Genomic DNA, 55,195 nt, shown 5'->3' with positions numbered 1-55,195 from the left:
GTTTCGACGAGCACTATCACCCCGCCGAAAACACGCGCATCACCACCAACTTTGCCAACCTGGCGAGGGGCGCGAGCCGTCAAGAAAACTTGCGCAACACGTTGCGGATGATCGACAACCGCTTCAATGCCTTGGCCCATTGGGACAACCCCAACGGCGATCGCTACACGGTCGAGCTTGAAATCATTTCCGTAGAAATGGACATGGATGCCCAGCGCAGCGGCCATGCCATTCCTTTGATTGAAATATTGAAAACCAATATTGTCGATCGCAAAACCAACGAGCGCCTGGCCGGCATTGTCGGCAATAACTTTTCCTCTTATGTACGCGACTATGACTTCAGCGTGCGCTTGCTGGAGCACAACAAAGATCAAGCCCAGTTCAGCACACCCGCTGACTTCGGCGAGCTGCACGGGAAGTTGTTCAAGAGCTTCGTGAATTCCAGCACGTACAAAGAGCACTTCAACAAACCGCCCGTGATCTGCCTGAGCGTGTCGAGCGCCAAGACCTATCACCGCACCGAAAACCTGCACCCTGTGCTGGGCGTTGAATACCAGCAAGATGAATACTCCCTGACGGATGAGTACTTCAACAAGATGGGGCTCAAGGTTCGCTATTTCATGCCGGCCAATAGCGTTGCGCCCCTGGCGTTTTACTTTTCCGGGGATTTGCTCAGCGACTACAGCACCCTTGAGCTGATCAGCACCATCAGCACCATGGACACCTTCCAGAAGATTTACCGCCCAGAGATCTACAACGCGAACTCGGCAGCCGGCAAATCCTATCAACCCAGCCTGCAACACCAGGACTATTCACTGACGCGGATTGTGTATGACCGCGAAGAACGCGGCCGACTGGCCATTGAACAGGGCAAGTTTGTTGAAGAGCACTTCATCAAGCCCTACCAGTCGGTACTGGAGCAGTGGTCTGCCCACTGCGCGCGTTGATTCCCTTAAAAGACAAGGTCACCCTTTAATGAAAAAGTTATTGCCTACATCAATCGCCGGCAGCTTGCCTAAACCGTCCTGGCTGGCACAACCCGAGACACTCTGGTCGCCCTGGAAACTGCAAGAAGAAGCATTGATCGAGGGCAAGCAAGACGCGTTGCGCTTGTCGCTGCAAGAACAACAAAACGCCGGGATTGATATCGTCAGTGATGGCGAACAAACACGCCAACACTTCGTCACCACCTTCATCGAACACCTCAGCGGTGTGGATTTCGAGAAGCGCGAAACCGTCAGAATCCGTGACCGTTATGACGCGAGCGTGCCGACCGTGGTGGGGGCTGTCGCGCGTCAAAAGCCGGTGTTTGTCGAAGACGCCAAGTTCCTGCGCCAGCAAACCAACCAACCGATCAAGTGGGCGCTGCCAGGCCCTATGACGATGATCGACACGCTGTACGACAACCACTATAAAAGCCGCGAAAAACTGGCCTGGGAATTCGCCAAGATCCTCAATGAAGAAGCCCGGGAATTGGAAGCGGCGGGCGTGGATATCATCCAGTTTGACGAGCCTGCCTTTAACGTCTTCTTTGACGAGGTGAATGACTGGGGCGTTGCCACCCTGGAAAGGGCCATCGAAGGCCTTAAATGTGAAACAGCGGTGCACATCTGCTACGGCTACGGGATCAAGGCCAATACCGATTGGAAAAAGACCTTGGGCTCCGAGTGGCGCCAATATGAAGAGGCGTTTCCCAAGTTGCAGCAATCGAGCATCGATATCGTCTCGCTGGAATGCCACAACTCCCATGTGCCCATGGAACTCATCGAACTGATTCGCGGTAAAAAAGTGATGGTCGGTGCCATTGACGTGGCCAACCACGCCATTGAAACACCGGAAGAAGTTGCCAATACCCTGCGCAAAGCCCTGCAATTCGTGGATGCCGACAAGCTTTACCCGTGCACCAACTGCGGCATGGCGCCCCTGCCCCGCCGCGTTGCGCGAGGCAAGCTGAAGGCGTTGAGTGCCGGCGCTGAAATCATCCGCCGAGAACTGTCGAACTGATGCCCACCCTGTCACGTCCCTGTGCGGCCAGCTTTCGCGAAGCGCTCGGGCACTACGCCTCCGGCATCACGGTGATTACATCGCACATCGATGGCGAGCCGATTGGCTTCACCTGCCAGTCGTTCTACAGCGTGTCGATGAGCCCACCGTTGGTGTCATTCAGCGTCATGGCCAGTTCCGCCAGCTACCCCAAGATCCGCCAGGCCGGTCGGTTTGCCGTCAACATCCTCTCGGGCGAGCAGGTCAAGATCTCCAACCAGTTCGCGCGGCGTGGCACCGACAAATGGCACGACGTCGACTGGCAAGCATCGCCCTTGGGCAACCCGATCATTGCCGGCAGCCTGCATTGGCTCGATTGCGAGATTCACGCCGAACACACCGCCGGCGATCACCTGATCGTGATCGGTGAAGTAAAAGCGCTGAACCTGCAAGAGACGGCGGCGGCGCAGCCGTTGCTGTATTTCAAAGGGCAATATTGCAACCTCGCCGCGCCCGGCGTGGTGTGAGCCTTTACCCGCGCCGCCCTCGCCAGGGGCGGCCGCTGTCCCAATCCCACGCATAAACCGGCCCGATCCCGCGCGCCAAAAAAAATCCCCCATCGCATGCTGGTTCCGGCACGCCAGCCTCGCTGACGCGTCGCCGTCCCTTAAGACCGACCCACAATAATAAAGAGGTTCTTATGCCCGTGCTCCCGCGCCTCAAGCGCCGCCCCCTGCCCGTGTTGATGGGCGCCGCCACACTCGCCCTGTCGCTGGCCGCCTGCGCGACCCAGCCTTACCCCCACGCACAGGAGCCGATTGGCGACGTGCAAGCCATCTACGACGGCAAACTCAGCCCGGAACTGGCGGTAACCACCTTCCGCAACACCGACCGCCTGTTCCCGGTACGCACCATCAAGGCGGGTGGGCATCCGTTCCCCCTGCCGCGCAGCGCCCAGCCCCTGGCCCCCGTGGCGTTCGAGTTCAAAGGCAAGCACTACAGCCTCGACGACTACGTGGTGACCAACCGCGTCACCGGCCTGCTGGTGCTCAAGGACGGCAAGATCGTCGACGAGCGCTACGCCCACGGCAACACCGCCGAGACTCGCTGGATGTCGATGTCGGTGGCCAAATCCGTCACCTCCACCCTGGTCGGCGCAGCCCTGCACGACGGTTCCATCAAGAGCCTGGATGACAAAGTCACCCGTTACCTGCCGGCACTGGTGGGCAGCGCCTACGACCAGGTCACCGTGCGGCAGATCCTGGCGATGCGTTCCGGGGTCAAATGGAACGAGAAATACACTGACCCCACCTCAGACGAACGCCACCTGATCCAACTGCGCAGCGAGCAAGTGACCGGCTCCCTGCTCAAGTTCATGGCCACCCTCTCCACCGCCGCGCCGCCGGGCACCCGCACCAACTACAGCACCGGCGAAACCCAAGTGCTGGGCCAACTGGTCAGCGCCGCCGTGGGCAAGCCGCTCACCCAATACCTCAGCGAAAAAATCTGGGGCCCCTACGGCATGCAGACCGACGCCAAATGGTGGCTCGACGGCGCCAACGGCAACGAAGTCGGCGGCAGCGGCATCAGCGCCACCCTGGAAGACTACGGCCGCTTCGGCCAATTCGTACTCAGCGGCGGCAAGGCCGGTGGCAAGCAAGTATTGCCGGAAGGTTGGTTGAGCTTCGCCAGCGCGGTCACCGGTTCAGATGGCGCCTACGGCGAGTTCGCCTCCATGTGGTGGCCCGGCTGGACCGACGCGTCCAAGGCCGACAAAGCCTTCACCGCCGCCGGCACTTTTGGCCAGTACGTCTACATCAACCCGACCAAAAACGTGGTGATCGTGGTGTGGCAGGCCCAGACCCAACCCACTGGCGGCAAGGTGATCGACGACATGGTCGCGTTTGACGCGATTGCCAAAGTGCTACCGTAACTGAACAGGGGGCGAGCCATTCTGACGCTGGCCCGCCCCCTCGATCACCGCCCCAACACCCCTTTTACAAACTCCACAAAACTGCGCACCTTCGGCGTCACCTGCCGACCCGCCGTGTACAGCAAGTTCATCGGCAACACCGGCACACTGTAGTCCGGCAACAGCGCCACCAACGTACCCTTGCGCAGCGCGTCGTTCACCAACTCCTGGGGCAGCAACACCACGCCCAACCCGGCCACCGCCGCCGACAACAGCGGGTCACCCTGATTAATCGTCAAACGGCTTGTAATCGGCACCTCCACCCGCCCCTCTGGCCCGTCGAACTGCAAATGCGAGCGCCCGTCCGAATAGGCAAACGCCAGGCACTCATGCTCCTGCAAATCCCAAGGGCTGCTGAGGGCGGGCCGCCGCGCCAGGTAGGCCGGCGCTGCGCACAACAGCATCTGGTAAGGCTTGAGGGGCAAGGCGGTCAAGCCGCTGTCGGCCAGCTCGCCGATGCGAAACACCACGTCGTAGCCGTCTTCCACCAGGTCGATCAGCTCGTTGGACAAGGTCAGGTCCACCGACACCTGCGGGTACTTGACCATATATTCCAGCAAACGTGGCGCCAACGTGCTTACACCAAAGGTGACCGGCGCATTGATGCGCAGGCGCCCGCTGGGCACACCACGGGTGACGGCAGCCATTTCCTCGGCAGCGTCCATGTCGGCCAAAATCAGCTTGGCGCGCTGGTAAAACGTGCGCCCAAAGTCGGTCAGGCTCTGCTTGCGCGTGGTGCGGTTGAGCAGCGACACACCCAGGTGCTGCTCCAGCATCTTCACCTGCTTGCCGATCAATTGCGGCGACAGGTTCAACTCATCCGCCACCGCACTGAACGAACCCAGTTCCACGGCTTTGACGAAAGTGGCCATCAAGGTAAGGCGGTCCATTGGAAACCCATTGTTTCTAGTGTTGCGCCATCCTAGGCCTTTATCCCGCGCCCTCCCAAGCCTAAATTGAACGTCTTATCGATCCACACCGAGGTTTACCCCCATGGCACGCATTGTCCGACTCCACGCCTACGGCGACGCCAGCGTCTTGAAACTCGAAGACATCGACGTCCCCGCCCCCGCCGCCGATGAAGTGCAGATCGACGTCAAAGCCTTCGGCCTCAACCGCGCCGAAGTGATGTTCCGCAACCACGCCTACCTGCAAGAAGCCGAATTCCCCAGCCGCCTCGGCTACGAAGCCGCCGGCGTAGTCACCGCAGTCGGCGCCAACGTCACCGACCTTAAAGTGGGCGACGCCGTCAGCGTCATCCCACCGCTGGACATCGCCCGCTGGGGCACCTACGGCGAAGTCGCCAACGTACCCGCCCACCTCACCGTCAAACACCCGCACAACCTCAGCTTCGTCCAAGCCGCCGCCTCGTGGATGCAATACGTCACCGCCTGGGGCGCCCTGGTCGAACAAGCCAAACTCACCACAGGCGACTTCGTACTGGTGACCGCCGCCTCCAGCAGCGTCGGCCTCGCCGCCTTCCAGATCGCCCGCAGCGTCGGCGCCACCGCCATCGCCGTCACCCGCACCCGCGCCAAACAACAAGCCCTGCTCGACGCCGGCGCCCACCACGTCATCGTCAGCGATGAAGAAGACCTGGTGGAACGCGTGATGCAACTGACTGACGGCAAAGGCGCCCGCGTCGTGTTCGACCCCATCGGCGGGCCGGGCTTTGAAGCGCTCACCCAAAGCATGGCCCAGGGCGGGATCTTGCTGGAGTACGGCGCACTGAGTTCCGAGCCGACGCCGTTTCCGTTGTTTACCGTGTTGGGCAAATGTTTGACGCTCAAGGGGTATTTGTACGCCGAGATCGTCGCTGACCCGGCTGCGTTGGAACGGGCTAAAGCGTTCATCTTGGATGGGCTGGCGTCGGGCGCGTTGGCACCGGTGATTGCGAAGACGTTTGGGTTGGATGAGGTGCAGGACGCACATCGGTATTTGGAGGCGAACCAGCAGGTGGGCAAGGTGGTGGTGACGGTGTGAGGGCGGTGTCCTAGGACATTTCCCAAAGCTGGGCAGTGGCTTGCCCGATTGCCTACGCCTGCGTCAGAATCCGCCGGCTTGTGCGCTGGGGTGGTGGAATCTATGGTTGCGCGGTCGCTGAATTTTTCGGTGATCGGGTTTAGTAGCCTGATGGTTTATCCAGACAAAGTGCACAAGCTTCAATCAGTCAGACGACTCCGTCTGCACCTGATGGTGGCTGTGCGCAGGGCGCCTACGGGCGCGCCGGCTTTCGTTTGGATTCCCCGGTCTACTAACCTGCGCACAGCTGCCTCCCTTTTGTTTAGTAGCTGAGGGGTGGTGGCCAAAGACAGGAATGCAAACATGTTTGAAGGTTCATCAGATTTGCCTACGCTCTTTTGCGTTGTTCCAGACGCCAGTAACGAAATTCTCATTACCAACAGCTACGAAATCTTTACCTCAGTCAGCACGCTACTGCTCGAACTGTCCGAAGATCTGAGCGGTAAGCAACGTGATATTGCATTAGCGATCCACCAGTTGAGTGAATTAGGTGTAATCCTTACCACCAAACTCCTTGATCGCGAGGTACCGAAGGCTAGCTGATTATCAGCGCAAAAATCCGCCCCGTTGAACGCAGGACCACTGAAAATTGCGTACTACAATTCCCGTTTTTGGTGACTTTTTTTGACGAGAGACAAGGGAAAAGTGGTCAAACTAATTTTAACTTAAATAAGTTTTGCCCCTTTCCCTTTTACCTTTCTCCGTACATCATAACCCGTAGAAAAACCACATCACTCCATCTCAAAAGCCTTAAAAAAGGTCATTCCATGCCAGACAGCTTTTATAAATACATGAGCTTCAGTACAGCAAAAATAGTTCTTGAAAATCAGACGCTTCGCTGGACGACACCATCGACGCTTAATGACCCGTACGATATCCAATTTGATTTAAACGTAATATTCGACAGAAAGAAGGTTCTTGCAGATACGCTAGAAAAAAGCTGGAAGGTCTATCAAGGCCACCTGGAGTGCTCTAAAGAAAATAAAATGTACGAAGTAATGAATTTACTTCGCGAGCACTGCAAGGGGATGCCCAAAGACCATTTCTACAAAACCCTCTCAAAAGGTATCACTGAGTCATTTAAAGTACTTGACCGCACCATAGCATCCACATATGCAACTACTAGAGAGATCTTGTCAACTTCAAAAATCCTATGTCTAACTGACTCCCCCACAAATCAGCTGATGTGGGCATATTATGCTGACAGCAACAGGGGGGCAGTACTTCAGTTTTCGCAAGAACCTGGTGCAGACAGCCCCTATAAAATGGCCAAGCCGATAAAATACAAAAAAGAACTCCCTAAACTTTTTGAGGAAGATGAACTTTCAGATTTTCTATCTGGAATCATCGCTTTCGACCAACAAAAAAGAGTTGACGATCTAATATACACAAAATCTGACGCATGGACCCACGAACGAGAATGGCGCATATATACGGGTAACGGCAGAGATAAACTTGCTCCACATGAAGATATTAAATTTGGGCATCGTGAACTTACAAGCGTCATATTAGGCTGCAGGATGTCAGAGGCCGACAAGACAGAATTATCCTTATGCGTTAATCGACTGTATCCTCACGCAGAAATAGTCACAGCAAGCTTAGCAAACCATAGCTACCAAATCGAACTAACTCCTGTAAATGCAAATTAACTCTCACCAACACAAAGCCAACAAAAAATCCTTAGCTCATCATTAGAAAACCTGAAAAACTCAACTAACAAATTAAAAATCAGCAATCCTTAACGAAAAGATGGCTTACCTAATTTACAAAAATTCCGCATACGCCACCCAACCGCCAAAATAAATATTAGTTACTTATTCGACTTACTTCAACCTGATACCCCATTGCAGTAAGCCGCTGTGAAAACTGTCGAAAATTCACCTTAGAGAAAAACGGCACATGTAAAACTTCATTCGGCTGCATAATTGCAAATACGATCTTGTTTCTAGGCTGACTCGATGGATCGAAAACGAATCGAAACTCTCCATCTTGAGCAAGATGAGCATTAACCTGAGTCAGTACATCCGGGCTATTGATCAATGCTTCAGCTGAAACGTATGCTTGTGAGAACAGATGACTAAGAACACTCGAAGAAGAATATTTCTTCACGTGGATAATGTGGTGTTCTGGGGTAAGGAGATCACAAAACTCAAATGGGCTTGAAGCTCCATTTAACCGCACCAATTTCTGATCCAAAAGATGAAAGCTTTCCCCGTCAGCAATTCGCCTCAAATAGGGGCCTTCATGGTCTGTACCATAGGGAGGAAACTGAAGTTCTGAAGGAGTTGCAGCTTCAAAGCACCGATTAACTTGGTCGGTATAATCTCTATCTATCTGGTACCAATCCCCCTCACTTAGTAGATACACCTTTTCCTCGAATTCAATCTCCGCCTCAATACAGCCATACAATGGCCAGCAACCCCGCTGCTGTTCATCTCCACCATACAAATAGATCTTCTCAGAATGCAACAGCGGCAGAGTCGCCGCTCCAAGTATTTGCTTTATTAATAGTGCCTGTCGAAGATCCAAATCAAAGCTAATAGCCGGCCCATTGCGAGAGCGAGCACTATGTCGAACATAGCCAAAACCACTGATATCTTCTGATAAAAGTACGGGTGCGGCTGCACGAACCCTATCGAAACCCTGTGCATTTACAGCATCTACTAGCAAGTCATCCAGTTGAGACTTGAGTACAGCATCTCTCACAGGGACTATATAGTCCATCCAAGGGTATTTCTCCTTGCAACGTTCATCTTCGTAAGCATTTATCAATCGAGTCGCGATTTCAGGAAACTGCTCCAACCTAACATCGGAGTGTAAAGCTAGTGAGTCCGAACCGCTCACATACTCCTCATCATTGTCGTCGTTTTCCACCACCCCCGTAAGAGACTTTAAAATCTCAGAGTCGAACTTGAAATCAAATTCCGATATAGAAAGATGCTTTGAAGATTGCGCCTTGGAACGAAGCGGAGTTCGGTCGATATTAGATTTCTCTACTGACTTTATCAACAAAGGATCAGTCAAACTCATCGCCGTCCGTAGTCCGAAATAACGCTCAATACTGGGACTATCAATCAGGTGTCGAGCATGACCAAAGGTGAAACAAAAAACTCGATTATTAATTACCATAACCATCAGAGCTTTTAGAGAGCTACCGCACAAATCCAACTGTGCAATCTCTTCAACGCGTCCAAACAACTGCGTCCATCTTGGGTGGGATGGATTTTTCTGGTGGTAGAAGAGACACTCAACGCCATTTATCAAAAATGGAATGGGAACAAGTCTAATCTCGCCGGATATGGCGTCAGTTAAGGTTCTTCCTGCCTTGAGTAAAAACACATTGATAGTGAGTTTCACACGTCCTCCTTGACTCTCCGGCCTGATGTCAAACTGACACTCTGTCGAACGCGCGTCAAGAGCCTACGTGAACCGCATTCGGACCACGCTTAAAAGGCTTGCTGGTCTCACCCCGCACCCTATATTTTTATCTTTGCTTGGATCATGCCCTACCTCCCAACAACTCCCTAACCCTCCCCCCCAACACCTCCACCGCAAACGGCTTCGTCAACACCCCCATCCCCGCCCCCAACTGCCCATACCCCATCACCGCATTCTCCGCATACCCCGTAATAAACAACGTCTTCAACCCCGGCCGCAGTTCCATCCCCGCCTCCGCCATCTGCCGCCCATTCATCCCACCCGGCAACCCCACATCCGTCACCAGCAAATCAATATGCACATCCGACCTCAACAGCTTCAGCCCCGCCGCGCTGTCTGCCGCTTCGATCACGGTGTAGCCCAGTTCGCCGAGTACATCGGCGAGCAGCATGCGCACGGTGGATTCGTCGTCGACCAGCAGCACGGTTTCGCCGTGCTGGGCGACTTCGATAGCCACTTGCCCTGGGGCCAATTCATCCCCCGGTGCCGCGCCGTGGTGGCGTGGGAGGTAGAGGGACACGCAGGTGCCTTCGCCTTCGGTGGAGTGCAGGTGCACTTGGCCGCCGGATTGTTGGGCGAAGCCGTAGATCATGGACAGGCCCAGGCCGGTGCCTTGGCCGATGGGTTTGGTGGTGAAGAAGGGTTCGAACACGTGGGCCATGACTTCGGGGGGCATGCCGGTGCCGGTGTCGGTGACGCTCAGGCGCAGGTACGGGCCTTCGGCCAGGTCGTAGGCGCGGGCGGCGGTGGCGTCGAGCCAGTGGTTGCTGGTTTGCAGTTGGATGCGGCCGCCTTGGGGCATGGCGTCGCGGGCGTTGATGCACAGGTTGAGCAGTGCGTTTTCCAGTTGGCTGACGTCGACGAAGGCGGTCCAGGCATCGGCGGCGCCGGTAGTTTCGATCTGGATGCCGGGGCCGGCGGTGCGTTGGATGAGTTCGGCCATGCCGTACATCAGGGTGTTGACGTTGGTGGCGCGCGGTTCCAGGGTTTGCCGGCGTGAGAAGGCCAGCAGGCGTTGGGTGAGGACGGCGGCGCGTTTGGCCGAGCCTTGGGCGGCGACCATGTATTTGTCGACGTCGGCCAGGCGGCCTTGGGTGATGCGGCGGTTCATCAGTTCGAGCGCGCCGGAGATGCCGGCGAGCAGGTTGTTGAAGTCGTGGGCCAGGCCGCCGGTGAGTTGGCCGACGGCTTCCATTTTCTGGGATTGGCGCAGTTTTTCTTCGGCCTGCATGAGCATGGCGGTGCGTTCGGCTACACGCTGTTCCAGTGTTTCGTTGAGGGCGCGCAGTTCAGCCTGGGCGTCGCGCAGGGCTTCGTCGGCGATGGTGCGTTCCAGCAGGTCGGCGGCTTGGCGGGCGAGGATGTCGAGCAGGCGCAGGTCACGTTCGGACGGCTGGTGCGGCGTGCTCCAGTGGGTGGAGATCATGCCGAGCAGGCGGCCATCGCGGGAGCGCAGCGGCGTGGTCTGGGCGGAACGGATGCCCGCGCGGCGGAAGGCGATCAGGTCTTCGGTGCCGGCAATGTCCACCCACTCTTCAAAGTCGGGGATGATGGCGCGCTGCCCCAGTTGCAGGGCCATGGTGCAACTGCTGTAGGCCATTGGGCTCACCCATTGCCAGAACCCGACCGCTTCCGGTGGCAGACCGCGCGAGCACAGCAGTTGCAGTTCACCGCCGTGGCCGGAGGGATGGCCCTGAGGGCACAGCAACTGCATGGTGCCGAACTGCGAGCCGGTGATGGACACGGCGGCGTCGACGATCTTGCCGTAGAGGGCTTCGAGGTCTTGCTCACCGATCAGGTCGAGGCTGATGCGGTGCAGGAACTCGATGTCCGACAGGGCGGTTTCCGAGTCACGGGAAACGCCTAGGGGGAAAGCGGCCGGGAAGGCGGTGCGTAGGGTTTTCATGAGACTACCAAGGGAATGGCATTGAGCTATTAGCAGCGTATCAGCAAAGCTGTGACCACGCGCTATGGGCAGACGTTCGGTGGTGGTGTTGCTTGGGCTTTGGCTAGGCTGGGAGAGCGGCCTGTCAGCAGATTTATGCTTGTCTGAGACTCCGCTTTCGCAGGCAAGCCAGCTCCTACAGTTGATCTTTGTTGTTGCTGACGTTGGGGTCGCAGGTGCAACCGCAAAAACAGCTTGGCAGTGTTGTAGACTTCCCGGCCTTCCCCCCTACTTGAGAACATGGACGTGAAAAAACGCCTGCTGCTCGGATGCATCACCTTAACCCTGGCCGGCTGCACTTTCACCGGCGCCAACGAAGTGGCACCGGGCGAATACATGATCACCAGCCATGGCAGCATCTTCAATTCCCGTGAAGGCCTGCTGGAGAACATCAACCAGAAAGCCGCGAAAGTCTGCGACGGCAAGCCGTATCACCTGGAAGGCGACAGTGGCGCGAACATGGTGGTGAGCACCACCACGCATATCGGTCAAACGCCCACTACCGTGCTGGGCCTGAAGGCGGTGTGCGAAGGTCGCAAGGACTGACGCCCGTGCCATTGCCCTCAGCTGTGAATGGGTAACGCCAACCCAAACAGCACAAAGAACCCGCCGCAGACTTTGTTGAACCGCCGCCCGGTTCGCGCCAACCAAGGCCGAACGCGGTGCGCGGCGCTGGCCACGGTGTATTCAACGACAAACTCGACGACGGCGTAGGTCAGCGCGATGGCGGCGGTCTGCGCGATGAGGTTTCTATGTGGGTCGAGGAACGGTGGAATAAACGCGGTGAACAGCAACAAGGCCTTGGGATTTGACAGGGCCGATACCCACCCTTGGCGGAACAGCGACCAGTGTCGCTGACTCACCGTGCCTGTCGTATCCAGGCTGACGGGGGCCGAGCGCCACAGGCCGAAACCCAGCCAGATCAGATAAAGCCCGCCGGCCACTTTCAAGGCCATGAACCAGGTGGCCGAAGCCTGGATCAGTGCGCCCAGGCCCAACGCGCACAGCGTCAGCACCATGGCAAAGCCGAGCACGCCACCGCTGATGGTGAACAGGGTTTTGCGGCTGCCGTGGAGCGCGCCATGGGTCAGCACCAGCAACGCATTGGGGCCTGGCACTACGGCGATGCCGCAGCAGGTGAAAAAGTAGAGCAACCAAGTCTCGAAGGGCATGATCAGGTCCGGCAACAGTGGATTCAAGCCCGCATCCTGCGAGCGAACGGCTATCATGAAAAGCGCATAATTCACGCCGCAGCCATTCGATTAACGAATAGAGATAACCCGCATGCCTTCCAGTGATTTGCAGATCGATTGGCTCAAGTGCTTTGTGGCAGTGGTGGACGCCGGTTCGCTGTCGGGCGCGGCCCATGAGGTGAACCGGTCGCAGTCTGCCGTCAGCATGCAAATGAAGAAACTCGAGGCCGCGCTGGGGCGGCCCTTGTTGAACCGTGGCCCGAGGCATCTGCAGTTGACCGATGACGGCCAGACGCTGCTGGGTTATGCGCGTCGTATGCTCGCGCTGCACGCCGAGACCCAGGCGGCGTTTCATGGCGAAACCTTGACCGGGCGCATCCGCCTTGGGGTCGCGGAAGACTATGCGGCCAAGTACCTCACGCCGGTGCTCAAGCGTTTTGCGCCGCGCTACGCCGGTGTGGACATTGAGCTGACCTGTGAACAGTCCACCGCCCTGATCCCACGGGTGCGCAGCGGCGACCTCGACCTGGCGTTGGTGTCCAGGGACTCGCCGCACAGTGGCACCTTTCTATTCAAGGAACCGATGGTGTGGGTCGGCTCACCTCAGTTCGAACTGTGGCGCCGGGACCCGGTGCCAATCGCCGTGTACGAAAGCGCCAGCCTGGCTCGGCGGTATGCGGTGAATTCACTGGCCCAGCAGGGGCGTCAGTTCAAGGTGGTGTACAACAGCTCCAGCCTCGCCGGCCAAGTGGCGGCGGTCGAGGGCGGGCTCGCGATTGCCGCGATCACTCAATGCACGGTGCAGCCGTCACTGCAGGTCTTGGGTAGCGAACAAGGGTTGGGGAGTATCGAACCGATGGAGGTGTCGATTCTGCGCAGTCGAGACTCTCGCGGGTCCAAGGCGGTCAACAGTCTGCATGCGTTTATCATCCGTGCGCTTAGGGTTCAGGCGTAGCGCGCGCCCTGTTAATCTGCGGCACCTGCCTTCTTACGGAGCTCTCTGTGAGTTCATCAAAACGCGACAGCACCCGCATCGAACGCCGCCTTGTCGCCGCGCTCACCGACGCCTGCGAAACCGCCAAAGCAGAAATCCCGGGGTTTGAATGGCTGACCCACACGGTCAATTACGCCGACTTCCCCGGCAGCCTGCATATCACCTGGGTCTTCGACACCCGCGCCAGCCAGGCGCAGGCCGTGGCGACGGGGCTGGATGCGCGTATCCGCGAGTTGACCGCCACCGCCCTGCACGACGCCGAGATCCCGCCCGTTCAATTGGCGCGTTGCGTTCACCTGGATTCTGAAGAAGCCTGCCACGCCCAGCACGGCGGTAATTGGCGTTTGCGTCTGATGCGCTCAGCCAACTAGAGACTGACCCCCGAACTGCTGGATAATGCCCCCCGCCCTGTTCCTCGCCTGCCGATAAGGAAGTCCTATCCCATGAAGTTGCCGTTTTCCGCTGCCCTGCTCGCGTCTGCCCTGCTGGCGCCTTCCTTTGCCCAGGCCGATGACGCCGCGTTGGTCGACACGCTCAAGGCCTTCACCCGTTGTGACGAGACGTTCTTCAGCCGCCTGAACACCCATCGCGACGCCTGGCAGGCCTATGCGCCGCTCAAGCAGCAAAAGGACTTCACCTGGATCGCGGTGCGCGACCGCACCGAACCCAAGGCCTCGGCAGTGCCGGTGAGTGCGCCGGCCATCGCGGGGTTGAAGCTGCTGTCCTACAACGATGAGGTCAGCGATCTTGGCCCGCTGGGCCTGTATTACTTCTGGGGCTTTACGGTGGACGGCACGATTGATGAAGTCGCCCCGCGCCTCGCAGCGTTACTGGACCAACCCGCTGCGCTGCAAAAAGGCGAGGGGCAATACACGCGCAGCGAGTTGAAGGTGGGCAACAGTTGGCAGGCGATCAAACCCATGCCGGGCAAGGCACCGGGGCTGCGCAATGTGGAGCGGGTGCTGATCGTGGAGCCGGAGGGCAAGCATTCCCGTGTGAGCTGTTCGGTGCAGGGCGGCGTGAATGCCGGGCTGCTGGCGCTGCTGCGGCCGGACATCGCGCCGGTGGACTACCCGCGCACCGTGGCCGACACTAATCTGGCCGATGTGCCTGTGCCGCCCAACGTGCTCCAGGGCCTCGACGCGCCGCTGTTGCAGCCCAAGTTCAAGACGTTGAGCTACACCTACCTGTCGAAGAACGGCGCGGGCAAGGACGCGCCGATCACCATCCGCTTCAAGGCCGAAGGTGGTTTGCTGGTGAAGAACGAAGCCTACGGCGCCGCCTTCAATGTGGACCGCCTGATGCTGGCGGACCTGATCCAGCTGAAGTCGAAAATGAACGGCGTGGGCGAAGGCCAGGTGCTGCAGACCCGCGAGGCCGAGGTGAAACTCCCGACGAGCTGGGCGCCGGGCCAGACCCTGAGTGCACACCTGAAGATGGCCAATGTGCCGGTCAAGCCTACCGACAAACCGCTCGAAACCACCTTGACCTGCAAGGTCAGCGAGCGCTTCCCGGCACGCCAGGTGTTCGCGTCGTTGACGGGCGATGCCATTCGGTTGACTTGCGAGCAGGACGGTTATTCGTCCAATCGCGCGTTTATCGAAGACCTGGGCGTGGCGTTGACGCTGGAGTCGACGTCGAGCCAGACCCACTATGTGAATGAAATCCAGACGCTGGACGTGGTGCGCTGACGGGGCGTTTTCCCAAACCAGCTTCTCAATGAGGTATTAACGATGGAACGTTATGAATCGCTGGTCATCGGCTTGGGCGCCATGGGTGCCGCCACGGTGTACCAACTGGCCAAGGCCGGTGTAAAGGTCGCCGGTATCGACCGTCATCACCCGCCCCACACGTTTGGCTCCAGCCATGGCGATACGCGGATCACGCGGTTGTCGGTGGGTGAAGGCGCGCAGTACGTGCCCATCGTGCGCAATTCGCATCGCATCTGGCGGGAGTTGGAGGCGCTGTCGGGGGAGTCGCTGTTCGAACAGTCGGGGTTGCTGGTGCTCACCTCCCGTGAGGATTTCGACCCAAGCGATGAAACCGACTTCACCCTGCGTACCATCGGCCTGGCGCAAACCTACGGTATCGAGCATGAGGTGCTGGACGCGGCGCAGATTCGCCAGCGCTTTCCCCAATTTGCCCAGGTGGCCGACAGCGCCATCGGCTATTACGAACCGGGCGGCGGGTTTGTGCGGCCCGAGCGCTGCATCGAGGTGCAACTGCGCCTGGCCGAGCAACAGGGCGCGACGTTTTACACAGGCGAAACCGTGACCCACATCAGTTCGGATGAACAAGGCGTCACGGTGACCACTGACCAGCGCACCTTGCAGGCCGACAAGCTGGTGGTCAGCGCGGGCAACTGGGCGGGGGGGTTGCTGGGGGCGCCGTTTGATCGGTTGCTCAAGGTCTATCGTCAGCAGCTGTTCTGGTTCGAAACGGAGCCGGATGCGGCGCTGGTCGGCGCGTCTCCTACGTTCATTTTTACCCATGGGCCGGGCGAGGGTCATACCAACTACGGCTTCCCCGCGTTACCTGGCGAGGGCAGTTTGAAAGTGGCGACGGCGCAGTATCACACCGTGTCCACGCCGCAGACGCTGGACCGCACGGTGTCGCCCACCCAAGAACGGGAGATGTACGAGCAACAGGTGCAGGGCCGCATCGCCGGGCTGACGGCCAAGGTGGTCAAGTCAGCGGTGTGCGCCTACACGGTGACGCCGGATCACCACTTCATCATCGACCGGCATCCGAGGTTGCAGCACACCTTGGTGGTGTCGCCGTGTTCGGGGCATGGTTTCAAGCATTCGGCGGCATTGGGTGAGGCGTTTGCGCAGTGGTGCGTGAAGGGCGAGAGCGAGTTGGATCTGTCGTCGTTTTCGTTGAAGCGTTTTGAAGGGCAATCGTTCTAAGAACGAGGGCTTCAAAAGCTGCGGACCAACGAACCAAACAGATCACCCTCGGGCATTTTGCTCAGCGGGATCTCGGCATTTTCAAACCACTCCCGGCTGGCCTCAGGGTGCGGGCCGCTCAGCACCACCACGCCCTTTTCATAGGTATACCGCGCCGCCGCGACGTCACCGTTGCGGTAGGTGGCGATGGTTTTGTACGACCCTTTCGGAAAGTAGGGGCCGTCCTGGAAGAAGACGTGATCAGCCTTGCCCGCCCACGTGACTTGTACGGCGGCGTCGGCGATGCCGGGCACTTCGAAACCGGGGCGGCCGGCTTCGCCGTCGAGGTCCTGGGGGATCAGGCCAAGGTTGTTGTCATCTGCCAGGTAAGCGCCCATGCACAAACCCAGGTAGCGGCCGCCGTTGGCGACGTAGCTGCGGATGGCCTCGCTGCGCGCATCACCCAGGCTACGCAGCGCGCCGGGAATGTCCTGGCCGCCGCCGGGTTGCACGTAGAGGTCGTAGCGCGCCAGGGTTTGTGGCGTGATGTCGATCGACTCATCCGCGCCCACAAAATCGATGTGATAGTTGGGGTTGAGTCGTTGCAGGGCCTTCGCCACGTTTTCGGAACAGTCGTCACAACCCGCCGGGCCCCGGTAGATGGCGACATGGGTGATAGGCGTCGCGGCCTCGGCCGGTGACGGCAGCAACAGGACAAAGGCAAACAACGTGGCAGTGACGGCTCGCAGGTTCATGGCGATGGGCTCCAGGGCAGACACCCCAAAGCCTATAGCGATTGCGCCGTTCAATCCGTTAACAGTTGTAAACACCATTCACTTGGGGATAACTGGGGGCCGTGCCTAATGTCAGTCAGTTAAGAAGCAGAAAGGGTAAAGGTAACCTGTGGCGAGGGAGCTTGCTCCCGCTGGGCCGCAAAGCGGCCCCAAAAATGGGACTGCTACGCAGTCCAGCGGGAGCAAGCTCCCTCGCCACAGGTACACTATTCACCCTTAACTGAAGGGCATTAGGGGCCGTGCCCCCTTTATGAGAGCGTCCGCCATGTTTGAACTCGCCTCCCTCATCACCTATGTCGCCGTAGTGATTGGCCTGTTTCTGATTCCAGGCCCCTCTGTGTTGCTGGTGATCACCCGCACCGTGCAAGGCGGGCGCAAGGTCGGCGTGGCGACCGGGCTGGGCGTTGCATGCGGCGACTTGCTGCATACCCTGGGCGCGGCGTTGGGGTTGTCGGCGATCCTGATGACGTCGGCCACGGCGTTCAACGCGGTGAAGTGGGCCGGTGCGGCCTACCTGATCTACCTGGGCGTACGCGCGTTCATGGCCAAGACCGGCACACAGGCGGGGCTGACCTTGCCTGCCGTCACCCCGCGCCAGGCATTTTTCCAGGCGGTGGGCGCCGAGGTGCTCAACCCGAAGACCGCGATTTTCTTCCTGGCGTTCCTGCCGCAATTCGTCCACCCGGAATCCGGCTCGTCGCTGGTTCAGTTCGCGGTGTTGGGCCTGATCTTCTCGGTGCTCAGTGCGGTGTACACCAGCCTGCTCGCCCTCGCCATCCGCCCCTTGAGCCGAGGCATCAAGGGGCTGTCCAAACTGCGGCGCTGGGAAGGCAAAATCATCGGCACGCTGTTTATGGGGCTGGGGCTGAAGGTGGCGTTGCAGCAGCGTTAATCACTGGGCAAACGCATACGCCCCGCCCTGCTCCACCGCCTTGCGATACGCAGGTCGCGCCTGGAACTTCTCCACCCACGCTGCCAGGTTCGGGTAGGCCTGCAACTTGCCCTGGGCCCTGGCGATTTCGCCGATAAAGCTCATCTGGATATCCGCGCCGCTCAGCTCGTCGCCAAGCAGGTAGGCGTTGCCCGCGAGCACGTCGTTGAGGTAACCGAGGTAGTTGGCGACTTCCGATTCGATACGCGGATGCAACGGCGCGCCAGCCTCGCCCAGGCGGCCGACGTAGAGGTTGAGCATCAGCGGCAACATGGCCGAGCCTTCGGCAAAGTGCAGCCACTGCACGTAGTGGTCGTAGGTGGCGCTGGCGGGGTCCGGTTGCAGACGGCCCTGGCCGTGGCGGCGGATCAGGTAGTCGATGATGGCGGCGGACTCGATCAGCACCAGGCCGCCGTCTTCGATCACCGGGGATTTGCCGAGCGGGTTGATCGCCTTGAGCTCCGGCGGGGCGAGGTTGGTTTTCGGGTCGCGTTGGTAGCGCTTGATCTCGTAGGGCAGACCGAGTTCTTCGAGCAGCCACAGGATGCGTTGCGAGCGTGAGTTGTTGAGGTGGTGGACGATGATCATTGAAGGCTCCGCAGGGCGAGAGAAATGTCTTGGAAACAGACTACGCCAGCCTTCGGGAGTGCCGACAAATAATTTTCTACGTGACGGACGCCGTGGTTACCATGGGGATCGGTTCGAGAGGAGGCACACCATGGATCTGAAATTCAGCCACGTCGACATACTGGTCGAAAACCTTGAAGAAGCCTGTGCCTATTACGCACGCATTCTCAAGGCACGCATCTCCAAGACGTTCGTGTGGGAGCGCGGCGGCCTGCATGTGCGCTATGCCGTGGTGTTGATGGGGCAAGAGCGCTTCATGCTGGTCCAGCCGATCGCCGGCAACCTGCGCGAACTGTTGGACGCCCACGGCGAAGGCATGATTTACCGCCACTGCTACACCACGCCGGACATCGAGATTGCCTATGACGAGCTGATCGCCGCCGGTGTGCAGCCGGAGAACGAAAACGGCGTGCCCCTGGCCCGCGAGAACCTGCAATCGCCGTCCGGGGGCCGCATTATCTGGCTGCCCAAGCGCTTCGGGCATTTCTCCATGGAGATCCTCGAAGAGGCGACGCTGGAGGCGTTTATTGTGGAGGCGTTTGGCTGATCGAGGCCCACGCCGCCTGCGCCAGCAACGCGGCGTAGTGATTCGGGCTGTGCTTGACCCGGCCGGATAACCACGCACGGGCATAGCTTTCGGCCGAGCCGATGATCAGCGACAGCAGCAGTTCTGCCGGGATATGGCTGAACGCCTCACGGCGGCCTTCGTCGCTCATCCACTCGGTCAATTGCGCATTGCGCTGCTTGTTGCGGGTGAGCAGCTCGTCCTTGTGCGGGCCGTTGGCCACGGCGAAACGGCTCTGGAACATAAAGCGCGCCCATTCGGGTTGCGCATCCACCCACTCCACATAACTGCGCACCAGCGCTTCCACGCCAGCCTGGGCGGTTTGCGCCTTCTTGAGGTGTTGCTCTCGCAAGGCGGCCTGATCTTCCAGCGCGGCAAAAAACAGCGCGGCGACGATGCCTTCCTTGTTGCCGAAATGATGGTAGATGGCGCCCACGCTGGTCTCGCACCGCGCGCGGATGGTTTCGATATTCGTCGCTTCAATACCGACTTCGTTAAAGCTGGCCAGGGCCTCGCGCAGGATGCTGCGCTTGAGGTCGCCGCGCCGGCTCGGGAAGGTGCGCTCGATCAGATCAGGTGCGTGCATGAAGTGGCTCGCCAAATGTGCGGAGTCTAAAGGTACAGCCGCCCGCAGAGAAGGCATGGCTTGACACCCATTGAATTTACAGAATATTGTTCCGTTACAGAATATTATTCTGTCAACCCATTGCTAGGATAATCCATGAGCCAGTTTCTCAGCATGTTCAACAGTGTAGGCCCTGCAGCGTTCAGCCAAATGGCCTGCCAAGTGGCGCCCTACTTCAGCACCATCAACCCGCAAATCGCCGAACTGCGTCCTGGGCATGCCGTGGTCAATGTGCCGTTTCGCAAGGAAATCACCAACCACTTGGCGTCCGTGCATGCCATTGCGTTGTGCAACGCGGCAGAGTTGGCGGGAGGAACGATGACGGACGTGTCGATTCCGTCAGGCGCCAGATGGATTCCCAAGGGCATGACCGTGGAGTATCTGGCGAAGGCCAAGTCGAACATCCGCGCCGTGGCGGATGGCAGCGGCATTGATTGGTCAACCGCCGGGGACAAGATCGTGCCGGTGGATATTTTTGATGAGGGCGAAGTGAAGGTGTTCACGGCGAAGATCACCATGAATGTGAAGATCGCCTGAGGCCATGGCGGCAGGCTCGGCAATTGCCGAGCCACGCTTCAGTGCACCATCGACCACAGTGATGCCCCTACGCCGGTGATGCTCTCACCCGCAATCAAACCGGCGGCGGCCGTAATCGCAAAGCGCTCGGTGAGGCTCGGCCAGCGGCAGCTCACCAGCCAGGTGAGTATCGCGCCCAAGGCCATCATCAGCGACACCGAGGCGGGCAGCACAAAAGCCAAGCCCAACGCGGCCGCACTCGGGAGGTAACGGGCGCGATGGGCAGGCAAGAGGCTGTCCGCCACACCCAGCAGAACACCGACCAAGCCGCCGATGGCAATCGCCCAACGGATGCTGGTGGACAGTGAATCGAGCCCATGGGTGAGGGTTTGCGCCACGGCTTTCCAGGTGGCGACCGCCGGTGCCGGCCACTCTTCGGTAAGCAGCATGGTTTGCGGATCCGGGATCAACGCCAGGTAGGCGAAGACGCCAACGATACTGCCGATGAAAATCCCCAGGATCTGCGCGATTACCTGCTTATGCGGCGTGGCACCAATGGCCTTGCCCACCTTGAAATCATTCATCAAGTCGGTGCACTGCCCGGCCGAGCCACCGGCCGTGTTGGCGCTCATCAGGTTGATCGGCACCTGCCCCGGCGCGACGATGCCGAAGCTCAGCTGGGACAGTTGCCCAATGGCGCCGATAGGCGGAATGCCGGTGGCACCCACCACGCGCGCGGCGACGGCGGCGAGGCAGATCGCCAATGGAATGGTGAGCAAGGCCATACCGAGATTGATGCCAAATAGCGCTGCCTGCAGGCTCACCACCAGCACGATCGACAATACAAAACCGGCTGCCGGCCCCGGCTTGGGCACTGTCCAAGTCGAACCGCCGCTGGCGTCGGTTGACCGGTACAACGCCCACAAACGAATCGCCAGCGAGGCCAAAGTGGAACACACCATCAGGCTTACGCCCGGCCACAGCAACCACTCCACCAGCGCGGCGAACTGCGGGCCGCTGCTGCCCGCCGGCAAGGTCACCAGGTGTTGCGCCAACAACCAGGGGCCCAGTCCACCCCAGGCGAGCAAGGCGCCGAGCAGCAGGGTCAGGCCCACGCGAATGCCAATGATGCCGCCAAAGCCCACCAGCAAAAGCGAAGGGTCGGCGGTGAAGGTCAGGCGCTCCAACTGGGCGCTGGGCGACCAGCGCGGGAAGGCCCACATGAAGGTGTCCACCCACTTGACCAGCCCGGAGAGCAACGCGGCACTGAGCAAAACCTTTAAGCGCGTTGCGGCTTCGCGCCCGTGGTTATAGATGTGCAACAGGGTTTCCAGGGTGGCCATGCCTTCGGGGAATTTCAGCGCCTTGTCATTCAGCAGCGAGGGCCGTAGATACCAGGCAATCCAGATGCCCAGGAAACTCACCGAGAACACCCAGGCAATCATCGGGACGGCGTCGAGCTGGTTGCCTGTCAGCAAGGTGTAGGCCGGGATCGGCGCCACCAACCCACCGGAAATGATCGACGCGGCGGCCGACGCAACGGTCTGGTTGATGTTGCTTTCGTGCAAGGTCCACGGCAGGTGGTCGGCGGAACGCTTGGCCACCCCCTGAAAAATGGCGTAGCCGATCAGCAGTGCGATGATCGACATGTTGAACGACCAGCCGATCTTCAACCCGGCGTACACATTGGACGGCGTGAGCAGGATACCGAGGACACTGCCGGTGATGACGGCGCGCAGGCTGAGTTCGCGGGTGACGGGGCCGTGCGGGAAGGTCGTTGCGGACATGCGGATTCCTTTCGGCAAGGGAACAGGGCTACCTGACAAGTGAGCCCCGTATCCGCCGAAGGTTCATCCGATTGCTCAGCCCAGGCGAAACCGCGCGGTGTTATCGCTCAATGCCTGGCTACCTTTGCTCAAGGTGTCGGCCGCTCGGTTCACTGCCCGTGCGCCGTCGAGCAAGCGCCCGGCCGCCTGGTCCACTTGCTGGATATTGCCGCTCACTTCATCTGCCGTCGCCGCTTGTTCTTCAACAGCAGTGGCGATCTGCGCCAGGGTGTCGGTGACGTGCTGCACCGCACCCGCAATCTCGCCCAGGCGTGTGCCCAGCCCGGTGACGGATTCCGCGTCGGTCAGCGCTTGTTCACAGGCCGCGCCCATCAGAGTGACTGCCTGGCTGACGGTTGCGCGCAGGCTGTCGACCGTGCCGGCGATCTGCGCCGTGGAGGCCTGGGTACGTTGCGACAGGCTGCGCACTTCATCGGCAACCACGGCAAACCCTCGGCCCTGCTCACCGGCACGGGCGGCTTCGATGGCGGCATTGAGCGCCAGCAGGTTGGTCTGTTCGGCAATGCCACGGATGGTGTCGACCACCGATTGAATCTGCTGGCCCTGCTGGCTGACCTGCTCCAGCGCATCGGCGGTGTCGGTCAGGCGCAGGTTGAGTTGCTGGATACTGGCCGTGGTGCGCTGGCTGTCGCGGCTGCTGTCTTCGGCGATGCGTCGGGTCTGCTGGGCGCTGCCCGAGGCTTGTTCGCAGCTCTTGGCGACGCCCAGGGACGTTGCGGCCAGTTGGGTGGCGGCGGCGGCAATCTGGCTGATTTGCTGTTGCTGGTCTTCGACCTCGGTGAGGGTGCTACCCGACTGGGAGTTGAGGGTCAGCACCGCCGCCCCCAGTTGTTGCGTCTCGTGATTGACTCCCAACAGGCTGGTGCGCAACTGCACCACCGCCACGTTGAGCGCGGTGCTGATGGCCGCGAGTTCGTCGCGCCCTTCCACCGCCACCTCGACGCACAGGTTGCCGTCGCGCAGGGACTCAGCCAGGGTGGTGATGCCACTGGCGCTGCGGCGGATCGAAGCTTGCAGGCAGATGAACAGGTACAACGCAGCCAACGCCAACAGGCTGAAGGTCGCCGCTACCGGCACGAACTTCTGCAGCGAGCGATCACGGTAGTGACCCAGGCGCGCATCCAGCGAATTGAGCGATTGGTTACGCAGCGCGCCCAGGCTGTCGAGCACGCCGTCGACACTGGTTTCGAAAGCCGCTGTGTCGAGCTTGATGGTGCCGCCGAACACGCCGTCGTCGAGCACTTTGAGTTCGTTGTCCAGGCGTTGCAGGCTGCTGTCGTACTGCGCCGTCCATGGCTCCAGACCGGCATACTGCTTGGCCTTGAGCGAGGCCGCGGCCTTGACCAATTGGTCCCGCGCATCGCCGATGCGGCTGCGCAGGTCACGCATCTGCAAGCGGCTTTGCAGGGTGAACTGCCCCGAAGCGATGGACGATTGGCCGACACTGGCCATGCGGCCAATACGCTCGATCAGGTCGGGGGTGTGCTGGGTGGACATCTGCATCAGCAGGTAGGTTTCCAGCCACGGGTCGAGGATCAACCCGGCGTCCAGGGTGATCTGCTCGCGCAGGGTTTGCATGGCGGTCAGGGCCGCAGTGAAACGGTCGTAACCGTCCGGCCACCAGCCGACCGTACGCAGGGATTGAGAGTCCATGCCCTTGACTGTCGCCTGCAAGGCGTCGAAGCGCGCGAGGATATCAGCGCCGGCGTTCTGGGCTTTGAGTGAATCGCCCAGGGCTTGCAGGCTTTGCAAAATCACCGGGAAATTGGCATCGACCTTGTCCATCGCCGCCTTCGCCGCCGGGGTCGGCGCGTGCAGGATGTCTGCGGCTTTCCAGCGGGCGGCGAGGTTGCGCTGGGCGGTCAATTGACCGTCCAGCGCATCCAGCGCCAACAGTTGCCGAACGCCGGATTGCTCGCGGGTAATCACGGTCAATTTGTCGCGATAGTCCAAGCCGATCATCCACAGGCTACCCGCCAGGGGCAGCATGAACAGGAAAAACAGGATCTGGAACTTGCGCGCAAAACCGAATCGCCCCAGCAGGCGAATACCCGGTGACAAAAGGCTGTGCATGTCCGACCACTCCCCAAAAACGACCCACGCGGTGCACCGCGGGGTGAAGCCTTGAAATGACTGACGGCAAAATGCCATGTCATTGATTAGCTTGGCTCAAGCAAGATACGGGCCGTTGATAGAAGGGCTGGAGACAGACGGGCGCGCCCACTGAGCGTGCACGTGCCGTGCTCGAAAATGGGGCAAAAGCACTCAGTGGCGAAGGGATAGCTGTAACTAATGGCGCAGTGCGCAGGAACAGCGGAATTACTTCCTGCTGATTAGCACTTTTCCTCCCGCTCACACTGAAATCTCCTAATACCACTGGAGATTCATCATGGCACGTGCACTTAACAGCTCCGAACGCAGAACTTTCCGTGCAGCTCGCTATGCCGCGTTGCGCTCGCTGGAATTCACCATCCATCACCTGAACGGCGGCAATGCCGATGTCGCTAGGGTGTGGATGGGCGTCCAGCAACCTGGAAACCTGCAAGTCTTGGCTCAACGCCTGTACCGGATTTTTCAGGCACTGCAAAACATTCATGAAGGGCAGGTCAACTGCGAACCCAATGCAAATTGGTATGCAGAGGTCCACCCCAACGACGCGGGACATCACATCACGCTGGGAGGAGCATTCTTCACCGCCCCGACCTATGGCAACGACTCGCGCGCTGGCACGTTGATCCACGAAACCAGCCATTTCAACGATGTGCTGGGCACCGACGACCACGCCTACGGCCAGGAGGCCTGCCTGCGACTGGTGCAACAAGCCGAGCAAGGCGACGGCAACCTGCACACCGTCCTGACCAACGCCGACAACTGGGAATACTTGGTGGAACACACCTACTGAGTTGCGATTGCAGCACTCGAAAAAGCCTGTTTTCGGACAGGCTTTTTATCCCGCCCACGATCAGGAGTTGAACATGGAACGTCGATTATTGATGAGCGCCTCACTGGCAGCGCTGTACATGTTGGCTGCACCAGCACAGGCGCTCAATACTGCCAATGTTGAACCTCAAGCACTAAAAGAGTTTGCCGTCACACTGAACGCCCATGCGAGTAAGTTTCAATGGCAGCAATTATGGAAAGCCACGCGTGACCACGGTTACTTCAATAAAGAGTCCGCCACGCACTTCACTGCACCGATGGCGCAAGTACCCGATCTTGTGTCTACCGTTTTGAACAAGGCAACGACCGTTACACCCTTTGCTACAACCCGCGCCACCTACCGCTATGACTTTGCAGACAAAGTAGGGTTATTCGAGCACGTGGCCGTCACGGCACTGTGTGTGGATGTGGACTGGCGCACGCTTGCTGATGGAACCGATGTTGAAGATGCCCACGCGATGCAATCGGTGACCCTGTTGCTCGCCAAACCCTGCCCATGATGCAAGCAGCCACCCAGGATTTCCCTGGGTGGCTGCATCTATAGTGTTACAACGCACTCGCCAACAAAGCGGCTTCCTTGCAACGTCGGGTGGAATAGCGATCGCCGAAATTCCTCAAGTTGTTCTCGGCCGCTTTCCAGTCCGCCGCCACAACTTGCGCCCAGAACTTCGGCGTACGGCTGGCAAGGTTGCCATATTGGAAGGCAACTGAGGCGATCACGGTTTGCATCGGCGCCGGTAATGCTTCAAACGGGCGTCCCGCAGCTTTGCTGTAATCACTGGCCAGGCGCTCAATGAAAGGCGCCTTGTAGGCCTCGTCAATCCTGCGTGCATCCTGCGCACTGACATTCAGCGGCAGGCGTTCCAGGCATGCCACGGCTTGTGCACCGATCAACCCCAAGTAGGGTAAAAGCCGTTCGCTGAGATCCTTGGGCAGCATGTTCAGGTTCTTTTGCTGGCCCAGGTCAAAGCCGGTGCCAATGGTGACGCCGCTACGGCTGTTTTCCGGATCAGGCACGTAACCACGTGTGGCACTACCGCCTTCGAGCTGAGCGATGAAGGCCATATCTATTAAATTATTGGACATGGTGAGTTTCCTTTTGGTTTTAGGAAACTGCAGTCCATCACTCGCGCCATCCGCTCTTCAGAAGGTAAAGCTTCCTCATCTTCATGGGTAAAGTTTCCTACTGATTATTCGCACGCATTACTTCCTAAGCTCTGACCAGCTCTCATCACAAGGAGGTTAGGCCGATGGAACCGAAAGACCTGGAACATATCGATGTACGACAACTCCCCCATTCCCTTCAGGTGCTGGTTGCCTGTATCGGTCTGGAAAACGCGTTCCGCCTGACCTGCGTATATGGCGGCCGCCCTAAGTACATCCCCAAACACGCACAACGTACTTCGCTGGCGCTGATTTTATCGCCGGAAGCCTTGCAAGCCTTGATCAGTGATTTCGCGGGTATCTCTTTAGAGATTCCCAAGTCCGATCATTTTTTTCGGCAAATTCGTAATCAGAATATTCAAATGGGTATTTCCGATGGCGTATCACGAAGTGCACTCGCCGAGAAGTACGGACTGAGCCTTCGGCAAATTGCCAACATTCGACGCCAGGACATTTTTATTCATCGGTAATTACTTCCTACTGAATCACAAAGTTCCACATGGATAAATTGAAGTTGCGCACTTTCGCGCACTCACGATAAGGAAATTAAAAATGCCAGATATTGATAAAGGTCTCATTGGAGGCGTGATCGCCGCACTTCCACTGGACAAGATGATCACCGGGCCGCTGATGGCAATGATCCAGGCGCAAGTCGCCGCCAGCAAAGCGTATGCGGACTTTCTCATGGGTGTATGCATCCAGGACGGCAAGGCCGTTTCGGTGCAGTTCGACTATGACGAAACCCTCGTCGATGAGCAGGGGATCTATAAGGGCACGGTCAGCAAGACCATGCGCATTCCACTGCTGGCCGCGATCAGCCACCCCAACATCACCATTGAAGAAGGCAGCATCGAGTTCGAGCTGACCATCACCCAAATGGCTGAGGACACCAGTTCCAATGATGTTTCCGGCAGCTTCGACGCCAAGATGGGCTGGGGTCCTTTCAGCGTTTCGGTCAAAGGTGCCGCCAGCCACAAGTCATCCCAGACCCGCAAGACAGATACCCGCGCACGCTACGAAATCAAGACCAAAATCGTTCGCCAAGACCCACCGGAAGCCTTGATGCGCGTCATCGATTTCCTCACCGATGCCGCCACCAAACCGGTCACCTTGCCGAGCGCCACCCCAACCAGCCCGACAGAGCTCCCAAAAGCAGGGGTACTTCCACTGCCTGACGCCAAGCCTGCGGAAAAAACCAAATAGTCCCATCCCGCCCCGCCCCTCTGGGCGGGGCAACCCACTCGACTTGAAAGGAGCTCACCATGGCATTTTTTTCGCGCCCCAAGGAACCCATGTCGGCCAGCGACTTGAGCCACATCACTCGCGGGTTGCAACAGGCCGCAGCTGCCACGCATAACCTGATCGCCCATCAATACATTGCGCTGTTCGACCAGTTCTTCGATTACAACGTTGAAGATCTGGGCACGCCGATGAAGGCCAAGATGGTTGAGATCTCGCTGACCGAGGGACATACCATCAGCGTGCCGCTGATCGCACTGGTCGCGCCGAAGGGCTTGGCGCTGCACAAGATGGATGTAGACCTATCGGTAAAAATGCACAGCACCGAAGTGCAAAAAGCCAGCCACGAGCTGGAGAACGGCGACCTGCACAGTGAGAAGTTTTTCGTGACCTTTGGCGCCAACAAGCGTGAGGGTCAGGAACGCGATCCCGATGAGGTGCAGATTCGCATCGAGTTCAAGGCGTGCGAGCCACCGGAGGCGATCAACCGAATCATTGAGGAGTACACCAATTTGATTAGCCCAACCGCAAACACGCCAGCCCAGCCCTCCAAGACCGAACAGCCCACCGCACCGGCTCCTTCGGACTTCGCGCCCTAAAGCCGCTTAAAAAGGCCTATGGCATCCCCCTGTACCGGTCGAAATTATTGATGTGATCATCCAGATTATCCTCAAGCATCATCCGGTACTGGTCACAGAAGTACTTCAACATCGCCTCCCGCGCATCGGCCATTTCCGCGCCGGACTTGAAGTTGCGTGCGCTGGCCCAGGCATTGAAACGCGTGGTGCCGAACATCATCGAGGCGCTGACCTGGCCGAGGTTTTCGTGAGCCTGGAGTTGCTCGTTCGACAGGTCGATGTGCGCGTCGGCGCGGTCGTAGAAGGTGGGGTCGGTGGCGTCGGCCATGGTGGGTGTCCTAGGTCATCAGGTTTGAATGAAGGGGTATCAGGCCAGTAGCGCGGTAATCCATCTGGCCTGCTGCGCGATCTCTTTTCGCTTCTCTTCCGGCACCGCTTGCCGAGCGTGCTCGAAGCTGGCCAGGGTCTTGTGTTTTAGGCGCAGCATACGTTGCCACTTGGCGATAAACACTGGGCTGCGCGCCTGCATTTGCAGCGGGCCAAAGTACAGTTGTTCAGCGGTGTAAACCACCGCCTCTGCGCGCTCAGCGACGATGATTTCGTAGTAGAAGCGGTTCTCCCGCAGCAGTTCTTCACTGAGGATCGAGTAACCGTTGTTCATCAGCCATTGGCGCAGCGGTTGCTCGCCACCATTGGGTTGCAGGATCAATCGTTCCTGGCCGCTCAGGTGCCGCTTACCGCTTTCGAGAATGTCGCGAATCGTCTCGCCGCCCATGCCGCAGACGCTGATCGCGGTGATGCTGTCATGGGCTTCGATGGCCGCCAAACCATCGGCCAGACGTACGGTGATCTGCTGCTCCAGGCCGTTGTCACGCACGGTACGTTGCGCCGCATGAAAGGGCGTGGTCGCGACCTCCCCCGCCACTGCCATCGTGATCAGGCCACGGCGCATCAATGCCACCGGCAAATAACCGTGATCGGAGCCAATATCGGCCAGGCGCGCGCCCTCCGGTACATTGGCGGCGACGCGCTCCAGACGCAGGGATAAAGTGTGTTCGTTCAACGCCCCTGCTCCCCCGAAAAACGGTCTCGGCTGTTAGTCAGATGCAACACCATGGCCGCGCGGGCGGCGTCCGGGTCCTGGCGTTTGATCGCGTTGAAGATCGCTTCATGTTCCAGGTTGGCCAACTGGCCGAGCTTGGCAAAGTCGGCGCCGCCACGTTCGTCGCCCTTCACCTGGGTGCGCGGGATCATCGCATTGCCCAGGTGCAGCATGATTTCGCTGAAGAAGGTATTGCCGGTGGCCTCGGCGATCAGTTGGTGAAAGCGCTTGTCTTCTTCCACGCAGCTGTCGTTGTTGGCCAGGGAAGCCTGGTAGTCATCGAGTGCCTGGCGCATGTGGGCCAGTTGTTGGTCGGTGCGGCGCACGGCGGCCAGTGCGACAGCTTGCACTTCCAGACCCAGGCGCAGTTCGAGCATGTTGCGCACGCTGGCGACCGTGTCCACATGCAAGCGCAAGCCCTGCTGCGCCTGTTGCGCCAGCACAAAGGTGCCGATCCCGTGGCGGGTCTCGACCAATCCCGACGCCTGCAATTTGGAGATCGCTTCGCGCACGACGGTTCGGCTCACGCCGTGCTCAAGCACGATGGTGGATTCCGAGGGCAGTTTTTCGCCGGGTTTCAACTGGCCGAGCAGGATGCGCTGGGTCAACGCATCGACCACACCCTGGGCCAGGTTGGTGGAGCGTTTACGGACAGCGGGTCCATGTTCAATGGGCATAGTGACGAATCCACAGAGTTAGCGGGTGCGAGCTTAACACCCTGTAGGAGCGAGCTTGCTCGCGAAAAACCTGAGCACGCCACGTTCATCTAGGGTGCCCGCGTTATCGTTGACGTTTTTCGCGAGCAAGCTCGCTCCTACACAGGATGTCGTGTGAAGCAGAAGATCTCAACTTGTATGACAACTAATATCGATCACCTTGCCGACCTTCGCAAGTATCCAGCCTCGCACACCCTTTAGAACCTAATAAATGCTCAACGAACCTGTTTATAAACACAAAAACATCATCACCCCCATTGCGATCTGAAAAAAACAACTTGTATGATGTCTATCAACAAGACACGCAAACCCGCATAAAAATAATCAGGGGGAGTTTTGAATTGTGACCAATTCAATCCATGCATCTGCCGCACCCGAAAGTGATCCCGTCCTCGCGCGCGCCGTGAGCAAAGTGAAGCGCCATGTGCTCCCACTGTTCGTGATCATGTTCATCCTCAACTACATCGACCGGGTCAACATCGGCTTTGTGCGCACGCACATGGAGCATGACCTGGGCATCGGCGCAGCCGCCTATGGCTTCGGCGCCGGGTTGTTCTTCATCGGCTATGCCCTGTTCGAAGTGCCCTCCAACATGCTGCTGCAAAAGGTCGGCGCGCGTATCTGGCTGACCCGCATCATGTTCACCTGGGGCATTGTCGCCACGCTGATGGCGTTCATCCAGAACGAAACCCACTTCTACATCCTGCGCTTCCTGCTGGGGGTGGCCGAGGCCGGTTTCTTTCCTGGGGTGATCTACTACTTCACGCGCTGGCTGCCTGGCGTGGAGCGCGGTAAAGCCATCGCCATCTTTTTAAGTGGCTCGGCGGTTGCGTCGCTGATTTCCGGCCCGCTGTCAGGCGTGCTATTGCAGATCGAGGGCTTTGGCTTCCACGGCTGGCAATGGATGTTCGCCATTGAAGGCTTGGCTTCGGTAGTGATTGGCTTCTTTGTGTGGTTCTGGCTCGACTCCAAACCCCACGACGCCAAGTGGATGAGCCGCGAAGAGCAGGACGCACTGGTCAATGCCATCGACCAGGAACAGCGCGACCGCGAGGCCCTCACCAGCGTCAAGCCGACCCTCGGCAAGCTGCTCAAGGACCGCCAGATCCTGCTGTTCTGCGCGCTGTATTTCTGCATCCAACTGACGATCTACGCCGCCACCTTCTGGCTGCCGAGCATCATCAAGAAGATGGGGGACCTCAGCGATGTACAGGTCGGTTTCTTCAACTCGATCCCCTGGCTGATCTCGATCATCGCCATGTACGCCTTCGCCTCGTTGTCGGGCAAGTTCAAGTTCCAGCAAGCGTGGGTTGCGGCAGCGCTGTTGATTGCGGCAGCGGGCATGTTCATGTCCACCACGGGCGGGCCGGTCTTTGCCTTTGTGGCGATCTGCTTTGCGGCTATCGGTTTCAAGTCGGCATCGTCGCTGTTCTGGCCGATTCCCCAGGGTTACCTGGACGTGCGTATCGCCGCCGCCGTGATCGCACTGATCAACTCCATCGGCAACCTGGGCGGTTTCGTTGCGCCCACCACCTTCGGCTTCCTGGAACAGACCACCGGCTCGATCCAGGGCGGCCTCTATGGCCTGGCCGGCACGTCGGTGCTCGCCGCGATCCTGGTGTTCTTCGCCAAGACCGCGCCCTCTGCCGTGTTGACTTCATCGAGCGCCGTGCCCACCGGCGCCGCCCTCAGCAAACCTCTTTGAGCTTATTCAGGAACTTGCCATGACTACGCCCGTCGTTACTCACTTCCAGGTCATCCCCGTCGCCGGCCACGACTGCATGTTGCTCAACCTCAGTGGCGCCCACGGCCCGTACTTCACACGCAATATCGTCATCCTCAAAGACAGTTCCGGCAACACCGGCGTGGGTGAAGTGCCCGGTGGCGAACGCATCCGCGAAACCCTGGAAGACGCCCGCAGCCTGGTGATCGGCCAACCCATCGGCCAGTACCAGCGCATCCTCAACCAGATGCGCAGCACCTTTGCTTCCCGCGACGCGGCGGGTCGTGGTTTGCAGACCTTTGACCTGCGCATCACCATCCACGCCGTCACCGCCATGGAAGCCGCGCTGCTCGACCTGCTCGGTCAATTCCTCGAAGTCCCGGTGGCCGCCTTGCTCGGTGAAGGGCAGCAACGCGACGCGGTAAAAATGCTCGGCTATCTGTTTTATGTCGGCGACCGCAGTGCCACAGACCTGGCCTACCGCAACGAAGCCGACAGCGACGATGAGTGGTTCCGCCTGCGCCACGAAACCGCCCTGACGGCCGACGCCGTGGTGCGCCTGGCCGAAGCCGCCAAAGCCAAGTACGGTTTCAATGACTTCAAGCTCAAAGGCGGCGTATTGAGCGGAGACGAAGAAATTGAAGCCGTCACCGCCCTGGCCGAACGCTTCCCGGATGCGCGCATCACCCTAGACCCGAATGGCGCCTGGTCATTGAAAGAAGCCATCCGCCTGTGCCGCGACCAGCACCACGTACTCGCCTACGCCGAAGACCCCTGCGGTGCCGAAAACGGCTACTCGGGCCGCGAAGTCATGGCTGAATTCCGCCGTGCCACCGGCCTGAAAACCGCCACCAACATGATCGCCACCGACTGGCGCGAAATGGGCCACGCGATCCAGCTGCAATCCGTCGACATCCCCCTCGCCGACCCACACTTCTGGACGATGCAGGGCTCGGTACGCGTGGCGCAAATGTGCCATGAATGGGGCCTGACCTGGGGCTCGCACTCCAACAACCACTTCGACATTTCCCTGGCGATGTTCACCCAGGTCGCCGCCGCCGCCCCGGGCGACATCACCGCCATCGACACGCACTGGATCTGGCAGGACGGCCAGCACCTGACCAAGGCGCCGCTGAAAATCGAAGGGGGTTATGTAAAAGTGCCGAGCAAGCCAGGCCTGGGAGTGGAGATCGACATGGACGCGGTCGCCAAGGCCCATGAGGTGTACAAAGGCATGGGCCTCGGCGCGCGGGATGACAGCGTGGCGATGCAGTTTTTGATTCCGGGGTGGCGCTTCAACAACAAGCAGCCGTGCCTGGTGCGCTGATTCAGATTTTTGTAGGGGCGGGCTTGCTCGCTAAATACTCGAGACCGCCGCACTCCTCCTGAATGCCCGCGTTATCGTTGGCATTCTTCGCGAGCAAGCTCGCTCCTACAATCAAGGATTTAAAGCACCCGATCAAACAACGGCGCCACGTCATAACGCTGTTTCAACATCTGCGCATCCACCAAAAAATCCGCCGTGGCCTGGGCTTCGCTGATGATCGTCGGCGAAATCGGCAGCACCTTGATCGCGTCGCGCTTGAACCACACCTTGGCGATTTCCGGCGCCGACTGGTTGGCCTTCGACCAGGCTTCTGCGTATTCGTCGACGTGGGTGTTGCTCCACACCCGGGCGCGGGTCAGGCGGGCAATGAAGTCCTTGATGATCGCGCTTTTCTGCGCAAGGGCCGGCTCGTAGGCGACGATATAGGTGGGCGCGCTCATCAGGCCCTTGGCGTTGCGGATCAGGGTGCTGCCTTCTTTTTCCTGCAGCGACACGTAGGGTTCCCAGGTGCCGAAGGCGTCGATGTCGCCCTGGGTCAGCGCCAGGCTGGCCTCGGCCGGCAGCAGGAATTTGAAGTGAACGCTGCTGCGCGGCACTCCGGCTTCATCCAGCGCTTTATAGGCCAGTTGCTGGCTCCATGAGCCGTTCCAGATGGCGACCGTCTTGCCTTTGAGGTCGGCCACCGACTGAATGCCCTTGCGCGCCACGATGCCCACGCCGTCGAGGCTGGTCTGGGTACTGGCGACGACTTTGACCGGCGCGCCATTGGCGGCCAGGCTGATCACCGGGGTGTCGCCGACGATGCCTACGTCCAGCGCGCCGCTGGCCACGGCCGAGGCCACCGGCGAGCCGGTGTTGAAGCGCTTGAAGTCGATTTTATAGGGCAAGTCTTTCAGCTCGCCCGACAGCTCCAGCACAATGCGGTTGGAGAAAAACTGGTCACCCACGGTAAGGGTCAGCGGTTCGGCGGCGCCGGCCGATGGGCCATACAGTGCAAGAGAAGCCAGGCCCAGCAAAGACAGCAGTGTTCGACGGTTGATCATGGAAAATCCCACAGGGTTGGAGGGTTGGTTCAACCATCCGTGGGCGTGCAGTCTGGTCGTTTGACGTAGAAGCTAACGCAATAAAAGCGCGGGGTTTAATACTGTTGGGCACTATCGATAGAACCGTCGTACAGGTCGCTAGCTGCTTTTCGTATTAAAAACTTCGCCGCGCCTGAGTTAGGGTGAGCTCACCAGACCACTGGACCCCAGCACCTGAACCATTTTTTGCAAGGTCCATTGCATGTCGATTCCCGCTTTGAACATCTGGGGCGCACCGCCCACTGCCCGTTACGAACAACTGGCCGCACCATTTCGCCCGCTCTTTGCGCAAATTCTCGCGCAGGCGGCGGTGGCGGATCAGACACGCGGCAGCCTCGCCACCGTGATCCAGCAACTGAACGCCTTGGGCCTGCCGCGCTGGCGCCTGCCAGCGAGTTATGGCGGCCAGGATGCAACGTTGGTCGAGTTGCTGGCGTTGCTCACGGAACTGTCCGCCGCCGACTCCAACATCACCCAGGCCCTGCGCGGGCACTTCGGTTTCTGCGAGGACGTACTCAGCGCCAAGGACTTGGATTGGCGCGCCAAATGGCTGGACCGGCTCGGCCAGGGCGCCCTGCTCTCCCCCGGCAGCACCGAAGTCGGCAACCAGACCCGTGGCGATTTCGAAACCCGCCTGCACCGTGACGAAGCCGGCGCCTTGCGCATCAGCGGCAGAAAGTTCTACACCACCGGCGCGCTCTACAGCGACCTGATCAACACCATCGCCACCGGCGAAGACGGCACGATCTACAGCGTAGTCGTCGACCTCAAGGCGCCCGGTGTGCAGATCGTCGACGACTGGAATGGCTTCGGCCAACGCCTCACCGCCAGCGGCACCTGCATCTTCGACAATGCGCCCGTGGTGGATGACGAAGTGCGCCTTACCCAACAGCGCTTTGGACACGGCCAGTCGTTCTTCCAGCTCTACCACCTCAGCACCCTCGCCGGCATCGCCCGCCGCGCCGCCCTCAGCGGTGCCGAGGAACTCAGCCAGCGCGCGCGCACCTTCACCACCGGCAATGCCGACACCGCCGGCCAGGACGTGCAACTGCTGCAAGTGATCGGTGAAGTCGCCAGCCAGGCCTACGCCGCGCAAGCCATCGCCCAGCAAGCGGCGCAACGGCTGGAGCACACCGCGCGGTATGTGATCGCCCATGACCAGCCGTTGCACGATGACGATCCGCAGGTTGCGCTGGCTGAATTGGAAGTGTGCCTGGCAGTGAACCCAGTGGTGGATGCGACACTGGCGGCCACCACGGCGCTGTTCGATGCACTGGGCGCCAGTGCCACCGCCAGCAACAAGGCGCTGGACCGGCTGTGGCGAAACGCGCGAACCCTGGCGAACCACAACCCGCGCGTGTACAAATCGCGGATTGTGGGCAATTACCTGGTGAATGGGAGCCTGCCGCCTGCGCAATGGCGAGTAGGCGTAGCAAAAAGCTAACGGCTGCCCCACCCCCTGTGGCGAGCGGGCTTGTCCCGCGTTGGGCTGCGAAGCAGCCCCAAAACGGCTACCGCGTTTATGCAGGAAAAATGCGGGGGAGCTTTAGAGGGGCTGCTTCGCAGCCCAACGCGGGACAAGCCCGCTTGCAACATGAGGCCCGCTCGCCTGCGCAACCCTCAAAAGTCCCAAAACGCCGCCACCCAGCGAAACGCATCCCTCTTCACCACCACCCGCCCCACGGACGGAAACGGCAGGTGGGTAGCCACGAACAACTCACCGCTCGCCGCCGCTTCGTTCATCAACCGCACGCGAACGCGCACCGACTCTTCGGGGTCGTGTTCAAAGCCGTTATGCCAATCAGGGTGTTCGAAGGCGACTGGAAAAAGCGCATCACCGGCAAAGGTCAGGCGCTCGCCGCCAGAGTTCACGTACACCACGCTATGCCCCGGCGTGTGGCCGCCGGTGAGCTTGGCGACGACACCCGGCGCGACTTCCTGTTCATCGTCGAAGGTGTGCAGATTGTCCTTGTACAACGCCATGAATTGATGGGCCGTGGCGCGGAGTACATCCGGCACCGGCGCCGGCATGTCGGTGTAGGTGAAGTCCGGCGATGTCCAGAAATCGACCTCGATGGCCGCCACATGGATGCGCACGTCTGCACGCAGCTTGCGCTTCACCTCGTCCACCAGCAGGCCGCCGATGTGGTCCATGTGCATATGGGTGATCACGATATCGGTCACCGAGGACAACGGGATACCGGCCGCTTCCAGGCGCTTGGGAAACTGCCCGGCCCGTGGGAAACCGGGAAATTGCCCGCCCAGGCCGGCGTCGACCAGAATCACCTGCTCGCCACTGCGCACCACCAGCACATTCAGTGCCCAGTCGAACGCGTCCGGGCCGAGGAACATCTCCTTGAACCACGCCGCGCGGGCGGTCGGGTCGGCGTTGGTGGACATAGTCTGGGTCGGCAGCGGCAGCACGCCGTCGCTGATCACCAGCACATCAATTTCACCGACGCGCACTGCGTAGCGCGACGGCACCAGTTCTTCGGTCGGGGCTTTCAGTAGGGTTGTCATGGTCGCTCTCCTGTTGTTTGAAGGCGAATGTCTCGCCTGCAAAACAGTGTGCGACGGGGCTACAACGCTCGGAATCCTACCTGGGTATGGGCCGTGTATACCTTAGTTTGCAGGCTGGCTCACAAACCCCAGCACCCGCGCCAGCATCCGGTCACAGGCCTGCAATTGCGCCACGCTGATGAACTCGTCCGGCTTGTGCCCCTGTTCCATGCTGCCCGGCCCGCACACCACCGTGGGAATGCCGGCTTGGTCGAACAACCCACCTTCAGTGCCAAAAGCCACGGTGCCGAATTCCGTTGAGCCGCAGAACTGCGCCACCCACTCGGCGGCCTGGCTTTCCAACGATGTGGCTAAACCTGGATAGCTGGATAACTCGCTGAGGCTGATGGCCGATTGCCCACTCACCGCCCGCATCGCCGGCAGGAGGGTTTGCTCGGCGTATGCCTGTAATTGCCGGGCAACCTGCCAGGGATCCTGAGCCGGCAGCGAGCGCACTTCGAAGTCGAAACTGCAGTCCTGCGGGACGATATTCAGGGCCTTGCCGCCGTTGATCAGGCCGGTCTGCACCGTGGAAAATGCCGGATCGAAACGCTGATCCAGATGCTGCGGCGCCTTGAGCGCTTCGCCGAGCCGCACCAGTTCGCTGACCAAGCGTGCGGCATATTCAATGGCATTCACGCCCGCCGGCGCATAGGCCGAATGGCACGCCGCGCCGTGCACGTGGCAACGCATCGCCAGTTTGCCCTTGTGGCCGAGTACCGGCTTGAGTTCGGTGGGTTCGCCGATCACGCACAGCAGCGGCTTGACCGGCTGCCCGTGAAATCGCTCGATCAACGAGCGCACACCCAGGCAACCGACTTCCTCATCGTAGGACAGCGCGATATGCACCGGCATGCGCAACGTTGCCTTCACCAAGGCCGGCACACACGCCAGCACACAGGCGATATAACCCTTCATGTCCGCTGTGCCACGGCCGTACAACTTGCCGTCTTGCTCGGTGAGGTCAAACGGCGCCACACTCCAGCGCTGCCCGTCCACCGGCACTACGTCGGTATGCCCGGACAACACAATGCCGGGCACGTCTGCCGGGCCGATGGTCGCGAGCAGATTGGCCTTGCTCTTGTGCTCGTTGTACACCAGCTCGCAGGCCACGCCGTGGTCCTGCAAATACGTGCGCACAAAGTCGATCAAGGCCAGGTTGGATTCGCGGCTGGTGGTGTCAAAACGCACCAGTTGCGCCAGCAGGTCGCGACTGTTCATCGGTCGTCTCCCGGCACGGCGTAGCCGGGTGCGACCTGTGGGTTGATGGCGCGGTCGATGTAGGCCTGCAACTGCCCGCGATAAGCCTGCCAGAGCTGGTCGAGGGCGCCGATGGGGTCTTCATCCGCCCAGTCCACCCGCAGGTTGACGATGGGCCACAAGAGGTCATCCACCACCACCAGCGCCGCCGAGTGCACCGGCCCCGCTTCACCACCGCCTGCCACGCCTGCGTGCATCGCCGCCAGCAGGCGGTCGGCCAGAGGCCCGGAGGCCTGTTCGAAAGCCGCCACCATGGCGTCGATCACGGCAGGATGGGCGAGCATATTCCCCGCCGCCACACACTGCTCGCCACTCACCGCGTTGTGAATACCCAAGGTCTGCGCGCCACTGAAATGCGCCGTACGGCCTTGGTTATCAATCACCGTCACCTGCCGATATTCACTGTGATCCTGCCCAGCCAAGGCGGCCAACGCCTCACTCGGCGCCAAGCCCTGCTCCAACAAGTCCAGCACCTGCGGCCCCAGGCTCGGCAAGGTGATGTTCTGTGATGCCACCGCGCCCACGCCGGGCCGCAGCCACGGGCAACGCGCGCCCACGGCAATGCTCGATGAGCTGATGGCGATGCCCAACTGGCCCGTCTCGGCGCAGCGGGCGACAACGGAAAAAGTCATGTGGAGTCCTCAGTCGAGCAAGGAAGGGTCTGCGTCGATCATCAACTGCTTCATTTCTTCAAAGTGCTGGCGCGAGAAATCGGCAATGCCTTCCCAGCCGCGCGCGGTTTTTTCCGCCACTTCATCGGACAACACCCGCAACGGCTGCCCGGTGGACCAGGCGGTGACGAGGATCTGGCAGGCGCGCTCCAGGGTCCAGATATCGTCAAACGCTTCACCGATGGAACCCGCCGTGACCATCACGCCGTGGTTGCCCATCAGCAGCCGGCTTTTGCCATCCAGCAACCCGGCCAGTCGCGCGCCTTCGGCCTCGGTGTCGGCCATGCCGCCGTACAGCTCGTCCACCGCCACGCGGTTGAAATAGCGCGCGGTGTTCTGGTCGATCGGCGGGATATGCGGCGTGGCCAGGCACGCCACGGAGGTGGTGTAGACCGGGTGCAAGTGCAGCACCGCGCGGGTTTGCGGCAGCAGCCGATGAATTTGCCCATGGATTGACCAGGCGGTGGCGTCCACATTCGGGTGATCGGCACAGGATGAATCGTCGGCGTTCAGCAGCAACAGATCACTGGCGCGGATACGGGAGAAGTGCTTCCACTTCGGGTTGAGCAAAAACTGTTTGCCATCGGCCGATACGGCGGCGCTGAAATGATTGGCCACCGCTTCGTGCATGCCCAGGTGCGCGATGATGCGAAAGGTCGCCGCCAGGTCGATGCGCGTCTGGTCTTCGTGGGATAACGCCATGAATCGGTCTCCGCAGGGCGCGGCCGCACGGGAATGCGGCACACGCTGATGGGTTTACTTCGGCATCAATGCCGCGATGTCGGCATCGGTGGGTGCCTGGAAGTTGTACTTCTTGAGCAAGGCGGCGTATTCCGGCGTGGCGCGGTATTTTTCCAGGCCGTCGAGCAAGGCCTTCTTCACCGTGTCATTGCCCTTCTTGACGCCGAAGCCGTTCAGCACCGGGTAGATCAGGGTGTCGGAGGAAATCACCACGCGGCTGCCGAGTTTGTCGATCACGCCACGGGCCACGGCGGCGTCGGTGATCTGCGCTTCAACCGCGTGAGCCAGCAGGGCCTGGGTGGTTTGCGGGTCGGTGCTGTATTCGCTGATCTGGATCGGCTTCAGGCCCTTGGCCACGCAGTACTCGGCCGACAGCTTGTTCATCTGCGCCAACCACGACGTGGCGCCCATCGAGCCGATCTTGTGGCCGCAGAACTCTTCCGGGGTCTTGGGCTGGAAGCTGCTGTCCTTGAGGGTGAGGATCGACTCGCCGCTCTTGAGGTAAGGGATCATGTCGATGACCTTGACCCGCTCCGCCGTGATGTACATCGACGAATTGGTCACATCGAAACGCCCGGCTTGCAGGCCGGTGATCAGGTTGGGGAAGCGCGTGTCGAGGGTCTCGACCTTGCGGCCCATGACCTTGCCCAGGCCGTCCATGAACTCGATGTCAAAGCCTGCGGGCTTGTTGTTATCCATGTACTCGTAGGGGAAGAACGTTACGTCGGAACCGGCGATGATCTTGCCGTCCTGCTGGAACGCCGAAGCCGCCAACGAAGTCATCGCAACCGCTGCGCCCAGCAGGCACACGGCAAGGGGACGAACACTTTTACGAAACGCTGTCATGGTGATTACCTGCAAGGTTTTGGGGGATTAGGCAGTGGCTGAGTCTTGTCCGGCCTGTTGCACGAAGAACGAAGCGCCACGGGGCTTTTGCGGCAAGCGCATGTGGTTGTCCGTGGAACGCACCAAGCCACTTTCTTCACCGGCCACCAGCAGGCCGGCATGTGCGCTGGGCAGCGGGTTTTCGCCGAATGGCAGCGCGTCTTCAGCGGCATATACGCTGATGAAAAGGGTGCGCGGCAGTTCGGTCTCGTTAGGGCTGGAAGCATGCAAAAGGCGGGTGTGCATGAAGCACACGGAGCCCGCAGGGCCGTAGCAGGCCACCGGTTGCTGGCAGTGTTCTTCGACGACGGCGTCGTCTACCGAGCCGGTGAACCGTTGGTTTTGCCAATGTGACCACAGCGGGCCTTTGTGGCTGCCGGGGATCACGTTCAGCGGGCCGTTTTCCGGGGTCACTTCGCTGACCATCAGCAAGGCGGTGACGATGTCGTCGTTGCTGTGGGGCGTGAACAGGAAGTCCTGGTGCCACTTCACCTGGGTCGCCGTATGGGGCAGTTTCGAGTTGATCTTGCTGTGGTGAAACCGCGCGCCGTGGGCGCCGATCAACTGCGCGGAAATCGCCGCCATGCGTGAGTGCAACGCCACACGCTCATAGGCCGCTGAAATCTCGGTGGGCGAACTCACCCGGCGTAGCGACGGGTGATCGGCGCGGTGGTCGCCCTCCAGGTCAAACCGCTCGCGGCCATCGACGGTGGCGCCCCAGCCCTGCGCGTGGCTGCGGCTTTCTTCGACCCACTGGTCGAAATCGTGCTGCAACGCAGCCACTTCCTCCGGCGACAGCACGCCTTCAACCACCAAGAAACCGTCACGCTGGAATTGTTCGATGTGCGCTTGCTCGATCATTGTGTTTTTCCTGAACGTTGAGGGGGTCACGCCAGCGAGACGTCCTTGAGGAACGCCTCCACGCGTGGGTTGTGGCCGCTGCGCAAGGCGCCCGGCGTGTCGTCGCAGACCACGCGGCCCTTCTCCATGAACACGATGCGGTCGGACACCTTGAAGGCGAAGTTCATCTCGTGGGTGACAATCACCATGGTGATGCCCTCCTCGGCCAGGGCTTCGATGACTTGCAGCACTTCGTTGACTTTCTCCGGGTCGAGGGCCGAGGTGGGCTCGTCGAACAGCATGATCTGCGGGCGCATCATCAAGGCGCGGGCGATGGCCACGCGTTGTTGTTGGCCGCCGGACAGCTGGTGCGGGTATTTCCAGGCGTGGTCGAGCATGCCGACCTTGTGCAGCAGTGCGTAGGCCTGTTGCTTGAGCTCGGAAGTCGCGCCCAGCCGATGGTATTTCGGCGCCATCAGCAGGTTGTCGAGCACGCTCAAATGCGGGAACAGGTTGAAGCTCTGGAACACCATGCCGATGTTCAGGCGATGTTCGGCGTGCTCGATGTACCGGGGTTTCTGCGCGCCGACTTTATTCAAGTGAATGAACGGCTGGCCGTTGATCCTGATCTCACCGTTGTCCAGTTGCTCAAGGCCATTGAGCAGGCGGATCAGTGTGGTTTTGCCAGAGCCGGACGGGCCGATCACCGATACCACTTCGCCGGGCTGGATCTGCAGGTTGACCGAGCCCAGCACCTCGATATCGTTGTAGGCCTTGTGCAGCCGTGCGGCTTGCAACGCGGGCTCACCGTTGCTGGCTGGACGCGCCAAGGCGGTGCGCTGTTGGGTGGCCAGGGCCAGTACCGCTGCATCGGGAACGCGGGAGACGTTGCGCTGGTTGACGTCGAGAAAGCGCTCCAGGCGTTTAAGCAGGAAGTCGAACACTGTGACGATAAACACGTAGAAAAACGCCACCGCCGCCATGGTCTCGATCACCAGGAAGTTCTGCGAATACAGGCGCTGGCCGACCATCAGAATCTCGGTCAGCGAGATCACCGACACCAACGAGGTGAGCTTGACGATGGAGATGTATTCGTTGGCCAGCGACGGCAACGCCACCCGTAATGCCTGGGGAATCACTACGCGCCATTGGGTGCCGAAGAACTTCAGGCCCAGTGCCCGTGCCGCTTCGCCCTGCCCCTTGGGGATCGACAGCAGGCCACCGCGATGGATCTCGGCCACGTAGGCGGTCTCGCAGATCACCAACGCCAGCAGGCCGGACCAGAACGGGTCGGCCAGGATCGCCGAGGTGCCGGGCAACGCTTGCGGCAGGTTGTAGATAAAGATCAACAGCACCAACAGCGGCAGGCTGCGGAACAGCCAGATATAGCCGCGCGCCGGCACGCTGAGCAGGCCGTGCCTGGATTGCTTGGCCAGCGCCAGCAGAAAGCCCAGGCCGATGCTCAAGACCCAGGTCAGGGTACTGAGCTTGATCACCGTCCACGTCGCGCGCCAGAACTCGGTATCGCCCAGCAAGCCAAACATGTAATTCCAGTCGAATGTCATCGTCGCTGTGCCCTGAGAAGTTGATCTACATCGATGGGTTCAGAGTCGTGGGGGGAGGTGGTCAGGGTCAATTCGTAAAAGCCGGGGCACTGGGTAGGCAGAACCTATGCAGCTCAAAACGGTGCACGCCGGAATGGGTGGCACATTGCGCGCGACATTTCAGTGCAAAACAGGCTTGCCGCTTGTGTGAAGGAGCGAGCTTGCTCGCGAGAAACCCAACGTCGCCGCGTCGTTTCAGGTTTCCCGCGTTATCGTTAACGACCTTCGCGAGCAAGCTCGCTCCTACAATCGCGCACCGCATGCGGATCAAAAAAGCTCGGCGGCGCCATGCCGGGGATGTACTGGTCGGACACAAACATGCGGCAACGCTCGGCAAACGCTGACACCACCCGCGACGGCTGGGTGTTGCAGGCAGTGGCGTAGCCCAGGCGCATCGGCCGGTGTGAACCGGCCAGGCGCAGGCGGATCACCCGTTTGCCGTCCTGGGACAGGTTCGATTTGGGCCGTGCATTCGCGAAGGAATAACCGATGCCGTTGCCCACCATGGCGCGCACCGTTTCGAGGTTGGTGGAGCGCATGATGATGTTCGGCGTGGTGCCGGCCTGGATAAACAGGCTGAGGAAATAGTCGCGGCTCCACGGCGTGTCGAGCAGCACCACCGGGTAAGCCTCAAGGTCTTGCATGCTGACGGCCGGTGAGTTCGCCAGTGGGTGATACTCGCCGACCATCACATAGGGCGGCAGCTGCGCCAGGGGCTGGAAGTCGATGTCCGGGCTGGTCACCAGGTCGTAGGTCAGGGCGATGTCCAGCTCACCGCTGCGCAGTTTTTCCAGCAGTTCCTCATGGTTGCCTTCGGCCTGCGTCAGCCGCACGCCGGGAAACGCACGGCCGAAACCAAACACCAACTCCGGCGTGATCATCGGCGCCAGCGACGCCAGGCACCCCACCCGCAACGGGCCGCGCACGCTGTTCAACGACTCCGACGCGATGGTGTAGAGGTTGGTCATCTGCTCCAGGATCAGCTTGGCTTCCTGCATCACCTGGCGCCCCACCGCCGTGAGGGAAATGCCTTGGGCGTGGTGACGGATAAACAGCTGGATGCCCAGCTCGGCCTCCATATGAGTGATCGCCGCCGAGATCGACGGCGACGACACGTGGATGCGTTCAGCGGCCGCACTGATGCTGCCCGCCTCTCCCGACGCAACGAAATACTCCAGTTGACGCTGAGTAATACGACTGAGCATCACGCCTGCCCCTCAACAATGACTGTACCGGGAGCTTTGCAGGGTTCGTGCCGGGTCAGGCGCAAACCGATGACCTGCACCGGCTTCGGTTTTTCCTAAGCACTACCCCGCGCAAATGCTGGTTTCGTCGCAATCGGGCCGGTGTGAAGCTGGCTGCATCCCGTGTCCCATGAGTTGCCGTTATGCCGACCCACACTCGCATCCGCATGTTCAACACCCAACAGACCTACCCCAACCAGGCGCTGGACAACGACCTGTGCCAGGCCGTGCGCGCGGGCAACACCATTTATGTGCGCGGCCAGATCGGCACTGATTTTGAGGGCAACCTCATTGGCCTCGGCGACCCGCGTGCGCAAGCCGAGCAGGCGATGAAGAACGTCAAGCAACTGCTGGAAGAGGCGGGTTCTGATCTGTCGCACATCGTGAAGACCACCACCTACCTGATCGACCCGCGCTACCGCGAGCCGGTGTACCAGGAAGTCGGCAAGTGGCTCAAAGGCGTATTCCCGATCTCGACCGGGCTGGTGATCTCGGGCTTGGGCCAGCCGGAGTGGTTGATGGAAATCGACGTGATTGCGGTTGTGCCGGATGACTGGCAGCCCTGAATAACCTGGAGTACGCCATGACCCACCGCGTGTTTTTCCTCAACGGGCCCAACGCCAACCTCTACGGCCTGGACAAAGCCGGCACCTATGGCAGCGAGAGTTTTGCCAGCATCGAAGCCCGTTGCCAAGACCTCGCCGCGACCCTGGGCCTGACCCTGGACTTTCGCCAGAGCAACCATGAAGGCGTGCTGGTGGACTGGATTCAAGAGGCACGCTTGAACGCCGACGCCATCGTGATCAACGCCGCCGGGCTCAGCTACAGCTCGGTGCCGATCCTGGATGCGCTGCTGGCCTTCGACGGGCCGATCATCGAGGCGCACATGAGCAATATCTGGAAGCGCGAGCACTTCCGGCACCACTCCTACGTGTCCAAGGCCGCCACCGGTGTGATCGCCGGGCTGGGGACGCTGGGTTACCAACTGGCACTCACGGCCGTGGCCGAATTGCTGGACCAAACCGCCTAATGACTGTGCAGGAACCGCCTATGTCCGTCGAAAAAATCAACACCCTGGTCGTCGGCGCAGGCCAGGCCGGCGTCGCCATGAGCGAACACCTGTCGCTGATGGGCGTGCCGCACATCGTGCTGGAACGCCACCGCATCGCCGAACGCTGGCGTTCGGAGCGCTGGGATTCCCTGGTCGCCAATGGCCCGGCCTGGCATGACCGGTTTCCCGGCCTCACATTCGAAGGCATTTCACCGGAAGCCTTCCCCCCCAAAGAGCGTATGGCTGACTACTTCGAAGCCTACGTGGACAAATTGCAGGCCCCCGTGCGCACCGGCGTCGAAGTACAACAGGTAGAGCGTCATGTGGGGCGACCCGGCTTCAAGGTGACCACATCGGACGGCGTGATCGAAGCCACCAATGTGGTCGCCGCCACCGGCCCGTTCCAGCGCCCTTCCATCCCAAACATCGTTCCGACCACCGCGTCGCTGCATCAACTGCACTCGTCCAGCTACAAGAACCCTGGCCAACTCCCCGAGGGCGGCGTACTGGTTGTTGGCGCTGGCGCCTCCGGCTCGCAAATCGCCGAAGAACTGCAAAAGTCCGGCAAGACCGTGTACCTCTCGGTGGGCGAACACTACCGCCCTCCCCGCGCCTATCGCGGCCGTGACTACTGCTGGTGGCTGGGTGCATTGGGCCTGTGGGATGAAGTCAAAATCCAGCCGAAGAAAAAGCACGTCGCCTTTGCGGTCAGCGGTTACGAAGGCGGTAAGACGGTCGACTTCCGCCGCCTGGCACACCAAGGGATTCATCTGGTGGGCGTCACCCAGGATTGGAAAGACGGTGTCATGACCTTCCAACCGGGCTTGGCCGAGAACGTGGCTCAGGGGGATCGCGCCTACTTTGATGTGCTGCGCGATGCAGACGCCTATATCGAGGCGAACGGGTTGCCGTTTCCCCCTGAGCCGCAGGCCTGGGAGTTGTTGCCAGACCCTGAGTGCCTGGTGAATCCGAGGTTGAGCCTGGACTTGGCAGAGGCAGGCGTGACCACGATCCTCTGGGCCACTGGCTTCACGTTCGATTTCAGTTGGTTGAAGGTCGATGCATTCGATGACAAAGGCGAGCCGTTCCACAAGCGCGGGATCTCCGCGCAGAGCGGGATTTACTTCCTGGGCTTGCCGAATCTGGTAAACAGGGCATCGTCGTTTATCTATGGGGTTTGGCACGATGCGAAGTACGTGGCGGACCATATCGTGCTGCAGAATGAGTACAGGGCGTACGAAAAGCGCTGATCCCCCATCACTACGAAGCTGTTTCTTCGGTTAACGCCTTGTTTGTGTCAACATTGCGCACTGCGCCACTGCCCTCCCAAAGCTGCGCTATGCCCGGCTTCATGGGTCAATGGATTTACCTGGGAACACCTCAAGGACGTCTCGATGCGAATCACCCTTTCTCTGCTTACGCTGGCCGTGGTCGGCAGCCTTCTCAACGGCTGTGCATCGACCTCGACGCCTCAGGCCCGTTATTTGAGTTCTGCGCAAAGTGTGGTCTCTGATCGAGCGGATATGGACTTCAAGGATGGCAACGTCTATTTCAAAGTGCCTCACAACGTGTCTTCCGCCACTCAGTTCAGCGAAAGCCTGAACACCTGTGTTCAATTTCAGGTCGCTACTTACCAAAAGAATGGCCAGGGTGTGCAGGTCTTTCGCTCCCTGGGCTACACCGAAGCGCAAATCATCAATCAGGGCAGCCGCCTGTGCATGGAAAGCAAAGGCTGGGCGCTCTACACAGTGGTCAACAACCAGGTGCAACACGTTGACCGCAGTGAGCGGGTTTATGCCGCCATGTCCGAGCGAGAGCTCGAACTCGCCCGCGACCTGCTTGTCGGTCAACGTGCGTGGTACCTCCAATATGCACCGCAGGTCCTGGCCGTTGGGGATTTAGGGAAATAAGTGACGGGTCTAGGAGACAACAACGTGGCAACAGAAAAAACCAGGAAAGTGTTTTGGTATTGCGCGTGGGGATTGCTGTTCGCGGGTTTGGCCGGCGTGCTGATAAAACAGGCCTTCGAAGAGACACCCGAGCCCAGCAAACCCAGCTACCTCAGCGACCTGATCATCCTGACCGCGCGAACGACGCCGCGTGATCGAATGGTGAACGAGGACATAAGGTTCGACCGGGCGGAAGCGGCCAACAGCCACGCGATAAGGTTCTATTACACGTTGGTCAATTACGATACCCAGCCTGATAGCTTTGACCTGGACGCGACATTCTCAGACATCACCCAGGCAGTTTGCGCCGCGCAGATGCCAAAAGACTCGTCAATCCTCACACTGGGCGGCACCTTCATTTACATTTTTGGCAGCAAAAACGAAAAAGAAGTGGGGCGGTTCGAAATTGACAAGCAGACCTGTGCTGGCTGACCGTGAAGGGGACGTATTGGTTCGTCCCCTTTGTTGTTCTGCCGTTGCGCTGTCTTAACCGCGCTTCGGCAACTTCCAGTTCGGCCGGATAAAGTGGCAGGTATACCCGTTGGGAATTCGCTCCAGATAATCCTGGTGCTCCGGCTCCGCCTCCCAAAACGGCCCTGCCGGCTCAATCTCCGTCACCACCCGGCCCGGCCATAATTTCGAAGCATCCACATCCGCTGCCGTGTCCTCGGCGACATCCCGTTGCTGCTCACTCAGGTAATAGATCGCCGAGCGATAACTCGGCCCAAGATCATTGCCCTGTCGGTTCGCTGTGCTCGGGTCATGGATCTGGAAGAAGAACTCCAAAATCTGCCGATAACTGATTACCGCGGGGTCAAACACGATCTCGATCGCCTCCGCATGGTTGCCATGGTTGCGGTAGGTGGCATTCGGCACATCGCCACCGGTGTAGCCGACACGGGTGTGCAGCACGCCGGGGTAACGCCGCAACAGGTCTTGCATGCCCCAGAAGCAGCCGCCGGCGAGGATGGCGGTTTCGGTTGGGTTAGTCATGGTCTGCCCCTCGGATCAATGGATTCAGGGTAGTTATGGGGCGGGGTTGGCCAATAGCAAGGTGGGAGACCGATAAACGACGAAATGTCGCTGGCTTGTGTGGTGCTTTGCCACTCAATTAGGCAAGCCGCTTCCCACTGTCCAGGTACTCACTGCTTTGTCGGCACTGTTCAACTGTTGCGGGGTCAGTGCCTGCGCCACAATCTGCGCACGGGGTGCCGGTACTGAAGGGTCGCCCGCTTGCTCGGCCAGGCGGTAGAAGGCGTAGGACCGGGGCAGGCTCTGCGTGACGCCCAGCCCGAGTTCGTAACAGCGGCCCAGCCCGTAGAGGGCATTGGCGTCGCCTTGCTCGGCACCTTTGCGGATCCACTTGATCGATTCAGGCAGGTTTTTGCTGACGCCCAGGCCTTCCTGGTACAGCAGCCCCAAAAAATACTGCGCCCGTGGCACCCGCTGGTCAGCCGCTTTGCGCAGCCAGGAGGCGGCTACGGGGAAGTTCTGTTGGGCGCCTGGCAGCGAGTAGAAAACGCCGAGTTTGTATTGCGCCATCATGTGGCCCTGGTCGGCGGCTTTTTGGGTCCAGGCGATTGCCAGATTGTCGTCCTTGGGTACGCCGAACCCGTTGCTGTAGGCCACGCTGAGGTTGAGTTGCGCATCGGCGTTGCCTTGCTCGGCGGCCTTGCGAAACCAGGCGACGGCTTGCGTCATGTCCTGATCGACACCCTCACCCGCCCCATACAGTTGGCCCAGGTTGTTCTGGGCAATGGCGTTACCGGCATCGGCGGCTTCGCGGTACAGCGCAATTGCCTTGGCGGTGTTCTTCGGGACAACAATGCCCATGCGGTAGAACGAGCCGAGGTCATTCAGGGCAATGGGCAGGTGCTGGGCAGCGGCCTTGGTGTACCAGTAGAGCGTCTGGTCGAGGTCTTGGGACACGCCTTGCCCCAATTTGTAGCTGAGCCCAAGGCTGTATTGCCCCTGCGCTTCTCCTGCTGTTGCGGCCTTGCGGTACCAGCTGACAGCTTGCGCGGTGTCTTGTTTGACGCCCAAGCCCTTGTCATACGCATAGCCGAGGTTGACCTGAGCTTCTGGCACGCCTTGTTCTGCGGCCTTGCGAAACCACTCGACAGCCTTGACTTTATCGGGTTTGACGCCAACGCCGAGGTTGTAACAAAGACCCAGGTTGTACTGCGCCGGCGCAAGACCTTGCTCAGCGGCCTTGGCGAACCATTGCGCAGCTTGGGCATAGTCCTTGGCCACGCCTTGCCCATCATAGTAGGCCCTGCCAAGGTTGTGCTGGGCGGGTGCATAGCCCTGGCGAGCGGCGCTTTTCAGCCAGGTGATGGATTCGGCCAGCGTCGTGGAGTTCTGACGGGTGATCAAGGCCAAGTCGAACTGCGCTGGCGCCGAGCCGTTATTGGCAGCTTCGGTGAGCGCCGACAGGTCGATCGTGGTTTGCCGCTGAGTCATCGCACCTGCTGGGCTGTAACTGGCAAAACTGTGCGGGCCAAGGCCCACCAACACCGTGGCGACGAACGCAAGAAATATCCCTTTCACCTGCATGACTGAATCCTTCGTCAATGGGCTGGATTCGGCTTTGCGTGGTTGAACCGGACGCGGCGGGCCGAGAGCCTGATCATAGTCCCCCAGGTGCGCAGCGCAATTATGCAAATAGGATTAGTGCCTTGTGGATGATGGCGTGGGTGCTGCATTTAAGTCTGCCCGGGGGATGGGCAGGCGGCGTATTTCAGGTAATGATGCGCGACCAAAATCAAGGAAGATAACAACAATGAAAACCGCCTTGCGCGCCCTGCTTGTGTTTTGCCTGACCACGCCCGCCCTCGCGGCCGAAAGCCCCGTCGGCTTCAAGACCACCACCCTGCCCGACGCGCAGACCAGCCGCCCGCTGGAAATGGTGGTCTGGTATCCCGCTGCTGCAACCACCGCAAAACCCCAGTTGATCGCCGACAACGGGGTGTTCATCGGCGCCCTCGCGGTGACAGATGCACCACCGGCTGCCGGTGAGCATCCTTTGGTCGTGCTCTCCCACGGCTACGGCGGTAATTGGGGCAAACAGGTGTGGCTGGCCAGTGCCTTGGCGCACAAAGGTTACATCGTGGCGGCAGTCAACCACCCTGGCACCACCACCAAAGATCGCAGCCCGCAGGCTGCCGCTCAACTATGGAAACGCCCGGCCGATCTGAGTCGCGCCATTGACGCGATCCTGGCGCAGCCGAAGCAATTTGGCGCGGTGGCAAAAAATCGCATTGCCGCCGTCGGCCACTCCCTCGGCGGTTGGACCGTGCTTGAGATTGCCGGCGCACGTTTCGATCCCGACTTGTTCACCCAAGCCTGCAACGCACACCCGAAACTCGGCGGCTGCATTGGCTACCATGAGATGAACCCCGCCGGCACACCCGAAGGCAAAGCCCAGTTGGCCGCTGACTTGAGCGACAAACGCGTCACCGCCATTGTGTCCTTGGACCTGGGCCTCGCGCCCGGCTTCACCGACGCCAGTCTGGCTGCACTTCCCGTACCGGCGCTGGTGATCGCGGGTGGCGTGCCCACGGAAGATATGGACCCTAACCTGGAGTCCGCCGCGTTGGTCAAGCGCCTGCCCAAAGCCTCGACCCAGTACGTGGAGATCGGCGACGCCACTCACTTCACGTTCATGTCGATCTGCAAGCCGGGCGGCATGGAGCTGATTGAAGAAAGTTCGCCGGGCGATGGCATGATTTGCCGGGATGGAGAAGGGGCTCGGCCAAGGGCCGAGATCCAACAACAGGTGGTAGGACTGATGACTGCGTTTTTGCAGCAATCGTTCAGCCATTGATCAACTGAGTCCCCCATGGAGCGCAACATGCAAGAAAGCGAAGCGTTGAGAGGGTTACGAGGCTGGCTCGTGCTCATTGTAATAGGCCTGGTCATCTCGATTTCCCGCACGGCCTATAGCCTGCTTGCGGTGCATTACCCGCTTTTTGCGGATGGTGCTTTTACCCTGCTGTCGACGCCTGGGATGGAGTTGTACAACCCGTTGTGGGCGCCGATTCTGGTGGCGGAAGCACTGATTAATGTGTTGTTTGTCGCCACCTACGCGTACCTCATTTACCTCTTCATCACCGAGCACTATCTATTCCCCAAGGTTTATATCGCGACGGTGCTTGCGTCGGCGGTGTACATTCCGCTCGATGCCTGGGTGTGCTCATTAGTGTTCGTAGATGAACCCATTTTCGACGCCAACACGACAAAAGAGCTGGCACGGACATTGATCGCCTTGTTCATATGGGTGCCTTACATGCTGGTCTCCAGACGGGTAAAGGCAACGTTTGTCATGCATAAGCCGCAGAGCCCTGACGCGCACACGGCCGTCGGCTCTTGAGTACGCATGGCTAACCCCAAGCACGCCACCTTCGCCTATCAAGCGGTGTATCGCTACCTCGTCGAGCTGATCGAGGCCGGCCCCGCGCAGGGCGAGCAAAAATTGCCCTCCCTGCGCCAGTTGGCGCAGCGCCTAGGCGTGTCGGTGTCGACCACCAAATACGCCTATTCGTTGCTGGAGGATGAGGGACGGATCTACGCACGGCCCAAGCTCGGTTATTTCACGCGGTTGATACCCGCGCCTTTATCGACTCAACGCTCATCCAACCTGCTCGACCAGGTCTTCGCCAACTCCCGCCAACCGGGCATGCTGGCCTTGAGCGCCGACGTCCCGGCCATCCTGCTGTCGCTGGAAAACCCGCTGCTGATGATCGAGCGCGAACTGGCCCGCCATTACCCGCGCGCCCTGACACCGCAGTACCTGCCCTTCGGCGAGCCCGAGTTGCGCGCGGCATTGGCTGAACGCTACACCTGTTCCACGGGCAACTACTGGCAGGCCGATCAGGTGTACATCGGTGCGGACCTGCACAGTGTGTTGGAGCTGGCGCTCAACGCCCTGGACCTGGCCGGCAGCGTGGCGCTGGTAGAGTCGCCGTGTTCGTGGGCGATCCTGCGCCAGTTGCAGGCGGCGAACATCCGTGTGATCGAACTGCACCTGGACGACGACGGTCGTTTCGACCTGCTGGCCCTGAATGAACTGCTCGAGCGTGAGCCCGTCCGCTTGGCAGTGCTGTCATCCACCGTGAACATTCCCCACGGCAGCCGCATGGCCGCCAAGGATAAGCAGCAGGTATGCCGATGGCTGGCGGAGCGGGCTATCTGGTTGTTCGAAAACGACACGTACGGCGACTTGTATTTCGCGCCCCAACCGGCGCGCTATCGCGACTTTGCCGACCCACAGAAGCTGCTGGTGTTCTCGACCTTCGACAAGGTGATCGGCTCGGAAGCCCCCTATGGTTATGTGCTGTGCCGTGGATGTGGGCCGCAGTTGCAGCGTTTGTTCCTGGAACGGGCGTTTCGCCTCTCACCGATCCGTCAGAAAGCGATCGCCAAGCTGTTCACGTCCAAACGCATCGATGCGCACCTGCACAAGCTGCGGGCCTTGTTGCACGACTGCATGACCCGCATGAAAAACCTGCTGGACGAATACGCGCAGGGTGCCTTTGAGGTGATGACGCCGCAAGGCGGCGCGTGCTTCTGGCTTGCGGCGACGCACCCGGTCGACATGCGCCAGGTGCTCGAACGCTTGCTGGCCGAGCGCATCGTCATCGCCCCCGGTGAACTGTTCAGCCAGCAAGGCAGCTGGAAACAGCACCTGCGCCTGAGCTTCACCCTCGATTGGAGCAAGGATATTGCCCAGGCCGTGGAACAGTTGTCGCACGCGGTTCGTCAGAGCCCGTAGCAGTGCCGCGCCTCTGGGAAGCGGCCGTGGCGCACGTCTTCGGCAAAACGCTCGCAGGCGTCACGGATCACTGCCCCCACATCCGCGTACTGTTTGACGAAACGCGGCAGGTGTTCACCGCCCAGGCCCAGTACATCTTCAGTGACCAGCACTTGGCCGTCGCAGGCCGGTGATGCGCCGATGCCGATGGTGGGCATTTTCGAGTCGAGAGTGATCTGACGGGCCACGCCTTCAGCCACGCCCTCAAGCACCAGGCTGAACGCGCCCGCCTGCAGGTTGGCCCGCGCGTCCTCGGCAATCCGCGCGCCAGCTTCAGCGGTAAGGCCCTGGGCCTTGAAGCCGCCCATCACATTGACGAACTGCGGCATCAGCCCCACATGCGCCATGACCGGAATACCCCGCGCCACCAGGAATTCGACAGTGCCGGCCAAGGCCTGGTTGGCCTCCAGCTTTACAGCATCGCAGCCCGTGCGCGCCAGCACCTGGGCGCAATTGCGAAAGGCCTGCTCGTTGGATTCCTGATAACTGCCAAACGGCATGTCGGCAATGACACACGCCAGGCTCGTGCTGTCGACCACGGCGCGGGTGTGGCCGATGATTTCTTCAAGCTGCATGCTCAAGGTCGAAGGCCGGCCATAACCGACCATGGCCGTGGAATCGCCGATCAGGATGAAATCGACCAAGGGGTCGATCAGCTTGGCGATGGCACTGGAGTAAGCCGTCAGAGAGACGATTTTCTGCTGCCCTTTCATGGCAACCAATTGCGGGACGGTCAGGCGTTTGGTGCGGGTGTGGAGGCTCATCTGGTGTCTTCCGTTGTGCGGTGGAGCACCCGATTATTGGCGAAAGGACAGGCGATTCAATGCACAGATCAGCGCTAAAAAGCGACCCAGTAGGCGAAGCTGGTATCATCCCGGGCCTGAACAACCCGGGTAGAACGACATGAACCGCCAGAAAAAACTCCAGCAGCTCTTCAAGGAAAAATCCAGGAAGGCCAACGCCAAATTGGCGCCGAAGAAAAAGGACAAGTACATCAGCAAAGCGGACCGCGAAAAGCTGGCGGCTGAAGCGGCTCAGGCGCCAGACAGTTCCCCGGAAAGCTGATTCAGCAACCGCTCAATGCCACCTGCGGCCGCTCACCCGCAAAGAAAAACGGTCGCAGACGCACACCCACGCTGTTGCCAATGAACGCCGCCACCAGCCATACCCAGCCATGCAGGCTGCCCGAGGCGATGCCGCTGAAGTACGCGCCAATGTTGCAGCCGTACGCGAGGCGCGAACCGTAGCCGAGCAGCAGGCCGCCGATCACCGCTGCCACCAGCGAACGCGCCGGAATCTTCAGGCTGGGGGCGAAACGCCCGGCCAGGCCGGCGGCCAACAACGCGCCGAGGACGATGCCGATGTCCATCACGCTGGTGATGTCTTCCCACACCGGCGCAGCCAGCGCCTTGGCGTTGCCCGGCATCTGCCAGAACGCCCAGCTGGCGACGTCCACACCCAAGCCACTGGCGACTTTGGCGCCCCACAGCGCAAACGCCGAGGTAATGCCCCAAGGCCGCCCCGCCAGTGCCAGGGTGGCGTAGTTGAGAAAGGCCAGACCGATGGCGCCCCACACCAATGGCCACGGGCCGCGCAAGAAGCGGCGCAGGCCTTGATGCTCGCTTTTCACACCCTCTTCCAATTGACCATGACGGCCCTTCTCCAGCCGCACGGTCACCACTGCAATGATCGCAAACACCGCCAGGCTCAGGCCCATCGCCGGCACCACGCCGAAGCTCTTGACGATGGACACCGCCGGGAAGGCCGGCAGCGCAAACCACCAGTCCACGTGGTGCGTGGCGATCAGCGAGCCACAGATAAAGAAGAACAACGTCACCAGCATGCGCGCATTACCGCCGCCCACGGTGAACAGCGTGCCCGACGCACACCCGCCGCCCAACTGCATGCCGATGCCAAAGATGAACGCCCCAAACACCACCGACACCCCGGCCGGCGCCACCAGCCCGACCACCGGCTGCCCGAACAAACTGCCCGCCCCCAATGCCGGGAAGAACAGCAGCACCGCGATCGCCAGCATCACCATCTGCGCGCGCAAGCCAGCGCCACGCCGATCATTGATGAACACGCGCCAGGCCGAGGTAAACCCGAAGGCGGCGTGATAGAGGGTCAAACCCAGTGCCGCGCCGACCACCAGCAACAGCACCTGATGCGAGCCGACGCTGTTTTGCAGGAACAAGGCGCCCAGCACCAGGATGATAAAGGCCACCAACGGCGCAATAGGCTTGCGCGCGGGAGCGAGAGGAACAGAGGTGCTCATGGGGTATCTCGGTAGATTTGAATGGGCGCGAGTATAAACCCCAACCCACGATGCGAAGCGAGCCGCTCTTGATCTCAGGCGCCCCGTCAA

At 60.1% G+C, this 55,195-nt stretch carries 58 protein-coding genes (1 of these 58 running past the window's edge); 32 read left to right on the top strand and 26 right to left on the bottom strand.

Annotated elements, in window-relative coordinates; translation table 11 throughout:
• The 4 genes from HX868_RS12450 to HX868_RS12435 form a co-directional block, all read left to right on the top strand.
• Positions 1 to 947 carry the 3' portion of a DUF1852 domain-containing protein gene (locus tag HX868_RS12450; protein ID WP_177003070.1) on the top strand. It extends 37 nt beyond the left edge of the window, so 947 of the gene's 984 nt are visible here — the last part of the coding sequence; the start codon falls outside the window, past its left edge; it ends in the stop codon at positions 945 to 947.
• 28 nt (positions 948 to 975) lie between these two features.
• Positions 976 to 2,004 carry a methionine synthase gene (locus tag HX868_RS12445; protein WP_177003069.1) on the top strand — a complete coding sequence of 343 codons (1,029 nt, stop codon included), beginning with the start codon at positions 976 to 978 and terminating at the stop codon, positions 2,002 to 2,004.
• Entirely contained in the window at positions 2,004 to 2,510 is a 507-nt protein-coding gene (locus HX868_RS12440) for a flavin reductase family protein (RefSeq protein ID WP_177003068.1), read from the top strand. Before HX868_RS12445 ends, HX868_RS12440 begins: the two co-directional genes overlap by 1 nt.
• 173 nt (positions 2,511 to 2,683) lie before the next feature.
• Positions 2,684 to 3,916 (top strand): serine hydrolase domain-containing protein, encoded by a 1,233-nt coding sequence (locus tag HX868_RS12435; protein WP_177003067.1) that lies wholly within the window; start codon positions 2,684 to 2,686, stop codon positions 3,914 to 3,916.
• Positions 3,917 to 3,960: 44 nt separating this feature from the next.
• Here HX868_RS12435 and HX868_RS12430 read toward each other — a convergent pair whose 3' ends face one another.
• On the bottom strand, positions 3,961 to 4,845 hold the full coding sequence (locus HX868_RS12430) for a LysR family transcriptional regulator (RefSeq protein ID WP_177003066.1): 885 nt from the start codon (positions 4,843 to 4,845) through the stop codon (positions 3,961 to 3,963).
• A gap of 103 nt (positions 4,846 to 4,948) precedes the next feature.
• On the opposite strand from HX868_RS12430, the gene HX868_RS12425 reads away from it, so the two are divergent.
• From HX868_RS12425 to HX868_RS12415, 3 genes are all read left to right on the top strand, one after another.
• Positions 4,949 to 5,938: a zinc-dependent alcohol dehydrogenase family protein gene (locus HX868_RS12425; RefSeq protein ID WP_177003065.1), complete on the top strand. Its 990-nt coding sequence runs from the start codon at positions 4,949 to 4,951 to the stop codon at positions 5,936 to 5,938.
• A gap of 342 nt (positions 5,939 to 6,280) precedes the next feature.
• On the top strand, positions 6,281 to 6,520 hold the full coding sequence (locus tag HX868_RS12420) for a DUF6124 family protein (protein ID WP_177003064.1): 240 nt from the start codon (positions 6,281 to 6,283) through the stop codon (positions 6,518 to 6,520).
• A gap of 224 nt (positions 6,521 to 6,744) precedes the next feature.
• Positions 6,745 to 7,626, top strand: coding sequence for a DUF2971 domain-containing protein (locus HX868_RS12415; RefSeq protein ID WP_177003063.1), 882 nt, complete (start codon positions 6,745 to 6,747; stop codon positions 7,624 to 7,626).
• Positions 7,627 to 7,783: 157 nt separating this feature from the next.
• Here HX868_RS12415 and HX868_RS12410 read toward each other — a convergent pair whose 3' ends face one another.
• Positions 7,784 to 9,334 carry a TIGR04141 family sporadically distributed protein gene (locus HX868_RS12410; RefSeq protein ID WP_177003062.1) on the bottom strand — a complete coding sequence of 517 codons (1,551 nt, stop codon included), beginning with the start codon at positions 9,332 to 9,334 and terminating at the stop codon, positions 7,784 to 7,786.
• A gap of 142 nt (positions 9,335 to 9,476) precedes the next feature.
• Positions 9,477 to 11,321 (bottom strand): ATP-binding protein, encoded by a 1,845-nt coding sequence (locus HX868_RS12405; protein WP_177003061.1) that lies wholly within the window; start codon positions 11,319 to 11,321, stop codon positions 9,477 to 9,479.
• 285 nt (positions 11,322 to 11,606) lie between these two features.
• Between HX868_RS12405 and HX868_RS12400 the strand changes: the two genes are divergently transcribed.
• Positions 11,607 to 11,906 carry a hypothetical protein gene (locus tag HX868_RS12400; protein WP_177003060.1) on the top strand — a complete coding sequence of 100 codons (300 nt, stop codon included), beginning with the start codon at positions 11,607 to 11,609 and terminating at the stop codon, positions 11,904 to 11,906.
• A gap of 17 nt (positions 11,907 to 11,923) precedes the next feature.
• Here the strand turns inward: HX868_RS12400 and HX868_RS12395 are convergent, their stop codons facing one another.
• A complete protein-coding gene (locus HX868_RS12395) occupies positions 11,924 to 12,532 on the bottom strand; it encodes a LysE family translocator (protein WP_028617168.1) in 609 nt (202 codons plus the stop codon).
• A 112-nt stretch (positions 12,533 to 12,644) separates the two neighbouring features.
• Between HX868_RS12395 and HX868_RS12390 the strand changes: the two genes are divergently transcribed.
• The 4 genes from HX868_RS12390 to solA all read left to right on the top strand — a co-directional run bounded on the left by HX868_RS12390 (position 12,645) and on the right by solA (position 16,456).
• The gene (locus HX868_RS12390; RefSeq protein WP_028617169.1) at positions 12,645 to 13,508 is read left to right on the top strand and encodes a LysR family transcriptional regulator; all 864 of its coding nucleotides are present in this window, start codon (positions 12,645 to 12,647) and stop codon (positions 13,506 to 13,508) included.
• Positions 13,509 to 13,555: 47 nt separating this feature from the next.
• Entirely contained in the window at positions 13,556 to 13,918 is a 363-nt protein-coding gene (locus HX868_RS12385) for a hypothetical protein (RefSeq protein ID WP_177003059.1), read from the top strand.
• A 72-nt stretch (positions 13,919 to 13,990) separates the two neighbouring features.
• Positions 13,991 to 15,238 carry a hypothetical protein gene (locus HX868_RS12380; RefSeq protein WP_177003058.1) on the top strand — a complete coding sequence of 416 codons (1,248 nt, stop codon included), beginning with the start codon at positions 13,991 to 13,993 and terminating at the stop codon, positions 15,236 to 15,238.
• Positions 15,239 to 15,280: 42 nt separating this feature from the next.
• Positions 15,281 to 16,456 carry an N-methyl-L-tryptophan oxidase gene (gene solA / locus HX868_RS12375; protein ID WP_177003057.1) on the top strand — a complete coding sequence of 392 codons (1,176 nt, stop codon included), beginning with the start codon at positions 15,281 to 15,283 and terminating at the stop codon, positions 16,454 to 16,456.
• 11 nt (positions 16,457 to 16,467) lie between these two features.
• Here the strand turns inward: solA and HX868_RS12370 are convergent, their stop codons facing one another.
• Complete coding sequence (locus HX868_RS12370) at positions 16,468 to 17,190, bottom strand: BPL-N domain-containing protein (RefSeq protein ID WP_177003056.1); 723 nt, start codon at positions 17,188 to 17,190, stop codon at positions 16,468 to 16,470.
• 304 nt (positions 17,191 to 17,494) lie between these two features.
• Here HX868_RS12370 and HX868_RS12365 point away from each other — a divergent pair, with 304 nt between their 5' ends.
• Positions 17,495 to 18,121, top strand: a complete 627-nt coding sequence (locus tag HX868_RS12365) for a LysE family translocator (RefSeq protein ID WP_177003055.1) — start codon at positions 17,495 to 17,497, stop codon at positions 18,119 to 18,121.
• Here HX868_RS12365 and HX868_RS12360 read toward each other — a convergent pair whose 3' ends face one another.
• Positions 18,122 to 18,748 (bottom strand): glutathione S-transferase family protein, encoded by a 627-nt coding sequence (locus HX868_RS12360; protein ID WP_177003054.1) that lies wholly within the window; start codon positions 18,746 to 18,748, stop codon positions 18,122 to 18,124.
• Positions 18,749 to 18,878: 130 nt separating this feature from the next.
• Here HX868_RS12360 and HX868_RS12355 point away from each other — a divergent pair, with 130 nt between their 5' ends.
• Positions 18,879 to 19,334: a VOC family protein gene (locus tag HX868_RS12355; protein WP_016976469.1), complete on the top strand. Its 456-nt coding sequence runs from the start codon at positions 18,879 to 18,881 to the stop codon at positions 19,332 to 19,334.
• On the opposite strand, the gene HX868_RS12350 is transcribed toward HX868_RS12355, so the two are convergent.
• A complete protein-coding gene (locus HX868_RS12350; RefSeq protein WP_177003053.1) occupies positions 19,312 to 19,938 on the bottom strand; it encodes a TetR/AcrR family transcriptional regulator in 627 nt (208 codons plus the stop codon). The two genes, HX868_RS12355 and HX868_RS12350, sit on opposite strands and share 23 nt — an antisense overlap.
• 135 nt (positions 19,939 to 20,073) lie before the next feature.
• On the opposite strand from HX868_RS12350, the gene HX868_RS12345 reads away from it, so the two are divergent.
• Entirely contained in the window at positions 20,074 to 20,514 is a 441-nt protein-coding gene (locus tag HX868_RS12345) for a hotdog fold domain-containing protein (protein ID WP_177003052.1), read from the top strand.
• Between the two features lie 38 nt (positions 20,515 to 20,552).
• Here the strand turns inward: HX868_RS12345 and HX868_RS12340 are convergent, their stop codons facing one another.
• Both HX868_RS12340 and HX868_RS12335 read right to left on the bottom strand, forming a co-directional pair.
• Entirely contained in the window at positions 20,553 to 22,280 is a 1,728-nt protein-coding gene (locus tag HX868_RS12340; RefSeq protein ID WP_177003051.1) for an OPT family oligopeptide transporter, read from the bottom strand.
• 75 nt (positions 22,281 to 22,355) lie between these two features.
• Complete coding sequence (locus HX868_RS12335; RefSeq protein WP_177003050.1) at positions 22,356 to 24,413, bottom strand: methyl-accepting chemotaxis protein; 2,058 nt, start codon at positions 24,411 to 24,413, stop codon at positions 22,356 to 22,358.
• A 316-nt stretch (positions 24,414 to 24,729) separates the two neighbouring features.
• On the opposite strand from HX868_RS12335, the gene HX868_RS12330 reads away from it, so the two are divergent.
• On the top strand, positions 24,730 to 25,242 hold the full coding sequence (locus HX868_RS12330) for a M35 family metallo-endopeptidase (RefSeq protein WP_177003049.1): 513 nt from the start codon (positions 24,730 to 24,732) through the stop codon (positions 25,240 to 25,242).
• Between the two features lie 73 nt (positions 25,243 to 25,315).
• Complete coding sequence (locus tag HX868_RS12325; RefSeq protein ID WP_177003048.1) at positions 25,316 to 25,780, top strand: hypothetical protein; 465 nt, start codon at positions 25,316 to 25,318, stop codon at positions 25,778 to 25,780.
• 46 nt (positions 25,781 to 25,826) lie between these two features.
• Here the strand turns inward: HX868_RS12325 and HX868_RS12320 are convergent, their stop codons facing one another.
• Positions 25,827 to 26,366 carry a pesticin C-terminus-like muramidase gene (locus HX868_RS12320; protein WP_177003047.1) on the bottom strand — a complete coding sequence of 180 codons (540 nt, stop codon included), beginning with the start codon at positions 26,364 to 26,366 and terminating at the stop codon, positions 25,827 to 25,829.
• 164 nt (positions 26,367 to 26,530) lie between these two features.
• Between HX868_RS12320 and HX868_RS12315 the strand changes: the two genes are divergently transcribed.
• The 3 genes from HX868_RS12315 (at position 26,531) to HX868_RS12305 (ending at position 28,282) form a co-directional block, all read left to right on the top strand.
• Positions 26,531 to 26,914 (top strand): Mor transcription activator family protein, encoded by a 384-nt coding sequence (locus HX868_RS12315; protein ID WP_177003046.1) that lies wholly within the window; start codon positions 26,531 to 26,533, stop codon positions 26,912 to 26,914.
• A gap of 82 nt (positions 26,915 to 26,996) precedes the next feature.
• Positions 26,997 to 27,647, top strand: a complete 651-nt coding sequence (locus HX868_RS12310) for a DUF2589 domain-containing protein (RefSeq protein WP_010208988.1) — start codon at positions 26,997 to 26,999, stop codon at positions 27,645 to 27,647.
• Between the two features lie 59 nt (positions 27,648 to 27,706).
• Positions 27,707 to 28,282 (top strand): DUF2589 domain-containing protein, encoded by a 576-nt coding sequence (locus HX868_RS12305; protein ID WP_177003045.1) that lies wholly within the window; start codon positions 27,707 to 27,709, stop codon positions 28,280 to 28,282.
• Between the two features lie 16 nt (positions 28,283 to 28,298).
• On the opposite strand, the gene HX868_RS12300 is transcribed toward HX868_RS12305, so the two are convergent.
• From HX868_RS12300 to HX868_RS12290, 3 genes are read right to left on the bottom strand one after another with little or no spacing between them, the layout of a single operon-like run.
• Positions 28,299 to 28,589: a DUF3144 domain-containing protein gene (locus HX868_RS12300; RefSeq protein WP_177003044.1), complete on the bottom strand. Its 291-nt coding sequence runs from the start codon at positions 28,587 to 28,589 to the stop codon at positions 28,299 to 28,301.
• 39 nt (positions 28,590 to 28,628) lie between these two features.
• Entirely contained in the window at positions 28,629 to 29,324 is a 696-nt protein-coding gene (locus HX868_RS12295) for a tRNA (adenine(22)-N(1))-methyltransferase (RefSeq protein WP_177003043.1), read from the bottom strand.
• Entirely contained in the window at positions 29,321 to 30,040 is a 720-nt protein-coding gene (locus HX868_RS12290) for a FadR/GntR family transcriptional regulator (protein WP_016976456.1), read from the bottom strand. Before HX868_RS12290 ends, HX868_RS12295 begins: the two co-directional genes overlap by 4 nt.
• A 382-nt stretch (positions 30,041 to 30,422) precedes the next feature.
• Here HX868_RS12290 and HX868_RS12285 point away from each other — a divergent pair, with 382 nt between their 5' ends.
• Positions 30,423 to 31,784: an MFS transporter gene (locus HX868_RS12285; RefSeq protein WP_177003042.1), complete on the top strand. Its 1,362-nt coding sequence runs from the start codon at positions 30,423 to 30,425 to the stop codon at positions 31,782 to 31,784.
• 19 nt (positions 31,785 to 31,803) lie between these two features.
• The gene (gene gudD / locus HX868_RS12280) at positions 31,804 to 33,129 is read left to right on the top strand and encodes a glucarate dehydratase (RefSeq protein WP_177003041.1); all 1,326 of its coding nucleotides are present in this window, start codon (positions 31,804 to 31,806) and stop codon (positions 33,127 to 33,129) included.
• Between the two features lie 119 nt (positions 33,130 to 33,248).
• Here the strand turns inward: gudD and HX868_RS12275 are convergent, their stop codons facing one another.
• A complete protein-coding gene (locus tag HX868_RS12275; protein WP_177003040.1) occupies positions 33,249 to 34,172 on the bottom strand; it encodes an ABC transporter substrate-binding protein in 924 nt (307 codons plus the stop codon).
• A gap of 241 nt (positions 34,173 to 34,413) precedes the next feature.
• Here HX868_RS12275 and HX868_RS12270 point away from each other — a divergent pair, with 241 nt between their 5' ends.
• Positions 34,414 to 35,655: an acyl-CoA dehydrogenase family protein gene (locus tag HX868_RS12270; RefSeq protein ID WP_177003039.1), complete on the top strand. Its 1,242-nt coding sequence runs from the start codon at positions 34,414 to 34,416 to the stop codon at positions 35,653 to 35,655.
• Positions 35,656 to 35,831: 176 nt separating this feature from the next.
• Here the strand turns inward: HX868_RS12270 and HX868_RS12265 are convergent, their stop codons facing one another.
• From HX868_RS12265 to HX868_RS12230, 8 genes are all read right to left on the bottom strand, one after another.
• Positions 35,832 to 36,731 carry an MBL fold metallo-hydrolase gene (locus HX868_RS12265; protein ID WP_177003038.1) on the bottom strand — a complete coding sequence of 300 codons (900 nt, stop codon included), beginning with the start codon at positions 36,729 to 36,731 and terminating at the stop codon, positions 35,832 to 35,834.
• A 102-nt stretch (positions 36,732 to 36,833) separates the two neighbouring features.
• Positions 36,834 to 37,991: an acetylornithine deacetylase gene (argE, locus tag HX868_RS12260; RefSeq protein WP_177003037.1), complete on the bottom strand. Its 1,158-nt coding sequence runs from the start codon at positions 37,989 to 37,991 to the stop codon at positions 36,834 to 36,836.
• On the bottom strand, positions 37,988 to 38,662 hold the full coding sequence (locus HX868_RS12255) for a DUF1028 domain-containing protein (RefSeq protein WP_177003036.1): 675 nt from the start codon (positions 38,660 to 38,662) through the stop codon (positions 37,988 to 37,990). The genes argE and HX868_RS12255 overlap by 4 nt, the downstream gene beginning before the upstream one ends.
• 9 nt (positions 38,663 to 38,671) lie before the next feature.
• The gene (locus HX868_RS12250; RefSeq protein ID WP_177003035.1) at positions 38,672 to 39,403 is read right to left on the bottom strand and encodes a class II aldolase and adducin N-terminal domain-containing protein; all 732 of its coding nucleotides are present in this window, start codon (positions 39,401 to 39,403) and stop codon (positions 38,672 to 38,674) included.
• A gap of 54 nt (positions 39,404 to 39,457) precedes the next feature.
• The gene (locus HX868_RS12245) at positions 39,458 to 40,288 is read right to left on the bottom strand and encodes an ABC transporter substrate-binding protein (protein ID WP_177003034.1); all 831 of its coding nucleotides are present in this window, start codon (positions 40,286 to 40,288) and stop codon (positions 39,458 to 39,460) included.
• A 27-nt stretch (positions 40,289 to 40,315) separates the two neighbouring features.
• Positions 40,316 to 41,188 (bottom strand): phytanoyl-CoA dioxygenase family protein, encoded by an 873-nt coding sequence (locus tag HX868_RS12240; protein ID WP_177003033.1) that lies wholly within the window; start codon positions 41,186 to 41,188, stop codon positions 40,316 to 40,318.
• 26 nt (positions 41,189 to 41,214) lie between these two features.
• Entirely contained in the window at positions 41,215 to 42,732 is a 1,518-nt protein-coding gene (locus HX868_RS12235) for an amino acid ABC transporter permease/ATP-binding protein (protein WP_177003032.1), read from the bottom strand.
• 254 nt (positions 42,733 to 42,986) lie between these two features.
• Positions 42,987 to 43,976 (bottom strand): LysR family transcriptional regulator, encoded by a 990-nt coding sequence (locus tag HX868_RS12230; RefSeq protein WP_177003031.1) that lies wholly within the window; start codon positions 43,974 to 43,976, stop codon positions 42,987 to 42,989.
• 182 nt (positions 43,977 to 44,158) lie between these two features.
• Here HX868_RS12230 and HX868_RS12225 point away from each other — a divergent pair, with 182 nt between their 5' ends.
• From HX868_RS12225 to HX868_RS12205, 5 genes are all read left to right on the top strand, one after another.
• Positions 44,159 to 44,581 (top strand): RidA family protein, encoded by a 423-nt coding sequence (locus HX868_RS12225; protein ID WP_016976442.1) that lies wholly within the window; start codon positions 44,159 to 44,161, stop codon positions 44,579 to 44,581.
• A 17-nt stretch (positions 44,582 to 44,598) separates the two neighbouring features.
• Positions 44,599 to 45,045, top strand: a complete 447-nt coding sequence (locus HX868_RS12220; protein WP_177003030.1) for a type II 3-dehydroquinate dehydratase — start codon at positions 44,599 to 44,601, stop codon at positions 45,043 to 45,045.
• 20 nt (positions 45,046 to 45,065) lie between these two features.
• Positions 45,066 to 46,316 (top strand): flavin-containing monooxygenase, encoded by a 1,251-nt coding sequence (locus HX868_RS12215; RefSeq protein ID WP_177003029.1) that lies wholly within the window; start codon positions 45,066 to 45,068, stop codon positions 46,314 to 46,316.
• Between the two features lie 144 nt (positions 46,317 to 46,460).
• Positions 46,461 to 46,976: a hypothetical protein gene (locus HX868_RS12210; protein ID WP_156717502.1), complete on the top strand. Its 516-nt coding sequence runs from the start codon at positions 46,461 to 46,463 to the stop codon at positions 46,974 to 46,976.
• Between the two features lie 24 nt (positions 46,977 to 47,000).
• Entirely contained in the window at positions 47,001 to 47,447 is a 447-nt protein-coding gene (locus HX868_RS12205) for a hypothetical protein (RefSeq protein WP_095016076.1), read from the top strand.
• Between the two features lie 54 nt (positions 47,448 to 47,501).
• Here HX868_RS12205 and msrA read toward each other — a convergent pair whose 3' ends face one another.
• Both msrA and HX868_RS12195 read right to left on the bottom strand, forming a co-directional pair.
• A complete protein-coding gene (gene msrA / locus HX868_RS12200; protein WP_095016075.1) occupies positions 47,502 to 48,008 on the bottom strand; it encodes a peptide-methionine (S)-S-oxide reductase MsrA in 507 nt (168 codons plus the stop codon).
• Between the two features lie 114 nt (positions 48,009 to 48,122).
• Positions 48,123 to 49,571 (bottom strand): tetratricopeptide repeat protein, encoded by a 1,449-nt coding sequence (locus HX868_RS12195; RefSeq protein ID WP_177003028.1) that lies wholly within the window; start codon positions 49,569 to 49,571, stop codon positions 48,123 to 48,125.
• Between the two features lie 226 nt (positions 49,572 to 49,797).
• Here HX868_RS12195 and HX868_RS12190 point away from each other — a divergent pair, with 226 nt between their 5' ends.
• From HX868_RS12190 to HX868_RS12180, 3 genes are read left to right on the top strand one after another with little or no spacing between them, the layout of a single operon-like run.
• Entirely contained in the window at positions 49,798 to 50,841 is a 1,044-nt protein-coding gene (locus HX868_RS12190; RefSeq protein ID WP_177003027.1) for an alpha/beta hydrolase family protein, read from the top strand.
• 27 nt (positions 50,842 to 50,868) lie between these two features.
• Entirely contained in the window at positions 50,869 to 51,387 is a 519-nt protein-coding gene (locus HX868_RS12185) for a DUF2569 domain-containing protein (protein ID WP_177003026.1), read from the top strand.
• Positions 51,388 to 51,393: 6 nt separating this feature from the next.
• Positions 51,394 to 52,788 (top strand): aminotransferase-like domain-containing protein, encoded by a 1,395-nt coding sequence (locus tag HX868_RS12180; RefSeq protein WP_177003025.1) that lies wholly within the window; start codon positions 51,394 to 51,396, stop codon positions 52,786 to 52,788.
• On the opposite strand, the gene panB is transcribed toward HX868_RS12180, so the two are convergent.
• A complete protein-coding gene (gene panB, locus HX868_RS12175; protein WP_177003024.1) occupies positions 52,776 to 53,591 on the bottom strand; it encodes a 3-methyl-2-oxobutanoate hydroxymethyltransferase in 816 nt (271 codons plus the stop codon). The two genes, HX868_RS12180 and panB, sit on opposite strands and share 13 nt — an antisense overlap.
• Positions 53,592 to 53,730: 139 nt before the next feature.
• On the opposite strand from panB, the gene HX868_RS12170 reads away from it, so the two are divergent.
• Positions 53,731 to 53,892 carry a DUF2986 domain-containing protein gene (locus tag HX868_RS12170; RefSeq protein WP_177003023.1) on the top strand — a complete coding sequence of 54 codons (162 nt, stop codon included), beginning with the start codon at positions 53,731 to 53,733 and terminating at the stop codon, positions 53,890 to 53,892.
• A 1-nt stretch (position 53,893) separates the two neighbouring features.
• On the opposite strand, the gene HX868_RS12165 is transcribed toward HX868_RS12170, so the two are convergent.
• Positions 53,894 to 55,105: a YeeE/YedE family protein gene (locus HX868_RS12165; protein WP_177003022.1), complete on the bottom strand. Its 1,212-nt coding sequence runs from the start codon at positions 55,103 to 55,105 to the stop codon at positions 53,894 to 53,896.
• Positions 55,106 to 55,195 lie beyond the last annotated feature (90 nt).

The organism is Pseudomonas reactans (genome assembly GCF_013385825.1).
GTDB classification, from domain to species: Bacteria; Pseudomonadota; Gammaproteobacteria; order Pseudomonadales; family Pseudomonadaceae; genus Aquipseudomonas; species Aquipseudomonas reactans.
This window is presented reverse-complemented; position numbering and strand designations above follow the sequence as displayed.

What these genes read in the sequence shown, in the direction of transcription:
- HX868_RS12335 (WP_177003050.1), bottom strand. Translation starts at nt 24,413, where the DNA reads ATGCACAGCCTTTTGTCACCGGGTATTCGCCTGCTGGGGCGATTCGGT.
- HX868_RS12315 (WP_177003046.1), top strand. Translation starts at nt 26,531, where the DNA reads ATGGAACCGAAAGACCTGGAACATATCGATGTACGACAACTCCCCCAT.
- HX868_RS12445 (WP_177003069.1), top strand. Translation starts at nt 976, where the DNA reads ATGAAAAAGTTATTGCCTACATCAATCGCCGGCAGCTTGCCTAAACCG.
- HX868_RS12275 (WP_177003040.1), bottom strand. Translation starts at nt 34,172, where the DNA reads ATGATCAACCGTCGAACACTGCTGTCTTTGCTGGGCCTGGCTTCTCTT.
- HX868_RS12425 (WP_177003065.1), top strand. Translation starts at nt 4,949, where the DNA reads ATGGCACGCATTGTCCGACTCCACGCCTACGGCGACGCCAGCGTCTTG.
- gudD (WP_177003041.1), top strand. Translation starts at nt 31,804, where the DNA reads ATGACTACGCCCGTCGTTACTCACTTCCAGGTCATCCCCGTCGCCGGC.
- argE (WP_177003037.1), bottom strand. Translation starts at nt 37,991, where the DNA reads ATGAACAGTCGCGACCTGCTGGCGCAACTGGTGCGTTTTGACACCACC.
- HX868_RS12405 (WP_177003061.1), bottom strand. Translation starts at nt 11,321, where the DNA reads ATGAAAACCCTACGCACCGCCTTCCCGGCCGCTTTCCCCCTAGGCGTT.
- HX868_RS12215 (WP_177003029.1), top strand. Translation starts at nt 45,066, where the DNA reads ATGTCCGTCGAAAAAATCAACACCCTGGTCGTCGGCGCAGGCCAGGCC.
- HX868_RS12265 (WP_177003038.1), bottom strand. Translation starts at nt 36,731, where the DNA reads ATGACAACCCTACTGAAAGCCCCGACCGAAGAACTGGTGCCGTCGCGC.
- HX868_RS12235 (WP_177003032.1), bottom strand. Translation starts at nt 42,732, where the DNA reads ATGACATTCGACTGGAATTACATGTTTGGCTTGCTGGGCGATACCGAG.
- HX868_RS12230 (WP_177003031.1), bottom strand. Translation starts at nt 43,976, where the DNA reads ATGCTCAGTCGTATTACTCAGCGTCAACTGGAGTATTTCGTTGCGTCG.
- HX868_RS12380 (WP_177003058.1), top strand. Translation starts at nt 13,991, where the DNA reads ATGAAGTTGCCGTTTTCCGCTGCCCTGCTCGCGTCTGCCCTGCTGGCG.
- msrA (WP_095016075.1), bottom strand. Translation starts at nt 48,008, where the DNA reads ATGACTAACCCAACCGAAACCGCCATCCTCGCCGGCGGCTGCTTCTGG.
- HX868_RS12355 (WP_016976469.1), top strand. Translation starts at nt 18,879, where the DNA reads ATGGATCTGAAATTCAGCCACGTCGACATACTGGTCGAAAACCTTGAA.
- HX868_RS12440 (WP_177003068.1), top strand. Translation starts at nt 2,004, where the DNA reads ATGCCCACCCTGTCACGTCCCTGTGCGGCCAGCTTTCGCGAAGCGCTC.
- HX868_RS12225 (WP_016976442.1), top strand. Translation starts at nt 44,159, where the DNA reads ATGCCGACCCACACTCGCATCCGCATGTTCAACACCCAACAGACCTAC.
- HX868_RS12390 (WP_028617169.1), top strand. Translation starts at nt 12,645, where the DNA reads ATGCCTTCCAGTGATTTGCAGATCGATTGGCTCAAGTGCTTTGTGGCA.
- HX868_RS12360 (WP_177003054.1), bottom strand. Translation starts at nt 18,748, where the DNA reads ATGATCATCGTCCACCACCTCAACAACTCACGCTCGCAACGCATCCTG.
- HX868_RS12255 (WP_177003036.1), bottom strand. Translation starts at nt 38,662, where the DNA reads ATGACTTTTTCCGTTGTCGCCCGCTGCGCCGAGACGGGCCAGTTGGGC.
- HX868_RS12190 (WP_177003027.1), top strand. Translation starts at nt 49,798, where the DNA reads ATGAAAACCGCCTTGCGCGCCCTGCTTGTGTTTTGCCTGACCACGCCC.
- HX868_RS12310 (WP_010208988.1), top strand. Translation starts at nt 26,997, where the DNA reads ATGCCAGATATTGATAAAGGTCTCATTGGAGGCGTGATCGCCGCACTT.
- HX868_RS12305 (WP_177003045.1), top strand. Translation starts at nt 27,707, where the DNA reads ATGGCATTTTTTTCGCGCCCCAAGGAACCCATGTCGGCCAGCGACTTG.
- HX868_RS12180 (WP_177003025.1), top strand. Translation starts at nt 51,394, where the DNA reads ATGGCTAACCCCAAGCACGCCACCTTCGCCTATCAAGCGGTGTATCGC.
- HX868_RS12415 (WP_177003063.1), top strand. Translation starts at nt 6,745, where the DNA reads ATGCCAGACAGCTTTTATAAATACATGAGCTTCAGTACAGCAAAAATA.
- HX868_RS12330 (WP_177003049.1), top strand. Translation starts at nt 24,730, where the DNA reads ATGGCACGTGCACTTAACAGCTCCGAACGCAGAACTTTCCGTGCAGCT.
- HX868_RS12195 (WP_177003028.1), bottom strand. Translation starts at nt 49,571, where the DNA reads ATGCAGGTGAAAGGGATATTTCTTGCGTTCGTCGCCACGGTGTTGGTG.
- HX868_RS12250 (WP_177003035.1), bottom strand. Translation starts at nt 39,403, where the DNA reads ATGGCGTTATCCCACGAAGACCAGACGCGCATCGACCTGGCGGCGACC.
- HX868_RS12185 (WP_177003026.1), top strand. Translation starts at nt 50,869, where the DNA reads ATGCAAGAAAGCGAAGCGTTGAGAGGGTTACGAGGCTGGCTCGTGCTC.
- HX868_RS12340 (WP_177003051.1), bottom strand. Translation starts at nt 22,280, where the DNA reads ATGTCCGCAACGACCTTCCCGCACGGCCCCGTCACCCGCGAACTCAGC.
- HX868_RS12270 (WP_177003039.1), top strand. Translation starts at nt 34,414, where the DNA reads ATGTCGATTCCCGCTTTGAACATCTGGGGCGCACCGCCCACTGCCCGT.
- HX868_RS12430 (WP_177003066.1), bottom strand. Translation starts at nt 4,845, where the DNA reads ATGGACCGCCTTACCTTGATGGCCACTTTCGTCAAAGCCGTGGAACTG.
- HX868_RS12240 (WP_177003033.1), bottom strand. Translation starts at nt 41,188, where the DNA reads ATGATCGAGCAAGCGCACATCGAACAATTCCAGCGTGACGGTTTCTTG.
- HX868_RS12350 (WP_177003053.1), bottom strand. Translation starts at nt 19,938, where the DNA reads ATGCACGCACCTGATCTGATCGAGCGCACCTTCCCGAGCCGGCGCGGC.
- panB (WP_177003024.1), bottom strand. Translation starts at nt 53,591, where the DNA reads ATGAGCCTCCACACCCGCACCAAACGCCTGACCGTCCCGCAATTGGTT.
- HX868_RS12320 (WP_177003047.1), bottom strand. Translation starts at nt 26,366, where the DNA reads ATGTCCAATAATTTAATAGATATGGCCTTCATCGCTCAGCTCGAAGGC.
- HX868_RS12345 (WP_177003052.1), top strand. Translation starts at nt 20,074, where the DNA reads ATGAGCCAGTTTCTCAGCATGTTCAACAGTGTAGGCCCTGCAGCGTTC.
- solA (WP_177003057.1), top strand. Translation starts at nt 15,281, where the DNA reads ATGGAACGTTATGAATCGCTGGTCATCGGCTTGGGCGCCATGGGTGCC.
- HX868_RS12245 (WP_177003034.1), bottom strand. Translation starts at nt 40,288, where the DNA reads ATGACAGCGTTTCGTAAAAGTGTTCGTCCCCTTGCCGTGTGCCTGCTG.
- HX868_RS12170 (WP_177003023.1), top strand. Translation starts at nt 53,731, where the DNA reads ATGAACCGCCAGAAAAAACTCCAGCAGCTCTTCAAGGAAAAATCCAGG.
- HX868_RS12365 (WP_177003055.1), top strand. Translation starts at nt 17,495, where the DNA reads ATGTTTGAACTCGCCTCCCTCATCACCTATGTCGCCGTAGTGATTGGC.
- HX868_RS12370 (WP_177003056.1), bottom strand. Translation starts at nt 17,190, where the DNA reads ATGAACCTGCGAGCCGTCACTGCCACGTTGTTTGCCTTTGTCCTGTTG.
- HX868_RS12420 (WP_177003064.1), top strand. Translation starts at nt 6,281, where the DNA reads ATGTTTGAAGGTTCATCAGATTTGCCTACGCTCTTTTGCGTTGTTCCA.
- HX868_RS12290 (WP_016976456.1), bottom strand. Translation starts at nt 30,040, where the DNA reads ATGCCCATTGAACATGGACCCGCTGTCCGTAAACGCTCCACCAACCTG.
- HX868_RS12435 (WP_177003067.1), top strand. Translation starts at nt 2,684, where the DNA reads ATGCCCGTGCTCCCGCGCCTCAAGCGCCGCCCCCTGCCCGTGTTGATG.
- HX868_RS12165 (WP_177003022.1), bottom strand. Translation starts at nt 55,105, where the DNA reads ATGAGCACCTCTGTTCCTCTCGCTCCCGCGCGCAAGCCTATTGCGCCG.
- HX868_RS12220 (WP_177003030.1), top strand. Translation starts at nt 44,599, where the DNA reads ATGACCCACCGCGTGTTTTTCCTCAACGGGCCCAACGCCAACCTCTAC.
- HX868_RS12395 (WP_028617168.1), bottom strand. Translation starts at nt 12,532, where the DNA reads ATGCCCTTCGAGACTTGGTTGCTCTACTTTTTCACCTGCTGCGGCATC.
- HX868_RS12325 (WP_177003048.1), top strand. Translation starts at nt 25,316, where the DNA reads ATGGAACGTCGATTATTGATGAGCGCCTCACTGGCAGCGCTGTACATG.
- HX868_RS12210 (WP_156717502.1), top strand. Translation starts at nt 46,461, where the DNA reads ATGCGAATCACCCTTTCTCTGCTTACGCTGGCCGTGGTCGGCAGCCTT.
- HX868_RS12300 (WP_177003044.1), bottom strand. Translation starts at nt 28,589, where the DNA reads ATGGCCGACGCCACCGACCCCACCTTCTACGACCGCGCCGACGCGCAC.